Genomic DNA, 57,671 nt, shown 5'->3' with positions numbered 1-57,671 from the left:
TTAGCTAACAACGCTCGTAACAACAAATTAAGTGCTGATGATATTCAGGGAGGAACATATACAGTAACAAATGTAGGTACATTTGGAAATGTTATGGGAACACCAATTATCAATCAACCGCAAGTTGGAATTATGGCTGTAGGTGCAATTAGAAAAGTACCAGCTGTTATCGAAACTCCAGATGGAGACTTCATTGGAATTCGCTATAAAATGTACTTGTCACACGCTTACGACCACAGAGTTGTAGATGGAGCTTTAGGTGGTTCTTTTGTAAGAAAAGTAGCTGATTACTTAGAGAATTTTGATGTGAACACACAATTGTAAGCTATCACTTAATATATTAATGGCCCGTTTGACTTTGAGTTGAACGGGTTTTTTATTGTTCAGAACATTTAATTATTCTTTATTTATGCACAATCAAAGGAAGTTCTCAAATCTACTTGGATTTTAAATTTAAAGAAATGATATTTGTCGAACAGAAACTTTGAGGTGGGAAATAAAACCCACTTTTTTATTTTATAACTATGAGCTTGAATTTAAAAAATGACCTTTGCGTTTTTGATATCGAATCTACCGGATTGGATGTTTCGCAAGATAGAATAGTAGAAATTTCATTAATGAAGATTGCACCTAATGGTGATGAAACAACTTTAACAATTCGAATAAATCCAGAAATGGAAATTTCTAAGGAAAGCTCTGAAATACATGGAATAACACAAGAAGACATTAAAGATGCACCAACTTTCAAAGAAGCATCAGGAAAGATTGCAAACTTTATCGGAAAGTCTGACTTAGTTGGATTCAATTCTAACAAGTTTGATATTCCCATGTTGGCAGAAGAATTCCTACGTGTAAATCATGACTTTGATATGAGGGCACGAAATTTCATTGATGTTCAAAATATTTTTCACAAATTGGAACAACGAACTCTTGTAGCAGCTTATAAATTTTACTGTTCAAAAGATTTGGAAAATGCACACAGTGCAGAAGCTGATGTTATTGCAACTTATGAAGTTTTGAAGGCGCAAGTCGAAAAATATGAAGAATTGGATAACGACATGGAATTCTTAGCTGAATTTTCAACTCATAATAAATTTAAGATCATAGATTTCGCTGGAAGAATAGCAGAAAACGAAGCTGGCAAAGCTGTCTATAACTTTGGAAAGCACAAAGGTAAAACGCTCGAAGAAGTGGACAACAAGGAACCAGGATATTACGGTTGGATGATGAACAGCAATTTTCCTCGCTACACAAAAGCTGTCCTAAAAAAGGAATTGGATAAAATAAAAGCCAATCGTCTTGAAAACAAGAAAATCAAGAAAGAAAAGGAAGAAAAACGCATGGAGAACAAAATCGAAGCCTTAAAAAGCAAATTTGGAAAATAGTTAAGCATGAAAATTATTTGCATCGGAAGAAATTATTCGGAACACGCTAAGGAAATGAACTCTCCCCTACCTGAAGTTCCAATGTTCTTTATGAAGCCAGAAACGGCACTTTTACCAAAAAAGAATCCTTTTTATTACCCGAATTTCACTAAAGATTTGCATTTCGAATGTGAATTAGTTGTGAAAATCAACAAATTAGGTAAGAATATTTCTGAGAAATTTGCTCATGAATATTATGATCATGTTGGAATTGGAATTGATTTTACGGCAAGAGATTTACAGAAAATCTGTAAAGACAAAGGTCACCCTTGGGAAATAGCCAAAGGTTTTGAACATAGTGCACCATTAGGAAAGCAGTGGATTCCATTAGAAGGGAAGAAAATTCAAGACATTGATTTCCGACTAGAAAAAAATGGTGAGCTCGTTCAAAAAGGAAACAGTAAAAACATGATTTTTACGGTTGACCAGATTATTGCTTACGTTTCACAATTTATGACATTAAAAATTGGAGATTTGATTTTCACAGGAACTCCAGAAGGTGTTGGTCCGGTTGCCATAGGAGATTTGTTGGAAGGATATATTGGTGATGAAAAGTTAATGAATTTGAAAATTAAGTAGCTTAAGAAATCTTACTTTGGAAAATAAAATTACAATATCGAAAACAGCACGTTACTTTACTCATGGAAATGCTGAAACAGCAGAAAACATCTGGATCGTTTTACATGGTTATTCACAATTAGCTGAATTCTTTATCCGTAAATTTAAAAAATTAGACCCTGAAAAGAATTTTGTGGTTGCTCCAGAAGGTCTCCACCATTTCTATAGAAAAGGAACGAGTGGTAGAGTTGGTGCATCATGGATGACAAAAGAGGCCCGATTGGATGATATTGATGATAATCACAAGTATTTAGATGAGCTTGCAGCACAACTTCTTAAAAATAAGAATTATAAACAAAGATACCTTTTAGGATTCTCTCAAGGTGGTGCTACAGCATCAAGATGGCACAATAATGGTAATTTTAATGCTGACCATTTTATTTTGTGGGCAAGTGCATTTCCTAGCGACATTTCTACGGAACATAATCATGCAAAAATGCTAAAATCGAATAACTACTTTGCCATAGGTTCTTCAGATGAATTCTTTGAAGGCAAGATGGTTAAAGTAAACCAATTTTTCGATAAACAGGAATTCGCCACAAAAATTAAGACTTTTGACGGTGGACATGATATAGACATTCCTACACTTTTAGAAATTTACGCAGAGTGCAGTTCGCTTATCAATTCTTGAATTGATTGAATCGGTTTTGACCTGCTAAACTTCGATTTATATCATTAAAACCTTCATAATACAGAAACTTCTTCTGCATACTTTCGAATGGACGGTAAACATAAAAGACTTGATCATTGAAGATTTGAACATTTTCAACATAGCGGTAAAACAATGTGAACTTATTTTCTATTTGACCATTACTTAAATCGATTTTGTGAATATCGGAATATCCTGATTCGTCATACATTGTATAAATATTTTTAGTAACCGGATCTTGAATCATTCTTCTCTCCCACCCTGTTTTCCTTGCATCTTTATGAAAATCTATGCTTACACTATCTAATTTACTACCTGAATTAGCATCATATTTAAACATCATCGATTGATAAAAATCGAACACATAAACCAAATCGTCTACAAGAAACATTTCACTGTATGGAGCTTCATAATATATAGAATTTGTAAAAACATTCGCTCCTACCCAAATTTCACGGTCTATGCCAGTCTCCCTTTCTTTATCCCAAGCCCAAAGTTGTGTTCTCACATCTGCCCATTTGTATTCTGCACGATAGAATTCCATCATTTCTGTGTCTTCGATGTGATGAATCAAACTATGAGTTGTGTCTTGCATCTGTACTTTAAAAAAATCAAAAGCAGGATAATGTGACTTATGAGTTGTAAAAAACAGCTGGTCGTTCTCTAAGGTATCCAATATCGGTCGTACATAGTTATCCAATTGCTCACGGGAAACAATGGTCAAGTTTAAAAACTCATCCTTACTCAAAATGAAATCCGAGAATTCACAACGTAAATAGATTCTAGTTCTATAATCAGTATCTAAGCGAATTGCATTTTCTGGCACTTTCCTTCTTGAAACAATACTGTCATCCACAAAGAAAATCAACTCACTTTCATGATTTAAGCGCTTGGGATAAGTCAAAAGTATCATTGAACTGTCATTTATTACAACAAAGTCACTCACACTAATCTTTTCTGAAGAAAATGCAATTTCAGGTCGATAAGTTGCTGTAACTTCAAAATCGGTAGTAATTTGACCGTCATAGCTCATTTCTAATTCGATGAACATAACCTTCCCTTTCTTTATATTTTTATGAAAATCATTAAGATTAACAAGTGTATCCAAAGTATAATATCCTGGCTTTTTAGCTTTTAATCTAATAATATTATTTTTAGGAATTGCAACAGAAATCACATCATCATTTTGGGTCCATTGACCAGTGAATAACCGCATCGAATTATTGTAAATGTTTAATTCAATAGAGTCCATTGAGGAATTAGTCATGGCATCGTTAAAACCCAACTGCAGTTTTAACTCTTGGGCTGTGGTCCCAAAAGTGAAGAAAACGAATATGTAAGTTAAAATTCTCATAGCAATTTAAAGTTGAGATGCAGATCCCTTCCTTTTCCATAAATAAAAGTAAAGAAAGTTTTGCGATTGGCAATTAGAGAGTTCTAAACCTAAATCATTTTAATAAATTTCAATTAATTAAATACTTTTAAAAATCCAACCTTAAATTTACAAGACTCAAACATATCTTTGTTCTAAACGTTTATAACCGTTATTAACGACTATGGGATTCAAATATATATTAGATTCATCAATGGTATAGTAATTATAATAAGCAAACTAAAGAAGTGCAACACAAAATAGATCTCCAAGTCAAATCGTAATTCTTAAAAAAAAAGAACTCCTGCAGTTTCGCTTCAAAATATCAATTCTACACCACAAAAAAACGACCCAATAAATTGAGTCGTTCCTAAAATTATATAAGAAATATTAATTAGATTTTTTCTATCCAACCAAATCTATCTTCAGTTCTACCGTATTTCATATTATCCAAATCTTCCACCACTTTCTTCGAGAAAGTGCGCTTTTCTTCATCTGGTAAGTTGTACTTTTTACCTTTGTAGCCAATCATTTTAATCGGAGCAATTGTTGCTGCAGTTCCAGCACCAAATGCTTCAGTCATAGAACCATCTTCGATCGATTCAATAATTTCCTTGATCGATACTTTTCGTTCTTCAACGGTCATACCATAATCTTTAGCCAGCTCAATTACACTTCTTTTCGTTATTCCAGCTAAAATAGTATCTGACTCTTTTGGAGTAACCAATTTTCCATCAATTACAAAAAGAATATTCATTGTACCTGCTTCTTCAACATATTCATGAGTTTCAGCATCTGTCCATATCAATTGGTGATATCCTTCGTCTTGAGCTAATTTAGCAGGATATAACGAAGCCGCATAGTTTCCTGCTGCTTTCGCTGCTCCAACACCTCCATTCGCAGCACGTGTGAAATCTTGTTCAATTTTTAAATTAATTGCCTCGGTGTAGTATGAACCCACTGGACAAGTAAAAATCATAAATCTATAGGTATCCGATGGTTTAATACCTGTATACCCATCTGTTGCGAACATAAATGGACGAATATACATTGAATTAGTATCCTTTTTAGGAACCCATTCATCATCATATTTCAATAATTCTTTTAAACAATACATGAAAAGATCAACAGGAACTTCCGGCATACACATACGGTGTGCAGATTTTTGGAAACGTTTAGCATTCATTTCTGGACGAAAAGTTACAGCTTCTCCTGCTACAGTTCTAAACCCTTTCATTCCTTCAAATACAGATTGACCGTAATGAACTGCAGATGTTGCAGGGTGCAATGACATATTTTCAAAAGGAACGATTTCTGGTTCTTGCCATTTACCGTCTTTATAATCCATTACCAACATGTGATCTGAAAATAACTTCCCAAATGGAATGTTATCCCAATCTACTTGGTTTAATTTACTATTGGTAGTTCTTGTCTTTTTAATCGTATATTCTGATGTTTCCATATTCTTTTTTGATATGTTGCGAATATACTGATTTTTCGATAGACAAACCAACCTCTCAAGATTTTTGGCGTTTTTTTAACTACATTTGCTTTTAAAAGAAACAAGCCATTGACAGCAGTCGAAATATTAAAAAAATATTGGGGTTTTGATACCTTTCGAAAGCAACAGGAAGATATTGTTCAAAGCGCGATTAATGGTCACGATACATTTGCTCTTTTGCCTACTGGTGGAGGTAAATCAATTTGTTTTCAAGTCCCTGGTATTGCAAGAGAAGGGATTTGTTTAGTGATTTCTCCTCTGATCGCTTTAATGCAAGACCAAGTAAAAAATCTAAAATCTAGGGGATTAAAAGCTGCTGCTATTACCTCTGGAATGTCAAGAAGAGAAATTGATATCATTCTAGATAATGCAAAATTTGGTGCCTTGGATTTTTTATATGTCTCACCTGAAAGATTAAAAACTGAAATTTTTATTGCCAGATTTAAGCAGATGAAAATTTCGCTTATTGCTATTGATGAAGCACATTGTATTTCCCAATGGGGTCATGATTTTCGTCCGCCTTATACTGAAATTCATAAGCTACGTGAAATCCATTCAGATGTTCCATTTATTGCTGTAACCGCTACTGCAACTGACGAAGTTCGAGAAGACATTATCACGCAACTCGAGATGAGAAATCCTAATTACTTTGAAGGCGATTTTGCTAGAGAAAATATTTCTTATGAAGTTTATGCAGTTGAGAATAAGCGAAATGCTATTCTTAAGGCATGTAAGCGTTTTATGGGTTCTACAGGAATTATTTATTGTCAAACCCGTCGTGAAACCAAAGAAATAGCAAGACTTCTCATCGCACATAACTTCTCGGCCGGAGTGTATCATGGTGGAATGGTTGGAGCTGATCGAAATAAGAAATTAGAGGCTTGGTTAAATAATGAAATAAGAATCGTAGTTGCGACTAACGCTTTTGGAATGGGGATTGACAAGCCAGATGTGCGCTTCGTTTTGCATTATGAAATTCCAAATAATTTAGAAGCATATTTTCAAGAAGCAGGACGTTCTGGTAGGGATGGAAAAGCATCAAGAAACATGGCCTTTTATACTCAAATCGATTTGCTGAGAATGCGCCAAAGACTAGACAATCAGTTCCCTCCTATTGATTATATTAAAACTGTTTACCGCGCTCTATGTAATCATTTTGGAATTGCTATTGGTTCTGGAGCAAACGAAAGTTATGGGCTTGCCATAAAAGACTTAGTTAAGAAATATGATTTTGATCCACTTAAAACCTACAATGCTTTAAAAATTCTGGAATTAAATGGTTCTATATTATTCAATGAAGCAGTTTTTCATCCAACTAAACTAAAATTTATCGTTGGCAACAAAACCTTGTATAATTTTCAATTAAAGAATGATGATTATGACCCCTTAATTTCATATTTATCAAGAAGTAACCCCGGAATATTTGATAATTATTATCAATTGGATGAAACTAGGATTGGACAAAAATTAAGAAAATCGAAAGCAATCATCCACAACCAACTTCAATATATCGAGAAACAAGGATTGGCTGACATTTCATGGCAATCCGAACTCCCACAAGTTACTTTATTGCATGAGCGCTTGCCAGACGACTACATGCAAATTGATAAAAAAGTTTATCAAACAAGAAAAGATGTGGCGCATAAAAAATTGGAAAGCATGTTGAATTTTGTGCAAAAACCAATTTGTCGTTCAATACTGCTTTTGAATTATTTTAGTCAAAAAGGAAAACCTTGTGGAAAATGTGATGTCTGTTTAGCAGAAGATAAATCAAATTACAGCGGGGAAGAACTCCAAAGAATCATCAACGATTTATTAGATCATAAAGATTTTTCATTAGATGATTTTCTCATTGAAATTAAAGGTGTGGAAAAACACTATTTAATTGGTGTTTTGAATTGGATGATGGATGAAGATTTGATTGATTTTAACGCAGGCATGTTTTCTAAGGAATAGCCAACTTGTTATTCGATTAAAAACACAAGACAAATCCACCTTCAACAATTAATCACTTTATTTTAAAGTATTGTCTACCTTTCAGATGTATAGAAAAATACATTAATTCAAGCACCGCAGCACATCCAAATGAAAGTATTAAAAATTTCGCAGTATTAATTAAAGCTCTCCAATTCTATAGGAACTTTGATTAAAAAACATTTTCTCGAAATAATGCTTAAACTTAATTCCTTCGAAATAAAATGACAGGATTTGTTTGTAATTTAATCCTTGATTGGCCATTCCCATTGCTCCTTCTTGACAAAATCCAACTCCATGACCATAACCTCTTCCTTTTAATACAACGTCTTGTCCTTCTGGGTAACACGAAAAAAGTGTTGATCTTAATTTGAATTGATAACGAATATCACGCAAAGGAATTCCCAAATGAGGACTTATATAGAATGCTTTTCTATCCTCTTGTTCGAAATTATAAATGATGGCTCTATACAAACTATCTTCAATTGGGTAGAAATATGTATTTACCAAGAATTTTCGCCATTCTATCTTAGAAACTCTTTTTTCCCATGTTGCTTGACGTGTGTAAATACAAAACGTATCTTTAAATGGCTGCAAGTATGGAATATCTTCTTTCCAAACATAGTCTGAACTACTGGTTTGACCACCACAATTCGCATGAAAAAAGCCTTCAACCAAACTATTCGAAACTGTGTCAATTATATATTCACCATCAACCGCATTGACCGCAGTTCGAATCGCATCAGTATATATCAATTTATTATGATATGCTTGACAATGGACTTGGTCACAAAGGTTAAATCCTTCTTTTTGATGTCTATTTATATATTTTAAAGCATAAGTTCTTGAAATTACAGCTTGGGCTTTGTAATATTCGACGTGCTTTCCTCCGCCTCCTTCCGACTCCACAACTCCTCCAAGGTAATGATTATAAGAAACATCATTCACGATAGTTAAACCCTTTGAGCCAGAAAAAACAATAAATCCATCATTGTATTTTCTTTCTTTTAAAATAGGAGTTCTTGGTCTTAATCGCATCACATTCTCATTAGAAGTAGGTTTCAAACTTATTTTCTTGAATGTCCCAACAGTGTTAACACCTTTTTTCAGCTCCACTCGATTTCCTACTTTAGTCACTGAAATAAATTCGTTTGGCAATAAAGCCCCAAAAGAAGTCGAGTCTCCATAAATCAAATAACTTCCAACATTATAGGAAAAATCGATTCGTTGAATAGTATGCCCTCGGTAAACACCAATTTGTAATTCATTTCCGAAAACTGAAAATGACATTGAAATCAGAAATAAAAGGAGCGTACATTGCTTCATGAAACAAAATTAAGACAAGTATTTAAGAAAGAATTGAATGAGAAGATTAATTATCAATTCTGAATTGTTAATTGGTAAAATTCCTCTCCCTTTGTTCCTACCGATTTTTTCGAGACAAGTTATCCAAAAAGGAAAGTAGAAAAAATCTACCTGTGAGAATGTACCTTAATCTAAAAAAATCCTAGTACGTAATTTTCAATTCTTAATTACCTCAAGTACTTGAGCAGCTGCAGTTTCACTGGCTCCACCATCTCCTAAAACTTGAATCAATTCGGCGTAATCTTTCTTTATTTGATCATGCTTAGCTTGCCCAGGTAAAACAAGCTTTAACTCCTTCTCAATCAACTTAGAATTACACTCATTTTGAATCAATTCTTTAACAGCTTCTTTTTGCAGAATCAAATTGACCAAACTAATGTAATCCACCTTGATTAGCCTTTTCGCTATTTGATACGAAATGGATGAACCTTTATAACATACTACTTCTGGAACTTCAAATAATGCCGTCTCTAAAGTTGCGGTTCCCGAAGTAACTAATGCCGCTGTTGCAATTGACAACAAATCATATGTTTCTCCATGAATCAAGTGAACATTCTTTGAGTTTTTCAAAAAAGGTTCATAAAACGAAGCGGGTAAAGCTGGAGCTCCAGCTATAACAAATTGATAATTATTAAATGCCGATAAACTTTCGAGCATAATTGGCAATTTAGTATTGATTTCTTGTTTTCTACTCCCTGGTAATAATGCTATAACAGGACGTTTATCTAACCCATGTTTAGCATATAAATCTACTTTATCTGATTTAGCTCTAAATTGCTCAACTGCATCAAGTAAAGGATTACCAACGAAAGTAACATCCATCCCAAATTTCCCATAGAAATCTTTTTCAAAAGGTAGAATTACCAACATTTTGTCGACCACCTTTTTGATCGTATGAACTCTATTTTGCTTCCAAGCCCAAATTTGAGGTGAAATATAATAAATAACAGGAATACCTTGTTCTTTTGCCCATTTGGCAATTCTCAGATTGAATCCGGGGTAATCTACTAATACCAAGGCGTCAGGTTTATATTCGAGAATATCTTTTTTACAGAAATTGATATTTGATAAAATAGTTCTTAGATTCATTACAACCTCTATGAATCCCATAAAAGCCAGTTCAGAAATATGTTTCACTGGTTTCCCTACAACGGCTGACATATTATCTCCGCCCCAATAACGAAAGTCAATGGTTTCATCTTTTTGAAGGATTGCTTTCATCAAATTGGAAGCATGCAAATCCCCTGAGGCCTCACCTGTTATAATGTATAATTTTCTCACAATAAAATCAATAATGTAACGACCACTGCCAAAACAATTGTCACTCCAACTAAACCAGTTGTGAATCGATCCCAACGCCATTGGAAGTTGCTAAAATAAAACAATAGCAAATTAGGAATCAATGAAAAAACCAGCATGTCATTTCTATTGTTTTCACTCGAAGACAAAAGCGTATATAGTTGACTAAATGATCTATCACTATGTTCCCACTGCCAAAAGATAATGAACCCGATAATAGTCAAACCAATTCCAAAAATGGCTCCCATCAATCTTGTATCTAACTTTTTTCCTAAATTATCTATAACTCCCATTGTGTCAGAAAAATTTTAAAATTTCCATTCGTTAATATGGCTTATGGCATGATATGCTGTCATATCAAACTGAGTTGGCACAACACTTACATAACCATTGTCTAAAGCCCAAATATCAGTATCTTCATTCCAATCTTCACGATTAAACTCACCTTTCAACCAGTAATAAGGTTTTCCAAATTGATCAAAACGTTCATCAAAACTATCCTTCCAATATGCTTTTGCTTGACGACAAACCCTAATTCCTTTAATTTCTTCAGTTTTCAATTGAGGAATATTCACGTTTAAGCAAATACTTTTAGGAAATTCTCCATTCAATGCACGAGACACCAACTCTTTTACTGCCCATTGCGAAGAAGAAAAATCAGCATCCGCATCAAAATCTAAAAGTGAAAAACCAATAGATGGAATATCTTCCATCGCTCCTTCAACAGCGGCTGACATAGTACCTGAATACAAAACATTCGAAGCGCTATTTTCACCATGGTTAATTCCAGAAACCAATAAATCCGGTTTACCCTTGATCACTTCTGCAATTGCCAATTTCACGCAATCTACAGGAGTCCCTGTACATGTGTACGCTTCATAATCTGGATATAGTGGAGAACGTTCCATTCTCAGAACATCATTCACAGTAATTGCATGTCCCATTCCCGACTGAGGCTTATCTGGCGCAACAATCACGATATCACCAAATGGTTTAACAGCTTCTATTAAACTACGAATACCTTTGGCTTGAATTCCATCATCATTTGTAATTAAAATAAGCGGACGCTTTTTAGACATATTTCTATAATTTCAATTGATTGCGAAAATAATCATATCTTTTGTGTTTCCATTGATACAAGTATGGAAAATGGGATTTTGTTTAGTATGAAGTTAAATTGAATCATTTTTATTTTTGACCTCCTATTCCGACTACAACTTTTAGTTCATTTGCTCTTTTGACAAACAATTCCATTGTTTCAAAAGGAATAGAATGCCTCTTCTAAACTTAAAATCATCCTAAAAAACTATATAAGCATAAATGTAAGTAAACAATTCGTGAACAATAAAAAACGGTATCGCCACCTTTTTATACTGGAAACACTCTAAATTTAACTCAAAAATGGAAGTTCTAAAATAACGCTTCTCCGGATTCAGAACGTTCATAATTCATTCTTGGCAATTTGTAAATCGTAATTTTTAATACATAATTGATAATTGAGGGATTGTTAGTATATTTGGAACCGAATTAAAATAAATTATGGCAACTACATCAGATATTAAAAATGGTCTTTGCATCATGCACAATGGTAAAATAGCTACTATCATTGAATTTCAACACGTTAAACCAGGTAAAGGTCCCGCTTTTGTGAGAACAAAAATGAAAGAAATTGAATCTGGGAAAACCTTAGACTACACTTTCTCTGCTGGTCATAAAATTGACATCGTTAGAGTTGAAAGAAGACAATACCAATATTTATATCAGGAAGAAAATATCGGGTATCATTTCATGAATACAGAAAACTACGAGCAAGTTGTGATCAGAGATGTTTTGATCGAAGACCCTTTATTCTTGAGAGAAGGAATGGTTTGTGAAATTCTTTTCCATGCTGAAGAAGAGAATCCTCTTGTTTTAGAATTACCAATGTACATTGAGGCTGAAATAACATACACTGAGCCTGGAATCAAAGGAGATACTGCAACAAATACATTCAAACCAGCAACAATTGATACAGGCGCTGAAATTAGAGTTCCTTTATTCATTGAAATAGGTGAGAAAATTAAAGTAAGTACGCTGAAAAAAGAATACGTAGAAAGAATTAAATAAGATTTATCTTTCTAAAAATATTTTAAAGCCCTAACGATTATGTTTGGGCTTTTTTTGTCTAAACTAATTAGTAAGGTACTATCCACAAATTGAAATTCATTATATGGAAAAACTAGTTTTAATTCACGGAGCATTAGGAAATTATTCTGAATTTGATGAAATCATTCCACAATTAGAGAATGATTTTGACATTGAAGCTTTTGAAATTCCTCATCATGGCAATTACCCTAATTCTAAAGTAGAATTTGAAATAAATGCCTTAGTCAAGGACTTTTTAAAATTCTTAAACAAATTTGGACCAGCTTACATATATGGTTTTAGTCTAGGAGGGTATTTGGCAATTGCTGCAGCTCAAGAGGACCCATCCAATATTTTAGGAATTGTAACCCAAGGAACAAAATTTAATTGGTCGGAAGAAACTGCCATAAAAGAAACCGCTACATTGAATGTTGATTTCCTGTCATCCAAAGCCGAAGGATTTTACAATCATCTGATTAAGCTTCACGGAGATTATTTACCTGAATTATTGGAGAAAACTGCTGATTTCATGAATAACCTGGGTGAAAACCCAGCAATTACTCCGAAAAGCGTAGAAAAAATAACTGTTCCCGTTCGATTGACCAGAGGAGGAAAAGATAAAATGGTGAGTAAGGAAGAAACTTTGAAAATTAATGATGGTTTACAATTTGGAAATTATTTTGAAATTCCTTCCATGATTCATCCGCTAGGATTTATCAATTCAAAACACATTGCTCGATTAATTTCAATTCAAATTGAAAGTATGAAATACCATTGGGCTTCCACTCCATTCGGAAAAATGGCTTATCAAATTTTTGGAGAAATAAAATCCGAAAATGAAACCGTAGTTCTATTCTTACACGAAGCAATTGGTTCGATTGCACAATGGAAAGAATTCCCTAAAAATTTATGCGCAGAATTAAATCTCCCGGGAATCACTATTGAATTTCCAGGTTATGGGTTTAGTGAAGCAGAAGATAAAAACAGAAATGCCAAGTATTTACATGAATTTGCTTTGGAATATCTACCTGCGTTTATCGAATCAATTCAATTAAGAAATCCTTTGTTGATTGTTGGACATTCTGATGGCGGAACAAATGCATTATTGTACAGCACAAAACATCCTTCAAATGTTAAAGGTATTGCAACTATGGCGGCACACTACATTAATGAAAAGGAAACCAGAGCAGGAATACAGCCAGCAATTGAAGCATGGGATTCTGGAAAATTTAAAGGTTTAGAATATTTCCATGGAGAAAAAACTGAGCGATTATTCTTTTCATGGGCAAATACTTGGTTGAAACCAGACTTTATCGATTGGGATATTTCTGAAGATATTAGAGGAAATTCTATTTCAGCTTTGATTATTCAGGGAAATGAAGATCAATATGGAACGGATCAACAAGTGAATGGAATTGTGGATTTGTTGGAAAATTCAGAAGCCTATTTTATAGATGATTGCGGTCATGCTCCTCATTTAGAGAAAGAAGAAATTGTAATTTCAAAAATCAATAATTGGTTTTGTAACTCTTAGAGATGCAATGCATTGCGCCTCCACGGGTTACAAATTAACATTGTGCCTCCACCCATAACCAAACATCATGTGTATGTTTGGGCGATTTGCAAATCGACCGTCCACATGCCATTGATAATTATTCACAAAAAAAGCCCAATCATTGATGATTGGGCTTTTATATTTTCATGCATTCCGATTAAAAATCAAGTATCAATTTTTGCATATTTTGCATTTTTCTCGATAAACGCTCTTCTTGGCGGAACATCATCTCCCATTAAAGTTGAGAAAATACTATCTGCTTCAGCAGCATTATCAATAGTAACTTGACGAAGCGTTCTGAATTCAGGGTTCATTGTAGTATCCCAAAGTTGGCTTGCATTCATCTCCCCAAGACCTTTGTAACGTTGGATTCCAACAGAAGATCTAGGTGCGTTACCTCTTAATTTCTCAATAATCATATCACGTTGATCATCATTCCAAGCGTACTCAGATTTCGCACCTCTTTTTAATAAGTAAAGTGGTGGGGTTGCGATATAAACGTAACCTTGATCGATTAATTCTTTCATGTAACGGAAGAAGAAAGTTAAGATTAAAGTTTCAATGTGCGCCCCATCGACGTCGGCATCACACATGATGACTATCTTGTGGTATCTTAATTTCTCAGTATTCAATGCTTTTGCATCGTCTTCTGTCCCTACCCTGACACCAAGTGCAGTGTAAATATTTTTAATTTCTTCGTTTTCGAAGATTTTGTGTTGCATTGCTTTTTCAACGTTCAAAATCTTACCACGCAAAGGCATGATTGCTTGGAAGAATCTATCACGACCTTGTTTTGCAGTTCCACCTGCCGAATCTCCCTCGACAAGGAATACTTCACAAAGTGCAGGATCTTTTTCAGAACAATCTGCAAGCTTTCCTGGCAAACCACTTCCTGACATAACGCTTTTACGTTGAACCATCTCTCTGGCTTTACGTGCAGCATTACGCGCACGAGCAGCAATGATTATTTTCTCAACGATTTTCTTAGCATCTGAAGGGTGTTCCTCCAAGTAATTGGTCAGCATTTCTGAAACCGCTTGTGAAACTGGAGCTTGAACTTCCCGGTTTCCTAATTTCGTTTTCGTTTGCCCCTCAAATTGTGGTTCAGCAACTTTTACAGAAATTACGGCTGTTAAACCCTCACGGAAATCATCACCAAGAATTTCAATTTTTTCTTTCGATAATAGTCCAGATTCGTCAGCATATTTTTTCAACGTATGCGTTAATCCACGACGAAAACCTGACAAGTGAGTTCCTCCTTCATGCGTGTTTATGTTATTCACATATGCAATTAGGTTTTCCGTATAAGACATGTTGTACATCATTGCCACTTCGACAGGAATTCCATCTTTTTCACCTTCCATGTAAATCACCTCCTCAATAAGTGGCTCTCTACTTTTATCTAAGAATCTAACGAACTCTTTTAATCCACCTTCAGAATGAAAAACCTCTGAAGGAGAATTTCCTTCATCATCCTTAGCCTTTTCACGTAAATCAGAAATTGTAATAGTCAAACCTCTATTTAAGAAAGCCAACTCTCTCATTCTCGCTCTTAACGTATCATAATTATAGTGAACATCCTCAAAAATATTAGGATCTGGACTAAAAGTTACAATTGTTCCGTGAAGATCTGATGTACCGATTTCCTTCACAGGATATTGAGGAATACCTATTTTATATTCTTGTTGGAAAATCTTTCCATCTCTATGAACTACAGCTGATAAATCAGATGACAATGCGTTCACACATGAAACCCCAACACCGTGAAGTCCACCAGAAACTTTGTAAGTATCTTTATCGAATTTCCCACCAGCATGCAAAACTGTCATTACAACCTCAAGTGCTGATTTCTTTTCTTTTGTATGCATCGCAGTTGGAATACCACGACCATTATCTTCTACAGTAATTGAATCTCCTTCATTTATAGAAACACGAATGGTATCACAATAACCACCCATAGCTTCATCAATCGAGTTATCTACAACCTCATACACCAAGTGATGTAATCCTTTAACCCCAACGTCTCCAATGTACATGGCAGGACGCTTTCTTACAGCTTCTAATCCTTCTAATACTTGAATATTATCCGCTGAATAATCTTTTTTATTATTTTCTGCTTCACTCATTTGTTACAAATATTTTTAAAATGTAATCTTTTGTCTCGACAACATTTGAGACAATAACAAAGATACGAAATTACGGGTGAAATATTGCCGCAAATTAAAGGTTTATCAACGGGGTTATCAACAATTTCAAGGATATTGTTGGTAGATTCTGAAATCAATGGGAAGAATCGGTCGAAAGCACATTAAACTAGACTTTTTGGCTTGATTTTAAATCTAAAAATGTAGATCAATTTCGCCAGACAGTTTATTTTGTTCAAAGGGAAATTTGTACGAAAAAATTATCAAATAATTCTGAACACAGAATTGAGTCGAAATAAAAAATATAAACATGGAATTGAGATTCCAGTATAGGATGTATCAGCTTGAAAAGTGAATAAGAGTATATACTTGCTCAGAAAGATACTTCCCTGTATAACTATTCTAATATCTTAGGCTTCCTTCTTGTAATGATCATCCCAATCTTTTACTTGTGGATCTCCTAATTTATCAACTGATTTTGCAATTAGCATTGAAACAGCTGCATCACCAGTAACATTAACAGTAGTTCTCAACATGTCCAATGGCCTGTCAATTGCAAATATCAACGCTAAACCTGCTTCTGGAATACCCGCTTGAGCCAAAACAATTACCAACATCACCATTCCTGCTCCAGGAACAGCTGCAGAACCTATACTGGCCAAAGTTGCTGTAGCAATTATTCCTAGTTGAGCATATAAATCCAAGTCCATTCCAAAGGCTTGAGCAATAAAAATAGCTGCAACTGCTTGATACAAACTAGTTCCATCCATATTAATTGTTGCTCCGATTGGCAGTACAAAACTCGTTACTTCTTCTTTAACCCCTAAGTGCTCCTCTACCCTTTCCATAGTTACTGGAAGTGTCGCCGCCGAAGAGCTGGTACTAAACGCTAATAATTGTGCTGGTGAAATTCCATTTAAGAAGAATTTTGGTGTTCTTTTTGTAAAAATCCAAACCAACAAAACGTACACTGCAATCATAAAAAGTAATCCAATAACAACACTGATTGCATACCATAACAATGCTACAAATAAATCTTGACTTGGTGATTCCACAACGAGTCCAGCCATTAATGCAAAAACACCAATTGGCGCTACCAACATAATAAGGTCGATGAGCTTTAGTATCACCTCATTAAATCCATCAAAAAATGCTTTAACAGGACCCGATTTATCTATTGGAATTAGAATCAAACCAACTCCAAAAAATATGGCAAAAACAATGACTTGCAACATATTTCCATTGTCGGTGGCCGCATTAAAAATATTGTCGGGTATTAAATCTTCCAACGCCCTTAAAGGTCCATTTTCCTTTTGTTCAGCAGCACTTTCAATTCTCTTACCCGCTTCTCCACTGTAATTTTCTATTAAATTTTCTCTTGTTTCTTGAGTGATCGTCTTTCCAGGTTGCACAATATTTACAATCATCAATCCAATAGAAACAGCGATTAATGTTGTGGCCAAATACGTTAAAATGGTACGTACACCCATTTTTGACAACTTAGAAATGTCTTTAAGATCAGAAACTCCTTTAATTAACGAACCTAGTATCAAAGGAACAGCAATCAACTTCAAAGCATTGATGAACATGTTTCCAAAAGGTTTAATCCAATTTCTAACGAATAGTTCAGCATTTGAAATAGCAAAATCTTCACCTTTTACTTTTATCGTTGTCATCGAACTTCCCCATGAAGTAGTCAATAACAATAAACTGAATAGAACACCTAATCCCATCCCGATAAGGATTTTCCAGTGTAGTGCGAGTTTCTTTTTCTTATCCTTCGTTTCCTTCGACATATTCTAAATTTGCGTCATTTTATTGCGTAAATAATGGTCTAATGTGATAATTGCTGCCATAGCTTCTACGATAGGAACAGCTCTAGGAACAACACATGGATCATGGCGACCTTTTCCTTCAACTGTTACCTTTTCCATTTTAGAATTCACGGAATCTTGATCTTTCATAATTGTAGCAACAGGTTTAAAAGCTACACGGAAATAAATAAGATTTCCATTTGAAATCCCACCTTGTATTCCTCCACTATTATTCGTTAAAGTTGTTCCGTCCAATTGAAAAATATCGTTATGCTGACTTCCTTTCAATTCAACACCAGAAAAACCAGAGCCATATTCAAATCCTTTTACAGCATTGATTGAAAGCATAGCTTTTCCAAGATCGGCATGAAGTCTATCAAAAACTGGAGCACCTAATCCAATTGGAGCACCTGTAATTTTAGCAAACACAACTCCTCCAATGGTATCTCCTTCTTTTCGAATCTCTTTGATATGGTCAATCATCTTTTCAGCCATTTCAGCATCAGGACAACGCACAATATTTTCTACTTCAGGTAAGACGATTTGAGTTAAATCTCCTTCTAATTTTAATTTCCCAACTTGAGAAACAAAAGCGTTCACTTGAATACCCACATGATTCAAAAATTGTATGGCTATTGCACCAGCCACAACTCTACTTGCTGTTTCCCTGGCACTTGAACGACCTCCACCTCTGTAATCTCTGTGACCAAACTTTTTATCGTAGGTCATATCTGCATGAGAAGGACGGTAAACATCTTTTATGTGACTGTAGTCTTTAGATTTCTGATTTTCGTTTTCAATTACAAATCCTATTGGCGATCCTGTAGTTTTTCCTTCAAAAATCCCTGAAAGAAAACGTACTGTATCCGACTCCTTTCGTTGAGTAACGATAGCTGATTGTCCTGGTTTTCTTCTGTCCAGTTCAATTTGCACCGCTTCTAAATCCAACTCAAAATTTGAAGGAACACCATCAATAATACCACCAATAGCTTCTCCATGAGATTCGCCAAAAGTGGTTAATTTGAATGTATGTCCAATAGAATTACCGGCCATTAATTATTTCTTAAGTAAAGTAGCTTCCGTTGCACTTAAAATTCTGCGTACTTCATCTAAATCGATGGCTTCAGCATAAACTCTAAGCACTGGTTCTGTACCTGAAGGGCGAATCATCACCCAACTATCGTTTGGAAGGTATAATTTGAATCCGTCAATTGTTTCAACTTTTTCAACTGTATAGTCTCCAAAAGAAGTATAAACGTTGTTTTCACAATTCGCAATAATTTCTTGTTTTAAGTCTTCGTTAATATGTAAATCGCTTCTTTCGAATTTGAATGAACCAACGATTTCATATACCTCATCGATAAGAGAGGCTAAAGATTTTCCAGATTTCGCCATGAATTCCCAGATGATCATTCCCATCCAAATTCCATCGCGCTCCGGAATGTGACCTTTTGTTGCAATTCCTCCAGATTCTTCACCACCTAAAAGAACATCTTCATCAATCATTATTCCAGCAATGTGCTTAAATCCAATCTTCACTGTTTGGTGTTCTAATCCATAATGATCACACATTCTAGCGATTTTAGGAGAACAACTAAAAGCAGTAACTACTTTTCCAGACATTCCTTTGTATTTCACCATATAGTGAATCAACAAAAGTATAATATGATGAGAATCAACAAATTCACCATCTTTTCCGTATAATCCAATTCTATCTGCATCACCATCTGTTGCCAAGGCTGCATCGATATTTCCATCAGACTTAATAAATGCTTCTAATTCTTGTAGATTCTTTGCGATCGGTTCTGGTGCTTGTCCCATAAACCCAGGATTATGCTCACAATGTAACATTGTCATATCTGGAAATAATGGTTTTAAAACATTTTGACCTGAACCATACATTGCGTCAAAAGCCAATCTTAATCCCGATTGTTTGATAGCTTCAATATCAAAATTTTCTTTTACCGCATTGATATAAGTCCCTTCAAGATCAACTTTAATTAATCTTCCATCTGAAATTGCTTTTTCTAGATCTGAAGATAAGATTGCTGTATTAATTGTATCTGGAATTAAATCTTCAACTTCTTGAATCTTGTCTGGTAAAAGTGGTCCACCAAAATTTGATTTCAATTTATATCCTCCGTACGTTGGTGGATTATGAGAAGCCGTTAAAACTACTCCAATGTTTGCTTCGTATTGCTTAGTCCCCATTGAAACCATAGGTGTAGAAACGAATCCTTCAGCATAGTAAACCTTAATTCCATAATGTAGGTAAACTTTTATTGCAGTTTCCATGAACATTTTCCCATTGAAACGGCAATCGTGACCAATAACAATGCTTGGGTCATCAGCTTGTTTTTTCACCCATTGTGCTGTTGCAACTGCTACACGCGCAACGTTATTCACCGTATATGTATCTGCGATAACCGCTCTCCAGCCATCAGTACCAAATTTTATTTTATCTACCACCTTTTATAATTTTATAAGATTAACTATGATTAGGAATGCTAAAATAATAATGTTTAGTTAAAGGATGATATTATTAAACTATTAATCCTAATAATTTGATTGAAAATTTGTTGAGGTTTATGGTTTGATAAGAATAGAACGCTTCAATTCATTTATTTGCTTTGATTACAGATCATGGATGCCATCTATGGGTAATTGTAATTATATCGTCCACCCAAGACTTTGCTACATTTCCCAAATAATTAAACTAGTAGTCTCCTCCTTGGTTAAATCATACCGTCGCTTCAGGACTTAAATCCAAAATCAAGTCTGAATTAGCAAAAAAAGAAGGTCCTAGACTAATAGAACAAGGTTTCCATCAAATCCGGAAACGACAACATATTAAAAAATTCAATGCATCACGTACCAATATGAAGTAGCCATTATATTACACTGTATATATTTCAAATTACCATCTTCAGTTTTTAGATATCGGAAAATTATGCAAAATAAAAAAAAGGAAAGCTCTCACTTTCCTTTCCTATTAAATCATCTTTCTTTTTATTTGATAGCATTTGCTCTTTCGCGTGCTTTGTTCATCACATTATCTGCTCTGGTATTGGCTTCGTTTTCAATTTTCTGAGCTGCGTCTTCAGCTTTTTCTTTTAGTTTTTTCGCGGCAATTTCAGCGGCTTTTTTCTTTAATGGGTTTGCACCTGCTTCGTCCATTAATTTTTTAGCTCCTCTATCTGCTTCAGCTCGGGCATCGTCGGCTAATTTCTTTCCTTCAGCCTTAATATTGTCTGCTTGCTTTTGTGCAGCATCTAATAATTCTTGCTTTTTCTTTTCAGCAGCTGCTTTAGCTTCATTTACTTTATCGTCAACAATTCCTTTGATGCTATCTTTTGCTTTATCCACGGTATTGTCTATCAAATCTTTCACACCTCCTTTGATGTCTCCACCTAATTCCATCAATTTTTCCTTCATGTTTGTGTTCACCTTAGGATCTTTAATAGTGTTGGTAATTAAAGCAGTAATTGGAATATTTGCTGGCAATTCTTTCATCTTGAAACCTGGAATTTTCTTCGCTTGTTCAATGGCTTGTTCTGCAATTTTCAATAAACTACCTGGTATTTCTTCTTTTGGAATGTTCATCTTCATTTCATAATCAATTTCTTGTAAGAAAGAAGTTGTTCCTCCGATCGTTGTATTGATTTTACCCATTTTCACATCAAAAGGCTTAATTTTTACTTTTCCATCTGTAAATTCGAAAGTCGCTCGAATATTTTCCAAAGTTTGTTTTTTCAATTTTGGAATATTGATAGTTTCAGCTAATTTATCCAATGGACCAAATCCTGAAATACTTACTTGATTTGAAAATAATGAACCATTTCCAGTAAGTGAACTATAAACTAAGTCTAAAGATGGAGTTAAATCGGTTGTCATTGTGAAATTAGAAGTTATTTTACCTGAAGCATATTTAGCTATTGGTGCCAATTTTTCAATACTTATGAAATTCTTGGCAATTTCTTGAATATCTAATTCCTTGATACTGTAGCTGAAATCTACCTTAGGAACAGCATGATTTTGGATATTGTATTTCCCGTTCAAACCAACGTCTCCACCTAAAGTTTTCATATTCACGTTTTCTAAGATAGCCTCCTCGTTTCTTAGAATTACACGTCCATTCACAGACTTGATATCCATTCCATCATAATTCACTTTGTTAATTGTAGTATTTAATACAAAATCAATATTCTTAGGAACTAACATTGGTTCAACGTCTCCTGTTGGAGTTTCGGTTGTTTCAGCTGGTTGTTCTGTTGAAGTCGTTTCTCCAGTCTCATTTGAAGGTGGCATAATCTCGTCAACATCCAATAAATTTGAGTGGTAATTGAAAACTCCCTTCAAATCTCCTTCATTGAATAAGTAACCCATATAGTTTTTCACTTCCCCATCCAAAGAGAAATCACTTTTCCCCATTGTAGCTTTCAAATTAGCTAACTTCAATTGTTGTGGTGAAAATTCAAACATTAAATCTTGAATGTCGACTGGTGCTGCTAGATCTTCTGAGGCATATTTGAACTCTTTTAAATTAAGTGTTCCTTCAGCATTAAACTTATCGTATTCTCCTTTTTCCAAAGTTGACATTTTACCATCAATTGAAATATTTGAAGTTAATTTTCCTGTGTATTGTTCGCCTTCTGCTAAAGGATAAACTTGACCAATAGTTGATAAATCTACATTTAGATTCACTTTGGACTTCATATAAGGATCTGTCATTGGATTTTTCATATAGAAATTTGCATCAATCGTATTCCCTACGAAGGTTGCTTTTAATTGATCAATATCTACAGTCATTTTATCCAATTCCTTACCTCCAGCGAATTTTGAACCACCAACAATGTAGATATTATCAATCGAAGCTGGCATATCTGGATAATTTATCGATGCTCCATTTACTTTCGCTGCAACATCCCAAGCTGGATAATTTGCATCGTCATATCGTCCATTTACATAAGCGTTCAAACTCAAACTTCCTTTAGCAACCATGCTTTCGTAACCTGTGTGGTAAAATGCTGGAATCAATGAAAGTAAATCTTTGAAGCTTGTATTATCGGCTTTCAATTTCAAATCCATCATGTCATATCCTTTAAACATTTCATAAAAACCGTCAAATGATAGTTTCAAGGCATTTAATGAAAGCTCATTTTCTTTCAACGTAAATTTATCGCTTCCCTCCTTGAATTCCATCAAAATATTCATGACTAAATCTGTTTTCACTTCAGATAAATAAGTCATACCATCCATTTTGTAAGTCAACTCATCGATTTCAGTTTCAGTTTCGAAGTCTATCACATCTGCTGTCATGTCTCCAGAACCAGAGTGATTAATGTTTTTGATTTCCGCGAACATATTTCCTAATCGGTCATCATATTTGATATTTCCGTCTACAATTTCATAATATTCTAATGAAAATTGGAATGGCGAAGAAGTCGTATCGATATCCTCCGCTGCCATTTCTTCGGAAGTTTTCATAATATCATAGTTTGTCAATCCTGATTCTAGCACTTTCACATGAATATTTGGTTCAACTAAACTTACTGAACGAACAGCAATGTCTTCCATATTGATCACACTCCAGAAATCAAGTTTGGCTTCAAAGCTTTTCATGTCGATTAGCTTTACTCCTTCAAATTCATTTCTTCCAGTAACTGAAACATCGTCAAACGCCAGTTTCATTTTCGGGAACGAAGTGAAGATTGTTAAATCAAAATCTCCAACTGCGATATCCGCTTTCAACATTTTATTGGCTTCTTTCAAGGCCAATTCCTTAATCTGATCTTTAAAGAAAATTGGAATTAGGACGATTGCGATGATTAGTAAAAGGAAGGTTATTCCGGTGATTTTAAGTATTCTTTTAAAAATAGATTTCTTCTTTTTCTCTTTCTTTGTTGACATAAAATGGTTTTATGAATATTTATTTATAAATTTCTCCTTTAATTAGCCAAAAATACACGAAATTACCCATTATTAATTGCCAAGATTTATTAAAATATTATGAAATACTTTTTAACCCTCTTACTTTCAGTAATAAGCCTTTTTGGAACTACACAGATCATCACCAACGATTCATCTACTGATGACAAAGAAGTTGAAATTCAAGAAATTCCTATCGCACCAAAATCAGGCACAGAACTTTATTTTGGAGTTAGTCCTTCATATACTTATCGAACATTAGAAATCAACGATGGGTTATTCGCAAAACCACTTGGGTATAGAACCGAGGAAGTTGGTGAGTGGACAACGGGATTCAATGCCGGAGTGAGGTCAAAAGTTGCAAAACATTTAAAATTAGAAATAGGAATTGGCTATTCAAGCAATAGAGAATCGTATGATTTTAAAGAAACAGATTCAGTTTTTAGTTATGTAAATACGTATCGCCACATCTCCTTCCCAATTCGAGTTGCCTATACTTATGGTGATGAAATTTCTTTTTATGGAGGAATTGGGGTAATACCAAAAGCGTTTTTGGGAATGAAGAACGAATTAACGACCTTGGACATCAATAATAACGAAAATACTGTTGAAACCATTGAAAGAGACAAATTCAATTCCTTTTTGTTAGATGCAGTTGCTACCATTGGAACTCAAATCAAGTTTTCTGAGAACTATGGAATTTTCGCAATGGTTGAAGGAAGAAGACAATTATCGAATAATTTTAATTCTCAATCACCATATATAAGGAAAGCTTTTGCTTTAGGGTTTAATATTGGGCTGGAGATTTATTTTTAGGGGGTATGAAGATTTTGTTAACTATTATCACGGCTTCAGTTTTGCTTTTCTCAAATTCTACCGACGTTTCAAAACCAGGTTCTCTAAATCCCTCAACTATTACAACAGAATGCGTTCGAGAACAGTGGTTAACCATATACAAGAAAAATGACAGCTATTTATTTCACCCCTCACAAGATACGATAGATATCTACGAAGAAATAAAACAATTATTACTAGACGGGCAAATTAGATTGTGGCATAAAAGACGTGATAATTCAGAGTGGTTAACCTCTCCACTACCCTCTTCAATTCAATATTCTAAAGACTCTCCTTATCACAATATATATTTCGATTATTTGTCTGAAGGTGACTCACCGATACAAACAGTTTTGGGAAAAGATTCGCTTGATGAAAATAATACATTTGTATATCCCATGACAAAATATGAGCCTGTAACATTTGACAAAATTTCTGAAATTAGAATTAAAGAGATTTTAGTGCATGACACAACACGAAATATAGATTACCTCAAACCATCGTTGATTGCTTTTGACGTTTATACTATTCGTCATAATATTTTGTTTTGGGTAAAAGTTGATGACTTAATTGAAAACATAAAAATTAATCGAAATTGGATTGATTATGTTGCAAATAAAAAATACGAAGGTTTCGTTTACAAGCGAAATTCTTGCGACGATCCAGATTATGAATGGAAGAAAGTATTTCATTAAACATGAAATTTAAATATCAACCTTCATTTGGACATAATTATTCTAGAAAAAAGATTATCAGCTAAGATAGATATATTCATTTTTCCAAAAATCAAGGTATAGAGAAAACACCAAAAAAAATTGAATTATGACTAAAATTTTCTTTCATGCTCTTATAGCACTAATCTTCTTCAGCTGTGAAACTCAATATGAATATTGGAACATTTCTAAATTCAACATGGACGAAACAGCTTTAAAAAATGAAGAAGAAGTAAAAATCATTTATACCAGCCGTGGACCAGATTACAACCAAGACTTAAAATATTATGTTCATTTAATCGCCATTTCTCAAGAATCGGGTGACACAGTAAATATTCTTTCAACAGGCGTTCATGGTTTAACAAAAAAGGATGAGCATAAAGTTTTTAATTATTTCAATGAAAACAGCTTAGTTTCTAAGTTAAATCAAATGAATTCAGATGAATTGAATAATATAGAAAGCTTCGACAAGATTAAAAATATAGAACCTAAAATAGAGTACCAATTAATCAATAAAGTCGCAAGAGATCCTAAGTTTGATGACATCGCAGATAATAATTATCCAACAGTAATTGGATTAATTGGGACAGTTTCCATGATTGAGGAATAGTCAGCAGTAAACAGATTTGAAATGAAACAACTCATTTGGAAATTAATACTTCCTTTAACGATTATCTCCTTCTCATTATTTTCTAAATGGTGGCACATTAGAATTGACAATGAATTTGATGAAATAATTACAGGTTTTCCTGTTCCTTATATCCTACCTGGATGGCACACTTCGTTATCCTTACAGATCTTCGTTTCAGGATTTTTAATTAATATTTTAAGTTATTTTACTTTTTGGTTCACCGCTGTTTTTATTGTTCATCATTTCCTGAAGAAAATAAGACCTAGTAGAATCCTAACGACAATTCTACTCTCTTTTTCTCTTCTTTTTTTGAGTAGTATAATTCTAGTAGCAAGTAATCCTGATAATATTTATAAATTCCAAAACGATAATGATATTGAAGTAATTGATTCCGGTTACAAAATGATCTGGCAAAATCATATTATTTCTGATCACCATGAGGATGAACAATAATACTCTCTCATTTAACTACACTTTCCTCCAACCATCAAAAGTATCAATTTGCTCTTTTGTCATTTCCTTAGATTGTGTTAAGAAATACCTTTGATAATAAACTGTGTCAGAAACAGCTAAATGCAATTTCAATAATACTCCTTTTCTATTGATAACGATTTCCTTGTTGTCATTTCTAAAGTATTTTGCCCAACGGTCTGCATTATTGTTGACTGCAACATCATTAATTGACATCACCTTATCTCCTACCATTGCTCCTGCTAAATCTAATGCTCCACTTGGGTACAATGCTGCGATTATGGTTTCATTGTTTACTTCCACGATTTTAGCACCTAAATATGCACCAAAATCACTTAGCACCGGTTCTGAATGGTATTTTAAACCAATCAATTCAAAACATTCTTTTAATAAAGCAGTATAGGCCTTTGTTCCATTCACATAATCGTCAAAATACCATTGCATAGAAACTCCTGCTATTTTTTCAATTTCATTTTGGTAATCTTTCTCCGTAACTCCAATTCCTTTTTCACCAAAATTGAGGTACATATTTCTCATTAAATCATCTAGATTTTTCTGATTGTTTGTGTTTTTCAATAAATGAACATCAAGAATAAATGCCAATAAACAACCTTCAGTGTAAATTGAAACTTTTCTTCCTGGAGCACCTGCAACATAACCATCCAACCAAGTATCAAATGATGAATCGGCAACAGAATAATTGAAACGCCCGAAATTATCCATGTGTTTCTGGATTTGCTTGTTCATTTCAAGGAGGTATTGTTCCAAATTGAAAACTCCTCCTTTATATAACATCAAGTCTCCCATGTAAGTTGTGACACCTTCTGCGATATATCCTAATTTCGAATAATTTTCTTTCTTAAAATTATAAGGAACCATCTCACTTGGACGGATAGACTTCACATTCCAAGTATGATACAATTCATGCGAACTCACACCCAATAATTCTTTGTACAATTCTTCAAAAACAGCATAACTTGGACCTAAAGTAATCACTGTAGATTTTGAATGCTCTACTCCGTGATAAGTCTGATAAGGCAATATTTGAATCAAATAATGATATTCATCTGTTGGGAATTTCGAAAACGCTTTGATTTGTGCCTCGGTATAGGCTTTAAAATCTTTTTCTAATCTCGACCAATCAGGTTTTACTTCACCATTAAACCAAACATAAAAAGTAGTTCCTTCAACTTCGAAAGACGTTTTTTGTAATCCGGCAGAACAAATAAAAGGACAATCAACTAGTTCATCATAATTTGCTGCAGCAAAAGCTTTTTCTTCCACTTTTAAAGAATGTGCAACTTCCCAATCTGCTGGAATGTTCAATTGAACTTGAATTGGATCGTTGTATGTTTCGTCGGTAAACAAACAACAATTTACAGGGTTTACATATAATTGTGTCGCATCCAAAAATGTGGAACCAGCATTCAAATCTGTTGCATAATAGCTGTATTTTATCGTTATGCTATCACAGTTTTCAGTTTGAACAATCCAAGTATTCTTATTCGTCTTTTGATATTTTACAGCATCACCTTTTTCATTAAATATCTGAAAATGATTTACATTTTTCGCAAAATCACCCAATTCATATCTACCTGGTCGCCAAGCGGGAAAATAAACCATTGTTTGCTTTCCAGCAACCTTTATTTCAGCGGTAATTTGAATGTATTGTTGTTGAGGTGATTTTATATCGAAAGTGAATTTCATGGGTATCTGTTTTTTTGATAAAGTTAAAAATAATTTGAGCTTCGGTCGCGCTCAGCTCTCTAATTATTTTTCATAAACCAGCATTTTATCTAGATTTGTTTTTATCAAAACTCTAGTGTAAATTAGCATATGAATGAAGATCAAACTGAGTTTATAAAATCATGAATAGCTACAGCATTAAAATATTAGAAAAAGATTCAAAAGCAATCGCATTGATTAACTATCTTAAAACCTTAGATTTTGTAGAAGTGGTAGAAGAGAAAGATTGGTGGGATGAACTTGGAATTGAAAGTAAAGCTACTATTGAAAGAGGTTTAAATGACCTTAAAAACAACAACGTCCATAAAGATCAAGATGTGAGAAATTCTATCAGAGAGAAGATTTTAAATGCTAAGTTGGAATGATTGTTTGGTCTAGTGAATCAAAATTAGCTTATGAAAATATCATTGATGATATATTGGAAAAATGGAATATCGAAGTTGCGCTTAATTTTGAGAAACTCACTAATAATTAACTTGATAGATTAATTATCAACAACCATCTTTGTCCAGCAAGCAAATATAGAAATCTTCGTAAATGCGTAATTCATAAGAATGTCTCTTTGATATATAAAATCAACCAATCCAATATTGAAATAGTCACCTTAATTTTTAATAAAGACGATCATAAGTTTTATTAGGAATTCCCCCACCATATCCATCATTTCAAAAATTCCATTCCATTTTCCTATTATTAAGGTTAAATCATTAAATTCGCATCACGAAAAAATTGAAAAATCTAAGAATATGAGTTACGATATTATTGTTGTTGGAAGTGGACCTGGTGGATATGTTACGGCAATCCGCGCTTCGCAGTTAGGTTTAAAGACTGCTATTGTAGAAAAAGAATCACTTGGAGGTGTTTGTTTGAACTGGGGTTGTATCCCAACAAAAGCTTTATTAAAAAGTGCAAACGTATTTGATTATTTAAATCATTCTGAAGATTACGGAATTACAGTATCAGATGCTAAAGCTGACTTTGGTAAAATTATCAAAAGAAGTCGTGGTGTTGCTGAAGGAATGAGTAAAGGTGTTCAGTTTTTGTTGAAGAAAAACAAAATTGACGTAATCAACGGAACTGGTAAAGTTTTGGCTGGTAAGAAAGTTGAAGTAACAGACGCTGAAGGTAAAAAAGAAACGTATGCAGCTGGAAAAGGTGTAATTATCGCAACTGGAGCACGTTCTCGTCAATTGCCAAATCTTCCACAAGACGGTAAAAACATTATCGGATACAGAGAAGCAATGTCATTAGAAACTCAACCTAAGAAAATGGTAGTTGTTGGTTCTGGTGCAATTGGAATTGAATTCGCATATTTCTATAATTCTCTAGGAACAGATGTTACAGTTGTTGAATTCCAAGACAATATTGTTCCTGTTGAGGACAAAGATGTTTCTAAAGAATTAGCAAAAACTTTAAAGAAACAAGGTATTAAAGTAATGACAAGTTCTTCAGTTGAGAAAGTTGACGTAAAAGACGGATCTTGTAAAGTAAATATCAAAACTAAAAAAGGAGAAGAAAACATCGAGTGTGATGTTGTTTTATCTGCTGTTGGAATTGAAGCAAATATCGAAAACATTGGATTAGAAGATGTTGGTATTGCAACTGACAAAGGTAAAATCATGGTAAATGATTATTACCAAACAAATATCCCTGGTTATTTCGCAATCGGTGATTGTGTACCTGGTCAAGCATTGGCTCACGTAGCAAGTGCTGAAGGAATTTTGTGTGTTGAAAAGATCGCTGGTCACAATCCAGAGCCTTTAGACTACAATAACATCCCAGGTTGTACTTATGCTTCACCAGAAATTGCATCTGTTGGTTATACAGAAGAGCAAGCAAAAGAAGCTGGTTACGAATTAAAAATCGGTAAATTCCCATTCTCTGCATCAGGAAAAGCAAGTGCTGCTGGAGCAAAAGAAGGATTCGTGAAGCTAATTTTTGACGCTAAATACGGAGAATTACTCGGTGGTCACATGATTGGTATGAATGTAACGGAAATGGTTGCAGAATTAGTAGCTGTTAGAAAATTAGAAACAACGGGAGAAGAATTGATCAAAACAGTTCATCCTCACCCAACAATGTCAGAAGCGCTTATGGAAGCTGCTGCTGCGGCGTATGGTGAAGTTATCCATTTGTAGTCTGAATATAAAGCCTGTTATCGGCGTTGCTAATATTTTTAAAAGCAGTCATTGACAAAAGTCAACTCCTTGGATTTTTATAATAATAGCGCCTTGCTAGCAAGCTTTCTATTTCAAACTCTAGAATTAACTAAGAAAAACATATTTCAAAGCGAGAAACTTAATTGTTTCTCGCTTTTTTGGTTTTATTATTTTTTGTTTTGATGATCTTCAAATTGGTAAATAAATAATTTTTAATCCCCGAAAAGGCTTTGACAAGTCTTATAATTGTCGTAGCTCCCGATAGACTGAGACCATGAAGGAGTTAGTTTTTTCTTTTATTTCAAAATTACTCTCTTGTTTTTAGTTGCACTTTTTTGCCGTATATTTGCTTTAAATTGTATCAGTAACATTTTAATACTAAGCAAGCATTTACTAAATAAATAACATCATGACTCAACTCCTTTTAAATATCACGGATAAAAAGAAAGCAACTAAGCTGATTGAGTTCCTAAAAACGCTTAATTACATCAACATTCAAGAGTTTACTGAAGAAAACATTATGATACCCGAAGCAGAGAAAGAGCTTATGCGTAATCGCCTTGAAAATGCAAAAGAAGAGGATTTTAAAGACTGGGATGAACTAAAGAAAAAATTCAAAATCAAATAATGAAGTCTTTTTCTGTTCGTTTATTCAATGCTGCAGAAGCTGATTTAGATGAAGCTTTCGAATATTACTCAGATATTAACCCAAAACTTGGACAACGATTTATTAAACTTGTAAATGTAGCGCTCAACGATCTAAAGAAAAATCCTCATTACCAAATTCGATACGACAACTTTAGAATGAAAGTCGTTAACAAATTTCCTTACGTTATTCATTATATTCTCGATGAAAAAAGACAAATCGTCTTTGTTTACGGTATTCGTAACTCTTATCAAAATCCAGAGAAATATCCTAAGGAATAAACCGCAGCCATGAAAACTACTAAACCTTTCGAAGTAATCTATATAACTGGTATTGTTACGCCAACAGCTGAGGATGGAGATGTTTTAACCTTCCTTGCTTTAGATGATTATTCCAAATTTCTGTTTCCTCCTCAAATGAAAAAAACAGAGAGTACCGACACCGAGTTTATTGATACACTAGTAAAGTTCTTTAATGGAATAAATGAAACGTATGATAGAAAAATTCATGCACAAAGTACGATCTATTACACCGATCTACCCAAGCCTTTCCATCCCTTCATGTCTAGTGTGATTATGAAAGATGATAAACTTATGTTTAAACCTATACTTGTAGAGCAAGTATTTCAGCCTATTATTAAAGATTTAGGATTTAAAAAATAAATTAGATCCAATCAATGCCCCGCGAACGAGATGGAATCTCGCACGAGCGGGGACCAACTTTGGAACTCTTTTGTTGCGAAATGATGTAGAGTGTGCAGAGGTGGCTTTGCCTATTCGCGCTGCAACTTGGGAGTACAATTCTATCTATAACTTATGTAAATATGAACAGATTTATAGCTGTCGACATAAGTTCCGTGGCATAAAGCAGGAATCCATTTGGTGTTAAGTTCTATTTCTGTCCAAAGTGAGGATTGATATTCCATAAGATTGAGTACGTCACTTTTTCCATCTATACTCAGCATCTTTGCCTTTCCTTCCTTTGTTATTAACATATTTATTGTCAAATCTTTAATCAATTCTTGTTTAGTATCAGTAGTAATAACCGAGCGAACAAATATTTGAAAACTATTGCCAATTAACTCTGCATCTTTTTCTACTAGGCGGTAAACATTTGTACTGTCTTTTACACACCCCTCATCACTGTCTTGGCTATAGGTTAGATTAAAAAATAGTGAACAGGATAGTGCGAAAATTATATTAATCATGTCATTCATAATAGTATTTTAGTCTATTCACGTTCGTTGTTATCGTCATTTGAATTTCAATTTCTTCAATAACTTTCGTATACATTTGTGGTGTCAAGAGTGGGTAGGATGACTTTGGTTTTGATTGTCCATCAATAGTCTGAAAAGAATACAACATAATATTTCGTATCATATTTTTATTAGTATTTTCCGTACTTTGAAAACTGCTCATACTTTCCATTACTAACTCTGAATCTTGGGTATAATTTGAAACCTGCCATAAATCGGGGAATCTTAGTGTATGTATTAATTCATGTGACAATTCATCCCCCATATTTTGATAGTCTTTTACTAAACCGTTTGAAGAAACCGCTCCAACAACAATATCATCATCAAAAGTCATACCTCCTATTTCATATCGTCCAGAACATTGGGCAGGTGTCATTTCCAGATCTACTCCTGGAACAATCGCACTACTTCCTTCTGGAACAGGTTGATCAAATGTTAACGTACCTTTTACACCTTTTCCTGTAGCTAAATAAGATGACATATAAATGAGTTTAGAAAATTGCTCTTGAGCATTTTGTTTGTAAGAACCAAGGTCAAAGTCTTCGGGCATTTCACCTACAATATTGAGTTGTGCATTTACCTTTACCTCAGAAACTGAACCAGATTCATCCTTTATGGTTTCCCATTCCAAACCTTCAAGTTCCACTCCATCAAGCACCCTATTCTCACTAAAAGCGTAAGGGCTATTATATGGATATTTACTTGCTAAAGGATCCACCGCAAAGAACCTTCCAACCCTCGGATCGTGCATTCTATACTTATAATTCACACTATTTCCTTCGCCTTTAATCTCATCATCCATTTCCTGACCTTGGAAGCCATAACGACACCCACTAATAAACACTAACTCTTGAGTTGAACCAACCATCACCGATTTTTAGTTTTACAAGATACGTTCCTGGGGCTAAATGTGCAATATTTAGGGTAATTAAATTAGAATCAATTTGTTGGGATGGAACTTTAATTTGTTTTCCTGTTATAGAAAAGACAGCAACTTCAATTATTTCTTCGCTTGCTGAAACTGTAATTTTTTCATTCGCTGGATTTGGATATATTTTGTTTTCTTGCACTCCAATAACTTCGGAAGCTAATCCTACGATTCCTCCAACTTCTGGATTGATTACCAATTCACAGCCATTCGCATCTGTAATTGTTAATTCATACGTTCCTACACATAAATTTTCAGCTACAGCTGTATTATTTGAAGGAAAATCGGTCCACGAATAACTGTATGGAGCTTCTCCTCCACCAACTAAAACTTGAATATTCCCAATGCAAGTACCTGAATTATCTGGATTAATAAAAGTATTAAATGTCATTCCCTCTGGTTCAACTATGTTGATACAATAATCATCAACTTCTCCCAAAGCATCGGTTACGGTAACACAATAAAGTCCAACAGCTAAATTTGTTGCCGTTTGTGTTGTTTGGTCATTCGCATTGGCGTCCCATTGAAAAGTATACGGAGCTTGTCCCATATTTGGAGTAATCGTCGCTTCTCCATCATTGCCTCCATTACAGGAAACATTTATTTGAGAAGGAACTAAAGCCAAACCATTACTTGTTGGATAAGTAACATCGACTTTTAATTCTACCGGTAAATGGTCGGACATATAATATAAAGCACGAACTACATTTGTTGGGTATAAACTATTCGATCCTGAAATCATACTTGAATTGAAATGGTTTCCATCATTCCCAACAGCTCTATAACTTCCAGATTGATACTGAACGTTATCACCATTATTCATTACGTTTTGAGAAACTAAAATTTGATCAAACCTATCGTCCATTCCTCCTGAAGAACCACAGTCAAAATTCCCGCTTGTTCTTGTAGATTGTGTATGAATCAATGAATAAGATGAGCTATTATTCCAATTTCCAGGTGTGTTAATCGGATCTTGCATCGCTGATGGTCCAGAAATCATATTTTGATAACCATCATCACTCGAACTATATACATTCATGTCTCCACAGAAAAACACATTTCTATCCGTTGGTCGACTTTCCATATAGGTCATTAAAGCTTGGGTTTGTAAATCCCTGTCGGCTTCATTGGCATTAGAATTCCCCGCTTTCAAATGCATCATATAAACTTCAATGAAAGTTGTATCATAAAACACACCCAAATTTGGATCTTTTAAATACAAAACATAATGATCAATATCACGCGGTGAGCTCGTAACTGTATGTTGACTTTTTAATTCTAATTTATCGGAATTATAAAACATGGCATTATGTAAATAACCATTACCATAAAAATTTGCTGCGATATAATTTGAATTTCCGTTGGCATTTAAAGCATCATTCAAAACTGCATTTACCCCTGCTTGAGTTTGTACTTCGCAGGCAACGAAAATATCAGGTTGAAGGTAATCAGTGATTTTCTTTAATGTATCCGCTCTATTCTGCACAACAGTATTCGAACCACAATCATCTCTTCCTTCTGGGAAATTCAATAAATTGTATGAAACGATAGACAATGTTTCATCTTGAGCCGAAACTAAAGTTGAAAACGCGATAAATAGAATAAATAAATACTTCATGTTACAAAAGTAGATAAATTCAAGGCTTTTAATTGATAATTAACAATTGAAAATTGATAATTACGCAGAGCCACTCATTCTATCACAAAACTTAGCGAACTATGGAAGAGGTCTAAACAATTCAATTTGACCCGAATCCAAAAAGTGTGATTTTCATAATTTAACCCCACATTTTTCATTACTATCTTAATTGATATTATTGGTGTAAACTCGAGTATGTGGCTTTTTTAATTATAAGTTGACCAAAAAAACATCTAAAATATGAACATTTTGTGCATCTGGCCTAAGAAAAAGAGATTCCTCAATCCCTAAAAATCATAGATTTCAAGCAATTTTCGGAATGACAACCGGTTAATTTTAACATCAAAAAAGGGAGAAAAAGATGAAGCTACGCTTCATCTTTTTCTCCCTTTTTTGATACTTCATCCTCATGAATCGTCATCCCGATGGAGCATAGCGACGAGGGATCTCTTTTTTGATTTCTCTATTCAACCGTCCCACAAAAGCATTCATAGTGACAAGGATCCGATAGTAATCAGATTTCTACATTGAATTTATGAATTACATAACCCCAATAACTTCGAAGCAGAGTTTTAACACCAAACAAATTCATAATTTAACCACCCAAATCGCATTAATCATTTAAAATTAATCATTAGCATCATGTTCCACCCAAATCATATCCTCTGTTTCATATCCAATCTCTTGTGCTTTTTGAAGGTACTTTTCTTTAATTTCATCTGGAATAGTCGGAGTTCTTGACAAAATCCATAAATATTTTAAGCTTTCTCCGGCGACTAAAGCATATTTATATTCGTCGTCCAAAGCAATAACATTGTAGCCAGAATAAAACGGACCGAAGAAGGAAACTTTGAGCATGGCTGTTTGAGGCTCATTTACAAACTTGGCTTTCCCTTCTGCCGAAGTCCATTTCTTTTCAACGTAATTATATCCTTTATTTAAGACTTTAATTTTTCCATTGTCCATTATCGAATACTCAGCTGTCGTATTGTTTAAGTTTTTTTCAAAACGAAAATCAAACCGCGCTATTTCATACCATTTTCCAAGGTATTTTTCTGCATCAAACTGTTTTACGGCTTCTGCTTTCTTCGGAATAGATGCACATCCGAATAATCCTATAACCAATAATGCTAATCCAATTGTTTTCATTCAATAAATATAGTTCAAAATTAATTTAAGTCATTCAAATTATCTCACTTTTGAGTTTGAATTCCATAGTGATTTCCTACAATTTTGAAATTAATAAAATAAGTTTCAAACTATGGAAAAAATGGTATTAATATTGCTATACTTGTTTAAAATTAATAACACTGAAAATTATGAAAAAATTGAAGCTTACACTCATTGGTTTGATATCAATGTTCGCAATTAACACTACTAACGCACAAGTTTTTAGCGAGGGAGATAAAATTATTGATGTATATTATGGATTTCCAAACTTGTACAAAATAGCTTTTAAGACTTCTTATGCCAACTCAGGACAAGAATTAAATTTGAACGTTGGTGGAGTCGGACCATTGGGAATTAGAGGAGAATATATGGTTGCAGATAAAGTAGGAGTTGGAGTGGATATTGGATTTTCTAACACTAAAATCACTTATCAAGAAAATGACAATTTTGGAGAAGGTTCTGAATCTCAAATTTATGAATACAACTATAACACCAAAAAATTAGGTGTTATGGTCACATTCAATTATCATTTTGTAGAAAATTCAGACAATTTTGATGCCTATTTCACGCTTGGTGCTGGTTATGGAAATAGAACATTTGGTTCTTCTAGTACAGATCCAGACTTTGGTACTGTAACTTTCAATTCACCTTTCCCGGTGGCTGCGAGGGTTGGTGTTGGAATGAGGTACTTCTTTAATGAGAATATTGGAGTTAATCTAGGAATTGGTCTTGGACAAGGTGGTTTATTGAATGGTGGATTATCATTTAAGCTTTAACTAATTTAATCAACTTTTTGAGTATTGTACTCTAGTAATACTCAAGAGTTAAAATGCATCTCAAAAATTAAAAATACTCATCAAATAGTTTGATGAGTATTTTTTTTCTTAATCAACTCCTTCCTTTAATTGAAGTAAGATTTCTTATTAGATCCACTACCATACGACCTAATTTAAAGAACCTTCTAACCATGTAAATTTTAAGAGAAAAATTAATGAAAAAATTTATAGGCACTTTTGTAATTCCCTACTTTTGCAAAACCTTATATAAAATTCCAATAACGTGAAATTAAAAAGTAGAAGACAACTAGTTAATTATCTGAATATTTTAGATCAACCTATCAAGTTTAATCCGTTTCTTTTCAGTCGCACATTCTTTTTGTGGGCTTTGTTGGGATTAATGGGAGGATTAATTGCAGGTATCTATTGGATTACACTAGAATTTGTCATGCATTTTCTTGGACAATTTGAAGGATGGTTAGTTGTTCCTACAATGGCGATTTCAGGTTTATTGGCTGGACTAATAATTCATTTTATCGGAGATCCAGGAGAGATTTCGCTTATTGTAAATAACATACGTTTCAATAAAGGAAAACTTGAACCGAAACGCAATCCTTCAATGATTTTATCTTCACTTTTATGTGTTGGATCCGGTGGAAGTTTGGGACCAGAAGCTCCACTTGTTCAAGTAACAGGTTCTACCGGAACTTGGCTAGGGAAGATTTTTAGATTAAAGGGTGAAGAATTACGATCCATGAGTATCGCAGGAATGGCCGCTGGATTCACAGCGCTATTCGGAGCTCCTCTTGGTGGAAGTTTATTTGCTTTGGAAATTCTACACCACAAACATGTCGTTCAATATTATAAAGCCATTACACCTGCACTTGTTTCTAGTTTATTTAGTTATATCGTCTTCGCATTTATCATTAGCTTAGGATTAGGAGCTGTTTGGGAAGTGCCTATTTACCAATACGAAGGAATGTTCGACTTTATTTTAGCTGTACTTTATGGAATTGTTGCTGCAGCTGTTGGATGGTTTTTTATCTATTTCACTAAAGGGTTTAAAAGAATATTCGAATTGAAAAAAATGCCGATTTACATTAAAATGATGATTGGGGGTACAATTTTAGGACTGATTTCGTATGCTTTCCCAATAACTCGCTATTTCAGTCATCATGAAGTAAATGAATTGCTCTCCACTTCAAACACACTTTGGATGCTACTTGCTATTTTATTCTTTAAGATAACTGCTATTTCAATCACAGTAACTTCTGGTTGGAGAGGTGGGTTTATAATTCCCTTATTCTTTGTTGGTGCAACAATTGGGTTAATTATCGTTGAAATATTCCCAGACATTAATGCTTCTTTAGCGATTATTTGTTCAATGGCAGCAATTAATTCCACAGTAACTAGAACACCAATGAGTACAACAATTCTTATAGCCACTTTAACAGGGTTCACTTATTTAATCCCAATACTTTTTGCAAGTTTGACAGGGTATTTTTTAGCACCAAAATTACCATTTATTGCAGCGCAATTGAGAGAAGAAAAATAATAGTGATAAATGTTTATTGCATTGTCAAAATTGTTTTAATCCTTAATTAATTCACAACTCCCTAAATATGTGAAGGTTGAACTTTGATTTAGAGTAAATTGTCATAATTTAATATGTTGATAGTAAGAAGCTTTGTTAATTTGTCATTAATGTTTTTCAATTACTAATTAAACTCAACAGCTGGAAAAAAATTGTAAAACTTACTATTATCGGATTCTTATTGATATCCGCTTGCAATACCTTAAACGCTCAGAGCCTTAATAAAGGGGATTTAATATTGGATACTTATTATAGTCCTTATTTGACAGCACGTAATTTTCAAACATCTAATTTTAATACAAAAGGATTAGGAACTGTTGGTTTGAGAGGTGAGTAAATGTTCGGAAATAGAATAGGAATTGGGATGGACTTCAGTTATTTGAATGCGTACGCCACGCCACTGTGGAAGAAGGTTATTACATAAAAAATACAGTTTGAGTCAATTCACTCATTTAACTACCTTCAATTATCATTTTTTACCAAACCCCAAAAAGTTTGATCTGTATGGATCCGTTGAAATTGGAATAACCGCGAGCAAAAGAACCATAACTTAAAATGATCCTAACTTTTTACCAAGACTTCAAAATAATTCACAACCTCCTCTTTCTATAAGCCCTGGTGCAGGAATGAGATATTACTTAAATGAAAAAGTAGGTCTTCATTTTTCTGTTAAATACAGGGATGGTGGGCTAATGAACGGAGGAATTTCAATTAAGTTTTAATCCAAAATATTTTAATATTATAGATATAGGAAAAATTGCGCTTAAGTGTATTTTTTTTGACCTAATGCTATAAATCCTGTCATCCTTTGCAAATGTTATTCTAACAATAAGCTTTCAAAGCATAATTCGAAATCCAAAATTCGTAAAACGTAATTCGTAATTATTTCAAAATTTCCGAAATCTGAACATCATAAAAAATATCCTCACCCGGTTTTACCATCTCAATTAATCCTTCTTGGCCAAAAGCTTCCTTTGACGGAATGAGAATCATTAATCGATCACCTTCTCTTCCGAATTGCAATGCTTTATTCAATCCAGAAATATATTTCCCATCGCCAATTGTAATTGTGAAAGGTTCTCCAGTCATATAGCTATTGTTATAGCGTGGCTTAGATTCAGAACTTACCCAATAATTGATTTTTACCTTGTCATTTATTTCGACAGAATCGCCTGGTGTTTTCAATTCATCGTATTTCCAAATTTGTACACCATCAACCTCAGATGTTGGTTCAAATCTCTCCTTCACTCTCATCGAAATAATATTATTGGCATTTGGTGGAACTACTCCCTTGATTCCTTTTTTCCCTCTAGCGAATTTAGCCGGTAAGAAAATATCAACGTCATCCCCAACTCGTAATTCTTGCATCGCAATATCCCAACCAGAAGTTTGCTGATTCCAACCAACCAAAAATGGAATTGTCTGCTTTTTCACCAAATGATTTCCATCGTAAATTGTTCCATCCTCTAATTTTGCTCGGTAATCAATTTTTACAACTTCACCTTTCGTTAGCTTGTCCCCTTTTCCTTTTTTGAAATAGGTGATTATAATTCCATTATCCAAGATTAAAGAATCACTCGGTTTATCAACAACTACCTCTACTGGTTTCTTTATTGAATCCGTTTGGTTTTCAACTTCTTGAATCAAACTTTTAGTATTTCCAACTTCTTTTTCACTTGAAGATTCTACTCCTTTAATATCACAAGAAACTGTTGTTAATCCAACAAGAATAACCGTCCAAAAAATCTTCATCTTAATGTATTTTAACCAATTCTAAATCAATCACTAAAACTTGTAGTGGTGGAATTTTATTATAATCTCCCAATAAACCATGTCCAATATGACTGGGTATAATCAGTTTTGCTTTATCTCCTTCAGAAAGGTATTTTATTCCTTCCATAACTCCGGTTTCAATATCTGCCTTATCAACTTTAAAAGTACTTACTTCTTTACCTGTTGTTTCATAAAGTAAAGAATCATTCAGCATTTTTACTTGGAATTTAACATCTACTCTATCACCAGTTTCGGCAGTTGGACCTTCAACATCTTCATATATCCAATAGCGTAATCCTGAACCAGATTCATTCATGTCCCAATTTTCACGTTGGTTGAGATATAATCGAATATTAATTTCATCTTCTTTGATAAATCGCTCATTCATTGTGGTAGAATGTTCTGTTGACCAATGTGGAATTACTGGTTTCTCCTTAGGCTTTTCTGTACAAGAATAAACCAAGGCAATACAAGCTGCGATAAGAATAAATTGTTTCATGTTAACTAGTTAAATTCTGGCAATACACTTTTAATTTTTGCGATTGCTTCGTCCATATCACCATCCCATCTTCCTCCAGATGCGTTGGCATGCCCTCCTCCGTTAAAGTATGTTCCTGCCATAACATTGATAGGGTTGTCTTGTCCTTTTGAACGAAAAGAAATTTTAATTATTCCATCACCTTCCGTTAAAAATATGGATTTTTTAATTCCATTTATCGATAAACCAACATTCACTAAACCTTCAGTATCGCCTTTAATATAGTTAAAACGCTCTAGCTCTTCTTTGGTTAAAGAGATTATCGTTGTTTTACAATCTTCAACAACTTCCATTTTCTCGTTGATAGCATAACTTTTCAATCGCAGTTTATCGAAAGTATTTTGATCAAAAACTGCTTCATGAATCTTATAAGGCTCTACTCCACCTTTCATTAATTTAGCTATAACTTCATGCGTATGAGCCGTTACACTAGGAAAACGGAAAGACCCACTGTCTGTCATAATTCCACAGTAAAGTGGTTCTCCAATAGTGGCATCCAACAATTCGATGTTCCCCATTGCATCAATGAAGTCTATAATTAATTGAGCAGTTGAACAAGATGCTGGTTCAGAAAACACCATATCAAACTCATCTGTTGGATCTAAATGATGGTCAATCATGATTTTCGTGGCCTTACTATTCACCATCATTTCTTTCATAACACCAACCCTGCTCATCGCATTGAAATCTAGACAGAAAATGATATCCGCCGACTCAACTTTTTCATTTACTTCATCGAAACGTGTTTCAGCATCAATGATATCGTCAAATCCAGTCATCCACTTTAAGAAATTTGGAGCGGGGTCAGGGTGACAAACATGAACTTTTAATCCTAACTTATTTAATAAGTGATAAAGTCCCAAAGAACTTCCAACCGAATCCCCATCAGGTGATTTGTGTGCTACGATTACGATGCTTTTTGCAGCGTTCAATATTTCTTTTACTTGAGCAATATTTTGCTCGTTGAATGTTGTCATTTGTATTAATTAAAAACCAAGGAAACAGGCCTCGGTTGAATTATATCTTCCATCAATTAGAAGATTTCAGATAGTGATTTTTTTCAAAGGGCAAATTGTTCCTGATTGAAATAATTTACCCCTATGGAATTATCATAAATGATTAATCTAGTCGAAAATTAATCAATCAAAGCCAATTGACTTTTCATTTTTGATTTCAATTCCTTGCTAATCGTTGTCAATGGCAAACGAACTTCTTCCGTTCCGATATCCAATAACTCCAAGCAGTATTTAATTCCTGATGGATTACCTTCTGCGAAGAATGAATCAGTGATATCTAATACCTTGAAATGCTCATTTTTTGCAGTGGTCAAATCGCCCTCAAAAGTGGCATTAATCATTGTAGAAAATTGTTTTGGTAAAGCATTCGCCACAACAGAAATCACACCATGACCACCCATTGCCGTTATAGGCATTGCAAGTGCATCTTCTCCAGACAGAACAGCAAAACCTTCAGGTGCATTTTTCAAAATTTGCATCACTTGATCCATATTTCCTGAAGCTTCCTTAACACCAACAATATTTTCAACTTTTGCTAAAGCTAAAGTCGTTTCTGCCGTCATATTACTTGCAGTTCTTCCAGGAACATTATACAAAATAATCGGCTTTTTCGTCACAGCTGCAATTGCTTCAAAATGAGCAATAATTCCACGTTGACTTGGTTTATTGTAATGTGGCGAAGCACTTAAAAAACCATCAACACCCTCATTATCAAAGTTTTTAAACTCCTCAACTAAAGAAGCAGTACAATTATCAGCCATTCCTAAAACGATAGGTAACTTCCCTTTATTTTGGTCAATTATTATTTCCAAAACTAGGTCTTTTTCATCTGCTGTTAATGTCGCTGTTTCTCCAGTAGTTCCTTGAACAACTAAAAAATCTGTTCCATTATCAATTTGAAAATCTACTAATTTTCTTAGTGCTTTCTCGTCTACACTTCCCTCTGTTGTAAATGGTGTAACCAAGGCCACTCCCGTTCCTTTAAATTGCATTATAATCGAATTTTGGTTAAATAATTATTTATTTGTGTGAACAACTTTCCTCCAGTTAGTCCTGAATCAGTAAATGATAAGTCAAAGTTAGGTAAAGTTTCTTTTTCTATACCTATACTCATCAAATTTGAATGTTTTATAACTTGTTTTAATAAAGCAGATTCATTTTCAAGTGCCACAATTAAAACGCCTTCTTTTTGATTCATTAAAAGTCCTCTTAACATTGGTGTCTTTAATTTCCCTAGAAGGTTAAAATCTCTTTTGGATAGATAATATGAATTCTGAATTTGCGGTAAATCTTCTATTTTCTTAGAATTATCTGTAATCATTAGATAGAAAAAAGACTCAATATTTTCAAGGTTGTTCTCTACATTGCCCTTCAATTTGTGAAAGTCGTCTTTATTTTTCCAATTAGAAATTATGATAATTTTCTTCTTCATTTTTATTTTAAATTCTTTTAAATCTTCTAATTGCATTTACGCTAGAATGGTCGATTACTCCCTTTGGTCATGAAATCGCTGCGCTAAATTTACCAATCGTGTCTACGGTTATTTCCGTGCCATAAACAGCTTCAGTCACCCAATGTTTACCCCGTTGCCTGAGCCTGTCAAAGCAAAAGTCAAACTCATCATTCCCCCTTAATCAATTTTATGAAATCCGCTTCCGATAATATTTCAACTCCTAGCTTTTCTGCTTTCTCAAGTTTTGCTGGTCCCATATTGTCTCCCGCTACGATAAACGTAGTTTTAGATGAAATACTTCCCACGTTCTTTCCTCCGTTTGCTTCAATGGCTTCTTTTAATTCTTTTCTAGAAAGTGTTTGAAAAACTCCTGAAACAACGATAGATTTTCCTTGTAAAACAGCACTATCCAATTCTTTTTCTACTATTTCGAATTGCAAGCCAGCTGTTTTCAATCCGGCCACAATTTGATTATTCTCTTCTTGTAAGAAATGTTGTTGAATCGAAATTGCAATCTTTTCTCCTACTTCGTCAATTGCGATTAATTCATCAAAAGTTGCTGCTTTTATGGCATCAATATTTTTTAATGCTTTGGCTATTTTCTTTGCGACAGTTTCACCAACATGGCGAATTCCTAAAGCAAATAAAACTCTTTCGAATGGAATCTTCTTTGATTCTTCAAGTCCTTTTAATAAATTATTAGCTGATTTATCTCCCATTCTTTCTAATCCTGCGATTTGATCAAATGTTAATGTATACAAACCAGCACTGTTATGAATCAATCCTTCCGAAAATAATTGTTCCACTGTTTCAGCTCCTATTCCTTCAATATCCATTGCTTTTCTAGAAATGAAATGAATAATTCGACCTGTGATTTGAGGTGGACATCCTAAATCGTTTGGACAATAATGATGTGCTTCACCTTCTAATCTCTGCAATTTAGAATCACATTCCGGACAAACAGAAATAAATTCAACTTTCTTTGCTGATTCAGCTCTTTGGGTTAAATCTACGGCAACTATTTTAGGTATAATTTCTCCTCCTTTTTCGACATAAACAACATCATTCTCATGAAGGTCCAACTTATTAATTTGATCTTCGTTGTATAAAGAAGCACGGCGAACAATTGTTCCTCCTAATGCCACTGGTGAAAGGTTAGCCACTGGAGTTACTGCACCAGTTCTTCCCACTTGATACGTCACCGCTTCCAAATCGGCACTGGCCTGTTCTGTTTTAAATTTATAAGCAATTGCCCAACGCGGAGATTTTGCTGTATTTCCTAATTCCTCTTGTTGACTATAATCATCAACCTTAATCACAACGCCATCAATTTCGAAGGGTAAATCAGCACGTTTTTCATCCCAATAATGGATAAACTCCATAATTCCTTCAATAGAATCTGTCTTTTTTAAATATTTCTTTTGCGGAGTTGGAATTTTGAATCCCCATTCTCCGGCATTTAAAACACTGTTATAATGTCCTTCAGCTGGAAGGTCTGTTCCATAAACTCCATACAAAAAGCAATCTAAACCTCGTTCTGCAACAACTTTAGAGTCTTGCATTTTTAAAGTTCCAGAAGCTGAATTTCTTGGATTAGCAAAAAGTTCCTCCCCATTTTCTTCCCTTGTTTTATTCAAGGAACTGAAAGATTCCAAAGGAAAAAATATCTCTCCACGAATTTCAAATAAATCTGGATAATTTCCTTTAAGATGCAAAGGAATAGTGCGAATTGTTTTGACATTCGCAGAAACATCTTCCCCTTGAGTACCATCCCCACGTGTAATTGCTTGAACTAAAGCTCCATTTTCATATCGAATCCCAATAGCAACTCCATCATATTTCAATTCACAAACATAGTTTACTTGTCCATGAACCAATTTTTTCACACGGTTTTCCCATTCAATAATCTCTTCTTCAGAATATGAATTTGATAATGAAAGCATAGGATATTCATGCTTAACGGTATTAAATTTCTTTGTAATATCTCCTCCAACTCTTTTTGTTGGACTATTTGGGTAAGCTAATTCAGGAAACTTTTCTTCTAGATCTTGCAATTCTTTCAATCGCTGATCGTATTCAAAATCTGAAACTTCAGAAACGTTTTCTATATAATATTGATGATTGTAAAGATTTAATTCCTTTGATAAATCTTCAATCCTTGTAGTCGCCTCTTTAATGTTCATTATTACTCGGTTTTATAAAACTGCGGATCGGTTAACCTTATTTCTTAAAATTGTGCATGAATCATTCTGTCCTTGCCTTGTAAATCTTTACGAATCTCAACCTTAGTAAATCCATAAAAATGGAGTACTTCTTCAACCTCTTTGGCCATTTCTTCATGTACCTCAAAAAATAAACTTCCTTTTGGCACTAAATGATCTCTTGCATAAAGTGAAATCGCCTTATAGAAAAGTAAAGGCTTATTATTAGGAACGAATAACGCTGTTCCTGGTTCATGATCTAAAACATGATCCTTCATTCCTGCTTTTTCTTCCAATGGAATATAAGGAGGATTCGAAACAATTAAATCCCATTTATAACGTGAATAAGTATTTAGACTTAAAGCATTTGCAAAGTCAAAAGTGACATCTATATTTAATTTTTGGGCATTTTCACTCGCTAAATCTATCGCGTTTTGAATGACATCTACACCAAAAACATTACTTCTAGGAATGTTATCCTTTACTGCTAAAGCGATACATCCAGAACCTGTTCCAACATCCAAAACCTTTGGACTTCTATTTTTCCATAATTCAACTATCCAATCTACTAATTCTTCAGTTTCAGGACGTGGAATCAAAGCACGTCGGTCAATATTTAACTTTAAATCATAAAAATAGACAGCCCCCATTACATATTGAACAGGTTTTCCACTATTGATTTCTTTTATCGCCTGTTCCAATTGTTTGATAATCTCTTCTGGAACTTTCTGATTTTTATTCAATAACAAATCTGTACCGTCTTGATCCATATAATGCATCATGAACATTTTTGCAATCTGTCTTTTTTCTCGGGAATTAAATTGATCGTTTAGATTTTCGCTAAATCGAATCAACATTTCATTTACAGTATACATAACATTCAATATTTTGTGTAAAAGTAGTAATAAATTAAGGGCTAGTTCTACTAAAATATTCTAAATTAAGTCTAGATTTGTAATTCAAAACAATTTGTCACAATTAGCTATGGATATTAAAAAAATGGAGCAATACGCTTCACAAACAAGAAGAGATATTGTAAGAATGGTAGCCGCTGTAAGTTCTGGACACCCAGGAGGTTCCTTAGGTTGCGCTGACTTCTTTACAGTAATGTACCACAAAATTTTAAAGCAAGATCCAAAAAACTTTACCATGGACGGTGAAGGTGAAGATTTATTTTTCCTTTCAAATGGACATATTTCACCAGTCTGGTACAGTGCTTTAGCGCGTGCAAATTACTTCCCTGTTGAAGAGTTAGCAACATTTAGAAAGTTAAACTCTCGTCTACAAGGACACCCAAGTGTAGATCATGATTTACCTGGAATACGCGCAGCTTCAGGATCTTTAGGTCAAGGACTTTCAATGGGAATTGGAGCAGCACAAGCCAAAAAACTAAACAATGACGATCGTTATGTTTATGTATTGATGGGTGATGGAGAATTGCAAGAAGGTCAAATTTGGGAAGCTGCCATGTATGCTGCTGCAAAAGGTGTTGACAATTTAATTGCTACGGTTGACTATAATGGTCGCCAAATTGATGGAGATGTTGAAGATGTCTTATCATTAGGAAACCTAAAGAATAAATGGCAAGCTTTTGGTTGGGAAACATTAGAAGTTGATGGTCACAATATGGAAGAATTAATTTCTACTTATGAAGAAGCTCAATCTTTATGTGGACAAGGGAAACCAGTTATGGTTTTAATGAAAACTGAGATGGGTCAAGGAGTTGATTATATGACTGGAACTCATAAATGGCATGGATCGGCGCCAAATACTGAGCAATTAGAAAGCGCTTTGAATCAATTAGAAATGACATTAGGAGATTACTAAATTGAAGATTCGCTAAGCGAAAAGAAGTTAAGAATGAAAAAGTTAATTATTGCGTTATTTGTTAGTCTTGCTGGATTTAGTTATTCACAAGAAGAACTGACGCGTATACTTTTTATCCTTGATGCTTCAAATTCCATGAATAAAAAATGGGGTAATGAATCTCGATTTATCACTGCTAAACGGATCATCTCGAATTCCGTAGATAGTTTAAGAGGCATTCCTAACTTGGAAATTGCTTTACGTGTTTATGGACACCAGTCTCCAATTACAGCCAATTATCAAGATTGTGCGGATACAAAATTAGAAGTTGCTTTCGCCAAGAACAATCATGATGCTGTGCTGGGTAGATTAAGAACTATTCGCGCAAAAGGTACAACTCCAATTGCTCGTTCCTTGGAACAATCAGCTGATGATTTCCCTGATCGTAAGGCTAGAAATGTAATTATTCTGGTTACAGATGGTGTTGAAGCTTGTGATGATGAACCGTGTGTAATTGCAGATAAACTCCGTGCAAAAGGAATTACAATTAGTCCCTTCGTAATTGGATTAGGTTTAGACATGTCTTACTTATCACATTTCGATTGTTATGGGAATTATAAATCTGCAGAAGATCCTGCGGCTTTCGAGGCGGTACTTAAAAATGTAGTTGATAAAGCCCTAGTGAATACAACTGTACAAATAAATTTGAATACTATTCACGGAAAACCGCTGGAAACAGATGTAACAATGAATTTATATGAAGCAGGCACTAGAAATTTAAAGTACACTTATGTGCATACTTTGAATGAATTAAAATTGCCTGATACTATAATTTTGGACCCCAGTATTCAATATGATTTATTTGTAAAGACTTTACCTCAACAAATAAAAAAAGGAATTAAAATTCATAAAAACACACATAATACAATTGTACTTCCCGCACCACAAGGTAAGTTAAAAGTCGTTTTTGATCAACCTACGCGCTATAACTTTGTTGATGTACGTGTGATGGAAAAAGGAAAAGTTAACACTTTGAATGTTCAGAAATTTGACCAAATACAAGACTATATTGTTGGTGATTATGAATTAGAAATTCTAACACTTCCACGGAGATATAGATCAATTAAGATAGATCAAAGTTCATTAAACACAGTCTCTATTGATGCTCCCGGAATTGTTAACTTTAAAGCTTATAAAATTGTCACAGCTCAAATTTTTGAAATCAAAGACCAAAACATTTTTGAATGGGTTTGTGATTTAGATGAGAAAACAAATAGCAATACATTTATCCTTCAACCAGGTAAATATATGGTGGTTTATAGACAAGCAGATATGAAATCGACCAGCTACACTAAACAAAAAGATTTTAACGTATATTCGAACAAAACAGTAACGATAAATTTATAATGGAAAAGAAAATCAATATTTTAGGCCAAAAAGATACACGCTCCGGATTCGGAGAAGGTTTACACGAACTTGGTAAATCTCATCCTAATGTTGTGGCACTTTGTGCTGATTTAACAGGATCTTTAAAAATGAATGCTTTCGAAGATGATTTTTCTGATCGTTTTTTCCAAGTTGGTATATCTGAAGCTAATATGATTAGCATGGCTGCTGGATTGACAATTGGTGGGAAAATTCCTTTCACAGGAACATTTGCAAACTTCTCAACAGGAAGAGTTTATGACCAAATTCGTCAATCTGTTGCTTACTCCAAGAAAAATGTAAAGATTTGTGCTTCTCACGCTGGTTTAACACTTGGTGAAGATGGTGCAACACATCAAATATTGGAAGATATTGGTATGATGAAAATGATGCCTAACATGACAGTCATCGTTCCTGCAGATTTTAATCAAACAAAACAAGCTACAAAAGCTATCGCTGATTTAGATGGAGCAGTTTACCTTCGTTTTGGTCGTCCTAAAGTTCCAATTTTCGTAGCTGATGACGCTGAATTCGTTATTGGAAAAGCAGATACAATTTTCGAAGGAAAAGATGTTTCAATTATCGCATGTGGACACATGGTTTATAAAGCAATTGAAGCGGCACAAGAATTGGCAAAAGATGGAATCGATGCGGAAGTAATCAATATGCACACGATCAAACCTTTGGATGTACAAGCAATTTTGGCAACAGCTAAGAAAACGGGTTGTGTTGTTACCGCTGAGGAACACATGATCAACGGTGGATTGGGTGATTCTGTTGCGCAAGTTTTAACAAAAAACACTCCTACTCCGCAAGAATTTGTTGGAGTTGATGATACTTTCGGTGAAAGTGGAACGCCTGATGAATTAATGACAAAATACAATATCGACACAGCAGATGTGATTGCTGCAGCTAAGAAAGCGATCTCACGCAAAAAATAATACTTATAATTAAACAGTTCTTTGGAATTTATTTCCAGAGGACTGTTTTTTTTGCCCTAACTTCCTTAGAAGTTTAACTCTGTTTGAAAGCCAATAAATACATTTCTGATGAAAAACACCTTAAGCTCAACTGAAAAATTCAAGCAATTCCAAGGACAAACAAGTCCATTTCCTTTTCTAATCGAAGTTGATTATGCGAAAGGAAACTACATTTATGATAAGCAAGGAAAATCTTATTTAGATATGATCGCTGGAGTTGCGGTAAACAATATTGGACACAACCATCCTGAAGTTGTAAAAGCTTTAAAAGGGCAAATTGATCGACATCTGCATGTCATGGTCTATGGTGAGTTTATTCAAGATGCTCCTTTAGAAATGGCAGAACAATTGACTGCAATTCTACCTGACTCTTTAAATTCAGTCTATGCTGTAAATTCTGGTACGGAAGCCAACGAGGCCGCGATAAAATTAGCAAAACGTGTTACTGAGAGAAGAGAAATAATTTCATGCTACGGAGCTTATCATGGAAGTACAAATGGGAGTTTAAGTTTATCGAGTAAAGAAATAAAGAAAAAACCATTTGAACCTTTACTTCCTGAGGTGAATTTTATTCGTCACAACGTGATTGAAGACTTAGAACTAATTACAGATAAAACAGCAGGTGTATTTATAGAAACAATTCAAGGAGATGCTGGAGTTCGTCAAGCTTCAACCGAATATTTGACAGCATTACGCAAAAGATGTGATAAAACGGGAACTCAACTTATTTTTGATGAAATTCAATGTGGTTTAGGTCGAGCAGGAAAGAATTTTGCTTTCGAACATGCTGGAATTGTTCCAGACATTTTAACCCTTGGGAAAGCACTTGGAGGTGGAATGCCTATTGGAGCTTTGGTGAGTAGTAAAGATAAATTAGATCTTTTTAGTCACGACCCTATTCTTGGCCATATCACAACTTTCGGTGGACACCCTGTCGTTTGTGCAGCTGCAGCAGCCGGTTTAAAAGTCTTATCTGAAATTGATTACGATGAAGTGAATAGAATAGGCCAATTCATAGAGGATGAACTCTTGAAACAAAAGTTAGTTAAAGAAGTCAGAAGAATAGGTTTCATGTTTGCTATCGACATGGAAAATGCTGAAATAGTCAACGAAATAGTAATGAAATGCATGGAAAGAGGTTTAATTTCATTTTGGTTCTTGTCTCATCCAGAAAGTTTTAGGTTAAGCCCACCATTGACTTTGAGTTTTGAAGAAGCAGAGAAAGCTATTGAGATTATACTTGAGGTCATGTCTATGTTGAACTATGAAGCCAACAGGTAACACTCGAGCTAATGAATTGGTGAATCAATGAATATTCCTCAGATTCAAGCTGATTAATACTGAAGTCGGCTATAAATCCCTGCAGATTTAATGGATTCCGCAGATATTACTTATCACAATAAAAAATTGCAACTCCATTTGAAGCCTGCTATTCCTCTCCCAATTTTCTCTGCTTACCAAAGTTAAGAGTCAATTCAACGACTAAACTTTTAAGCCAACAACTTAGTGTCATGAACCAAAATAGAGTTTCTCTCCAAGTGAATCAAACCATCTTGTTTAAATTCATTAAGAATTGTTGTCACCTTCTGTCTTGAAATTCCAGTAATACTCGCAATTTCCTGATGGGTCAAATTATGCTTTATGAGCATTTCGTACCCTACTGGTTTTCCAATATCTTCCGCTAGTTCTTTTATGAAATCAATAATTCTATTTTTCGATTTTTTAAGCATCACTGATGTCAATCGGTTATCAAGTCTACGGTAATTAGTTAGTATGTTTTTGACAACCTTCGCATTAATCGCTAGATTAGATGTACAAATGTTCTTAAAATCTTCTAAAGGAATGGAGTAAACTACTGTATCCTTGTCCATCACAATTGCCGTATCCTTATGGTGCGTAAACATATTTGGATCTATAGCAGCATTCTCTCCATAATAATCACCTGGATTCAAAATTCGTTTTATGCTCTCTTTTTCAGAATCTGAGGATTTAACTATCTTAATTCTACCTGTATGCACAAAGAACACATCTTTTACTGGATCATCAACTTCGAAGATATTTGCATTTTTAGAATATTTATTTTCTTTAAAAATACTTTGTAGTTCCATTTTTTGATCCAGTGTAAGTTCGTCGAACAACTCAATACCATCAATAAACCACAATTTTGTATTTTTCATAACTTTTTCACTTTTTTTTTAGAACGAGTGTATTTTTTACACTCCCTTTAACAAAACAATAAAGAATTAAAAAGGTTTAGGTTCTAGTAAATTAGTTTACAATAGAAAAGAGAAAATTGTTAACTCATTTGTCTTAAATATTAAATTAAAACTACGGCTATCCCTTTGAATCAGCTAGAATACTCGTAAAAGTTTGAGTTAGCAAATGTACAACATGACTTTTATAATTCTAAAAAACCAGAATTTATTTAACTTTTTTTCGAATCTAAAGGCTTAAGTCATCGTGCGATTTGACTTTGTACAGATTGAAGGGAAGTAATGCTTTTTAGATAAAACTGTATTGATTTTATCTGAATTTAACATGACAATTAATTAGTTGTACAAACATTATATACGAAATAAAAGGCTTGCAAATCCCTATGGACTCCGATTCAGATAATCATGAGAACCTAATAAGACTTTTGTGTTCATCCAAAACCTTGAATGTATCATTGAAACACTCAGACTTCTTTAAAACCATGTCCTCGATGAAATAGTGATAGACTTCTGTAAAACGAAAAAAGCCTTCCCTAAAGGGAAAGCTTTTATTCTTAGTGAGCCCGAAAGGTTTTGAAGAATTCATATTTGACAGTACTTGTAGAAGATTGGTAACACAGGGTATCACGGTTATTGAAGTTTTTTAGTTTTTAATCTTAGCTTTTGCATTGTACAATTAACCTGAATTTGATATTATTCCCTTATAATTCTTTTAATCTTCTAATAAAGTTATTGATTTGTTCTTTTGCATTTTTATCCCAAAATTTATCAGTATGCATATCTATTTCTACATCTTCAGGTTTACCTGTTTCTGATTTTTTTATTCTAAATATTTGCTTGTATTTTTGACCTTCTGGTCTTTCCTTTATTAATTCTCTGAACTCTGGCAATAAACATCTTTTTATTAATTCCTTTTCAGATGATTTAGCGTTTCCTAAAATATTAGTAAAGCTATTTTCTAGTAACTCAATATATTCCTCAACATTATTATTGTAGGAATTATCTAAAATCAATAACCAAATGTCAATAGTGTTATTTAAAACTTTTTCTTTATTATTGTTTGAAGATAAAAGCAGAGGAAATTCTTTTTCTATTTTATTTGTGATGATTTTTGTTATTTCGTCTTCAGGTCTTAATTGAAGCATTGATAAGCAAGTTCTGAAAATTTCAATCATACTAAGATATGCATCTAAGTTTGATACGATTTCTACATTACTAACTTTATTCAAATAAGCTAACCACTGTTTATCATCCCTCAAGTCTCTTGGTTTATCTAAAAGTAAAATTTTATTAACTATAGAATGGCTTTTCAAAATCTCTTTATTTTTTTTATTAATATTAAGTATTTCAATTTCTATTTTCTTCATATTCTCTTTTAACTCATTATTCTGATACAACGGAAATACAACTCCTAAAACAATTCCAAACAACCCGAAAATAGTAGTGTAAACTGACCAAGAGCTTGAATAGAAATTTTCAACAATATCACTATCTATTATTTTATCAGCTGAGGCTATCATCGTTCCAGCCTTGAAACCAAAACCTGAAGCCAAGAAAATTAAGAAAGCAAAAACAACTAAAAAAAAATGCCAGGTTTTAAATTTCATACCTCTATCTTTTATATTCTTTCTTTTTCAGTAATTCTAAATTATTTTCTCCGAAAACCATTTTAAGTACCTGGTCTTTTTTTTCAGCACTTAACTCAATGGTCAACTGTGCTTTTATGTCTGAGTTTATATCCTTGGGAAGTTCATTTGGGTAGTAAAAAATTTCAAGTAAGGTTTTACCTACATTTTTCGCGAATAATTCTAGTGTTTCTAAGTCAGTTTTTGACCTTCCAGATTCAAATCTCGCATAAGCAGATTGTGAAATCTCCATCAAGTCCGCCATCATTTCTTGGCTGTAATTCTTTGATTCTCTAATGTTTTTAACGGTTTCCAGTACTTGATTTCTTTCGGTTTTCATATTAATAAAATTAAAGGTTTGATATTCAGTTCATTAATCAAATACAGACTATTTCAACCCAAATAAAGACTAAATAGTTTTGGTTAAGTCGTTTTTTGACTTAAATTTGTCTAAAGTTGTTCAAGACTGTCAAAATAATGCAAGAATAAAGCCATTAAGGGCTGTATACGGCATTGAGCGTAGGAAAATTAGTAACCAATAAAAAATAGATATATGAAAGGATTAAGTTTAAAAGAAGCGAAAAAGGATTTTCCAGTGATCGGGAAATTCATCCAAGAAGTTTTTGGAGAGAACGAAATGCAAGTTTATGACTGGTTAAGTCAAGTAAAGTTTGATCCTGGCCCAGTAGACTCGAGAAAAAAAAGAGTATTAATAGTAGCTGGTTCTCCAGCAAGTGGAAAGAGTACTTTTTTAGAAATAGTGAAAACATTGTTTTCTTTTGATGGTGTAGAGATATCGAAATACGAGCTTGAAAGAGAATATAACAGTCATTGGATTGCAAAATCTATGGTGTGTATAGATGAATTTTATTTTGATAAAATTAAACATCAAGAAATCATAAAAGCAATGGCGAATAGCGTTTTTTCCCGTGTGAAAAAGAAAGGGAGCATTGATACCGCAATACGCCCTAAATTAAATTTCCTACTCGTATCAAACGATTTAGAAGGCGCTAAAAAATTAGTTGTAAATAACAGAAAGAGCTTTATCATTCAAACAACTGGTAATGATATCACACCTTCACCTAAAGAATTTTTAGCAGATAAAAACAAGGAGCTTTCTCTTATGGCTGAAGATGAACTTATAAAATTAACAGACTACTTATATACCAATTTTAAAAAGTAATAACCAACCAGGGGAACTAGATTTAGTTCCCCACAAAAAATAAAAATCATGAAAAAAAAGACAATCGAAAGATTTAAAGAGGTGCTTACACCTACAGAAGCGGCTGAATATTTAGGCGTTTCAAGAAGAACTGTAGATCGTGCCGCTGAAGATGGAAAACTAAACAAATACCGCATTAATGGTGGCCAAAGGGTTTTCTATAAAAAAGAAGAGTTAGAAAAATTATTCACTATTGAAGATTAGGGAGATGGAAGAAATAAAAGAATACCTCGAAAAGAAAAAAGACCAAGCAGCAAATGAAGTAATAGCCTATAGTGCGTCAGGGCTATTTAGTGCTTTTATGACAAAAGAAAAAAGAGTCAATTTAAAAGTAAAGCTAGAAGCTTCAGAACGGAAATACAAAAAAGTTAAAAAAATGCTTCAATGCTTAGAAGAAAAATCCGTTGCGACTTCTACCGAAAATATAGCAGGTGCTTATGTCCACCTTTCACATCTTTTAATGAACGAAATAGAACGCGAAACTAGCTCCATTGATGTGCAAAAAAACGAAATGTTTGCACGCTTGAGAGTATCAGAATTAGAGTTTGCACATAGCCAGTTGAAAAGTTCACTCTGGACGTATGAATCACAGAAATATTTATAGATCATGAAAATTCTAAAGAAACCCGACAACATTGTTTTTGACACAGCCACGCCACATGTAAGAATTTGCCAGGCAAAATCATATGAAATAGTTTGTCCATTACATCACGTGAATAATGTTACTGATTATATATTTCTGAAGGAACATTTTCCATCATTAACAAAAGGAACAGATCACCCAATTATGGAAAACTTTCATCAATCATATTATTTCAAAATTAAAGATCATGTACAAATACAACATACTCCATAAACTCAAACAACTTTCTGTTGAGGATTATCAAATCTCATGGAGATTTTTCCCCGAAGCATTAAATGTTTCCGAAGCAACCTGGAAAAGGTGGATATACCTAAAAAAAGATGATCCTTCAGAAATACGTATTTCTCAACTTCAACTTATTGCTTCTTTTTTTGACTGTCCTATAGAAGAATTAATCGAAGACCAGGAGGAAAAGAAATCAATCAAAACACATTTTAAGAATTTTAAACTAATGCTATGAATATTATAGACGAAATAAAACAAGAAATTACTGAAGAACGGCTTCGCGAAGGTTGGGTTTTTGAATTGAATAATTCAAATAAGTTTTCTACTGGAGACACAGAGTTTGAAAGAACCCTAAAATTACATTATTCCCAATCAAAGAACAAATTCTGTTCTGATTTCAAAGAAGTGTTTAACGGCGATACAATAAGCGAAGGATTTATGATTTCCGATTTTGATGAAGCTCGTGAATTAGTGAAAATAATTATTGGTGATTTTAAAGATCTCGAACTCCACGAAATGAAACGCAACTACTAATCAAAAATAAAAGCCATGGTTCTATCATTTAACAAACTAGCATTCAAGTATAAAATACTGGAGGAATCAAAGATTCATACCATTAGAAAGGATTCAGAAAAACAATGGCATGAAGGAATGGATATTCATTTTTGGTTAGGTGTTCCTGGAAAGAAGGAGTCCAACCCTACCCCGCATCAATTCGCTACAGGCAAAGCTAAGATGGTGTTAGAAGTTTATATTCATTCAAAAAGGAACATTGTTTTAATTGGTGGATCTAGCTATGGACTGCAAAAAGCAGCCTTAGAAAAATTCGCGATTAATGATGGTTTTCGTTCCTGGGAAGAAATGAAAGCCTACTTTCCTGAAGAAGGCTACTATAGAATTATCTATTTCAAGGAAGTGAAAGACATTTTGAACAATCAACTCACCATTTTTTAAAAATAAGAATATGCAAGAAATTGAGAAAATAGCGCTCCATTCAGAGCAACTAATATTCGAAATAAATTACAAAGTGCAAGACTTAAACCTTGCGCTTTTGCAATTATCAATAGAAATCGAGGATATAGGAAAGAAAGACTTTTTAAGAAATGAAATCATTGAAGCAATCAACCAGTTGCTAAAGTTTCAAAACTATATCGATAAAAAAAGAATATCCCTTATAAAAGTGTATAACCTTTTTGAAATGAAAAAAGTGGATTTAAAACAAACTCGAATATTACAAAAACCTACAAAAGCTTTATACAATGTCTAACAATAATGAGAATAAAAGTAATCAACCACCTACACAATGGGAACTTGTTGAAAATTATATGAAAGAAAGGTTTGATATAAAACGAAATATTGTTGCCAACACTATTGAGTTTATTGATAAAGAAGATGATAATAAAAAGATAAATGAGTTGAACGAATATAGTATTTACAGAGATTTAAAGAAGAGAAATATTAAATTCTCTATTAATGATTTAAAAGCAATGCTGGCAAGTGATTTTGTTGAAGAATACAACCCTTTTGTTAACTATTTTACATCATTAAAGGAATATGATCCGATGAACGAACCTGATTATATTGAAAAGTTAACTAGTTATTTACCTGTAGAAAAAGGAAATGAATTGGCGTTTAAAACACAATTGAAAAAAATGTTTGTAAGATCAGTTGCATGTTCTCTAGGTGTTCAATTAAACAAGCATTGTTTTGTTTTCGTACAATCGGGTCAACACAATGGTAAAACGACTTTATTGAGGTGGTTTTGTCCTCCTGATTTAGAAAGTTATATTGCTGAAGATATTCTATTTGACAAAGACAGTTTAATTGCCTTATGTACAAACTTCATTATTAACCTGGATGAATTATCTAAATTATCAAATCATGATATTAATGCGATTAAATCTGTAATGTCAAAGGATGCGGTAAAAGCTCGTTTACCCTACTCTGCACGTGCTACGAGATTGATTAGAAGAGCTAATTTTGTTGCTTCTACAAACGAAACGGAGTTCTTAAGTGATCATACTGGTAACGTTCGTTGGATTGCTTTTAAATTGGATGGAAAAATAGATTTCAATTACAACAAAGACATTGACATCAATCGAATTTGGGCCCAGGCATATTATTTATTTAAAGGCGGTTTTCAGCATCAATTAACCAGGGAGGAAATAATGGAGAACGAAGAAAGAAATGTTGAGTTTATGCAACGCTCAATCGAGCAGGAA

General features: G+C 33.8%; 57 protein-coding genes (2 of these 57 running past the window's edge). 31 read left to right on the top strand and 26 right to left on the bottom strand.

The window, feature by feature from the left end; translation table 11 throughout:
* The 4 genes from C6368_RS04175 to C6368_RS04160 form a co-directional block, all read left to right on the top strand.
* On the top strand, window positions 1-324 hold the end of the coding sequence (locus C6368_RS04175; RefSeq protein WP_107037924.1) for a dihydrolipoamide acetyltransferase family protein. Its footprint begins 990 nt before the window's first position; the window shows 324 of its 1,314 coding nt (coding positions 991-1,314); its start codon lies off the left edge, out of view; the stop codon is at window positions 322-324.
* 200 nt (window positions 325-524) lie between these two features.
* Window positions 525-1,385, top strand: a complete 861-nt coding sequence (locus tag C6368_RS04170; RefSeq protein ID WP_107037923.1) for a 3'-5' exonuclease — start codon at window positions 525-527, stop codon at window positions 1,383-1,385.
* A gap of 6 nt (window positions 1,386-1,391) precedes the next feature.
* Window positions 1,392-2,003, top strand: a complete 612-nt coding sequence (locus C6368_RS04165; protein WP_107037922.1) for a fumarylacetoacetate hydrolase family protein — start codon at window positions 1,392-1,394, stop codon at window positions 2,001-2,003.
* Window positions 2,004-2,019: 16 nt separating this feature from the next.
* Window positions 2,020-2,673: an alpha/beta hydrolase gene (locus C6368_RS04160; protein ID WP_107037921.1), complete on the top strand. Its 654-nt coding sequence runs from the start codon at window positions 2,020-2,022 to the stop codon at window positions 2,671-2,673.
* Here the strand turns inward: C6368_RS04160 and C6368_RS04155 are convergent.
* Both C6368_RS04155 and C6368_RS04150 read right to left on the bottom strand, forming a co-directional pair.
* On the bottom strand, window positions 2,663-4,045 hold the full coding sequence (locus C6368_RS04155) for a hypothetical protein (protein WP_107037920.1): 1,383 nt from the start codon (window positions 4,043-4,045) through the stop codon (window positions 2,663-2,665). The genes C6368_RS04160 and C6368_RS04155 overlap by 11 nt on opposite strands.
* Before the next feature lie 412 nt (window positions 4,046-4,457).
* Complete coding sequence (locus C6368_RS04150) at window positions 4,458-5,525, bottom strand: branched-chain amino acid aminotransferase (RefSeq protein WP_107037919.1); 1,068 nt, start codon at window positions 5,523-5,525, stop codon at window positions 4,458-4,460.
* A 108-nt stretch (window positions 5,526-5,633) separates the two neighbouring features.
* Between C6368_RS04150 and C6368_RS04145 the strand changes: the two genes are divergently transcribed.
* Window positions 5,634-7,520 (top strand): RecQ family ATP-dependent DNA helicase, encoded by a 1,887-nt coding sequence (locus C6368_RS04145; protein WP_107037918.1) that lies wholly within the window; start codon window positions 5,634-5,636, stop codon window positions 7,518-7,520.
* Window positions 7,521-7,679: 159 nt separating this feature from the next.
* Here the strand turns inward: C6368_RS04145 and C6368_RS04140 are convergent, their stop codons facing one another.
* From C6368_RS04140 to surE, 4 genes are all read right to left on the bottom strand, one after another.
* Window positions 7,680-8,864, bottom strand: a complete 1,185-nt coding sequence (locus tag C6368_RS04140; protein ID WP_107037917.1) for a SpoIID/LytB domain-containing protein — start codon at window positions 8,862-8,864, stop codon at window positions 7,680-7,682.
* A gap of 195 nt (window positions 8,865-9,059) precedes the next feature.
* Window positions 9,060-10,187 (bottom strand): lipid-A-disaccharide synthase, encoded by a 1,128-nt coding sequence (lpxB, locus tag C6368_RS04135; RefSeq protein ID WP_262494853.1) that lies wholly within the window; start codon window positions 10,185-10,187, stop codon window positions 9,060-9,062.
* Window positions 10,181-10,495, bottom strand: a complete 315-nt coding sequence (locus C6368_RS17240) for a hypothetical protein (RefSeq protein WP_159038428.1) — start codon at window positions 10,493-10,495, stop codon at window positions 10,181-10,183. The genes lpxB and C6368_RS17240 overlap by 7 nt, the downstream gene beginning before the upstream one ends.
* 15 nt (window positions 10,496-10,510) lie before the next feature.
* Complete coding sequence (surE, locus tag C6368_RS04130) at window positions 10,511-11,281, bottom strand: 5'/3'-nucleotidase SurE (protein WP_107037915.1); 771 nt, start codon at window positions 11,279-11,281, stop codon at window positions 10,511-10,513.
* 460 nt (window positions 11,282-11,741) lie between these two features.
* Between surE and efp the strand changes: the two genes are divergently transcribed.
* Together efp and C6368_RS04120 are read left to right on the top strand one after the other, a co-directional pair.
* Window positions 11,742-12,308, top strand: coding sequence for an elongation factor P (gene efp / locus C6368_RS04125; protein ID WP_107037914.1), 567 nt, complete (start codon window positions 11,742-11,744; stop codon window positions 12,306-12,308).
* A 103-nt stretch (window positions 12,309-12,411) separates the two neighbouring features.
* Window positions 12,412-13,860 carry an alpha/beta fold hydrolase gene (locus C6368_RS04120; RefSeq protein ID WP_107037913.1) on the top strand — a complete coding sequence of 483 codons (1,449 nt, stop codon included), beginning with the start codon at window positions 12,412-12,414 and terminating at the stop codon, window positions 13,858-13,860.
* Between the two features lie 185 nt (window positions 13,861-14,045).
* Here the strand turns inward: C6368_RS04120 and gyrB are convergent, their stop codons facing one another.
* The 5 genes from gyrB to C6368_RS04095 all read right to left on the bottom strand — a co-directional run bounded on the left by gyrB (window position 14,046) and on the right by C6368_RS04095 (window position 23,749).
* Window positions 14,046-16,007: a DNA topoisomerase (ATP-hydrolyzing) subunit B gene (gene gyrB / locus C6368_RS04115; protein WP_107037912.1), complete on the bottom strand. Its 1,962-nt coding sequence runs from the start codon at window positions 16,005-16,007 to the stop codon at window positions 14,046-14,048.
* Between the two features lie 428 nt (window positions 16,008-16,435).
* Window positions 16,436-17,821: a dicarboxylate/amino acid:cation symporter gene (locus tag C6368_RS04110; RefSeq protein WP_107037911.1), complete on the bottom strand. Its 1,386-nt coding sequence runs from the start codon at window positions 17,819-17,821 to the stop codon at window positions 16,436-16,438.
* A 3-nt stretch (window positions 17,822-17,824) separates the two neighbouring features.
* A complete protein-coding gene (aroC, locus tag C6368_RS04105; protein ID WP_107037910.1) occupies window positions 17,825-18,892 on the bottom strand; it encodes a chorismate synthase in 1,068 nt (355 codons plus the stop codon).
* Window positions 18,893-18,895: 3 nt separating this feature from the next.
* Window positions 18,896-20,308 carry a phosphohexomutase domain-containing protein gene (locus C6368_RS04100; RefSeq protein ID WP_107037909.1) on the bottom strand — a complete coding sequence of 471 codons (1,413 nt, stop codon included), beginning with the start codon at window positions 20,306-20,308 and terminating at the stop codon, window positions 18,896-18,898.
* A 540-nt stretch (window positions 20,309-20,848) separates the two neighbouring features.
* Complete coding sequence (locus tag C6368_RS04095) at window positions 20,849-23,749, bottom strand: AsmA-like C-terminal region-containing protein (RefSeq protein ID WP_107037908.1); 2,901 nt, start codon at window positions 23,747-23,749, stop codon at window positions 20,849-20,851.
* A gap of 99 nt (window positions 23,750-23,848) precedes the next feature.
* On the opposite strand from C6368_RS04095, the gene C6368_RS04090 reads away from it, so the two are divergent.
* The 4 genes from C6368_RS04090 to C6368_RS04075 all read left to right on the top strand — a co-directional run bounded on the left by C6368_RS04090 (window position 23,849) and on the right by C6368_RS04075 (window position 26,398).
* Window positions 23,849-24,583: an outer membrane beta-barrel protein gene (locus C6368_RS04090; RefSeq protein ID WP_107037907.1), complete on the top strand. Its 735-nt coding sequence runs from the start codon at window positions 23,849-23,851 to the stop codon at window positions 24,581-24,583.
* Window positions 24,584-24,588: 5 nt separating this feature from the next.
* Entirely contained in the window at window positions 24,589-25,296 is a 708-nt protein-coding gene (locus tag C6368_RS04085) for a hypothetical protein (RefSeq protein WP_107037906.1), read from the top strand.
* Between the two features lie 127 nt (window positions 25,297-25,423).
* Entirely contained in the window at window positions 25,424-25,924 is a 501-nt protein-coding gene (locus C6368_RS04080; protein ID WP_107037905.1) for a hypothetical protein, read from the top strand.
* 21 nt (window positions 25,925-25,945) lie between these two features.
* Window positions 25,946-26,398: a hypothetical protein gene (locus C6368_RS04075; protein WP_107037904.1), complete on the top strand. Its 453-nt coding sequence runs from the start codon at window positions 25,946-25,948 to the stop codon at window positions 26,396-26,398.
* A gap of 15 nt (window positions 26,399-26,413) precedes the next feature.
* Here the strand turns inward: C6368_RS04075 and C6368_RS04070 are convergent, their stop codons facing one another.
* The gene (locus C6368_RS04070; protein WP_107037903.1) at window positions 26,414-28,123 is read right to left on the bottom strand and encodes a M61 family metallopeptidase; all 1,710 of its coding nucleotides are present in this window, start codon (window positions 28,121-28,123) and stop codon (window positions 26,414-26,416) included.
* A gap of 161 nt (window positions 28,124-28,284) precedes the next feature.
* Here C6368_RS04070 and C6368_RS04065 point away from each other — a divergent pair, with 161 nt between their 5' ends.
* The 5 genes from C6368_RS04065 to C6368_RS04045 all read left to right on the top strand — a co-directional run bounded on the left by C6368_RS04065 (window position 28,285) and on the right by C6368_RS04045 (window position 31,629).
* Complete coding sequence (locus tag C6368_RS04065; protein WP_107037902.1) at window positions 28,285-28,527, top strand: hypothetical protein; 243 nt, start codon at window positions 28,285-28,287, stop codon at window positions 28,525-28,527.
* 381 nt (window positions 28,528-28,908) lie between these two features.
* Window positions 28,909-30,300 (top strand): dihydrolipoyl dehydrogenase, encoded by a 1,392-nt coding sequence (lpdA, locus tag C6368_RS04060; RefSeq protein WP_107037901.1) that lies wholly within the window; start codon window positions 28,909-28,911, stop codon window positions 30,298-30,300.
* A gap of 430 nt (window positions 30,301-30,730) precedes the next feature.
* Window positions 30,731-30,949, top strand: coding sequence for a hypothetical protein (locus C6368_RS04055; RefSeq protein ID WP_107037900.1), 219 nt, complete (start codon window positions 30,731-30,733; stop codon window positions 30,947-30,949).
* Entirely contained in the window at window positions 30,949-31,248 is a 300-nt protein-coding gene (locus C6368_RS04050; protein WP_107037899.1) for a type II toxin-antitoxin system RelE/ParE family toxin, read from the top strand. The genes C6368_RS04055 and C6368_RS04050 overlap by 1 nt, the downstream gene beginning before the upstream one ends.
* Before the next feature lie 9 nt (window positions 31,249-31,257).
* A complete protein-coding gene (locus tag C6368_RS04045; RefSeq protein WP_107037898.1) occupies window positions 31,258-31,629 on the top strand; it encodes a hypothetical protein in 372 nt (123 codons plus the stop codon).
* 140 nt (window positions 31,630-31,769) lie between these two features.
* Here C6368_RS04045 and C6368_RS04040 read toward each other — a convergent pair whose 3' ends face one another.
* The 4 genes from C6368_RS04040 to C6368_RS04025 form a co-directional block, all read right to left on the bottom strand.
* A complete protein-coding gene (locus C6368_RS04040; protein ID WP_107037897.1) occupies window positions 31,770-32,183 on the bottom strand; it encodes a hypothetical protein in 414 nt (137 codons plus the stop codon).
* Entirely contained in the window at window positions 32,176-33,090 is a 915-nt protein-coding gene (locus C6368_RS04035) for a hypothetical protein (RefSeq protein ID WP_107037896.1), read from the bottom strand. Before C6368_RS04035 ends, C6368_RS04040 begins: the two co-directional genes overlap by 8 nt.
* Window positions 33,056-34,768, bottom strand: coding sequence for a T9SS type A sorting domain-containing protein (locus C6368_RS04030; protein WP_107037895.1), 1,713 nt, complete (start codon window positions 34,766-34,768; stop codon window positions 33,056-33,058). Before C6368_RS04030 ends, C6368_RS04035 begins: the two co-directional genes overlap by 35 nt.
* A gap of 648 nt (window positions 34,769-35,416) precedes the next feature.
* On the bottom strand, window positions 35,417-35,938 hold the full coding sequence (locus tag C6368_RS04025) for a lipocalin family protein (protein ID WP_107037894.1): 522 nt from the start codon (window positions 35,936-35,938) through the stop codon (window positions 35,417-35,419).
* 170 nt (window positions 35,939-36,108) lie between these two features.
* Between C6368_RS04025 and C6368_RS04020 the strand changes: the two genes are divergently transcribed.
* Both C6368_RS04020 and C6368_RS04015 read left to right on the top strand, forming a co-directional pair.
* A complete protein-coding gene (locus tag C6368_RS04020) occupies window positions 36,109-36,735 on the top strand; it encodes an outer membrane beta-barrel protein (protein WP_107037893.1) in 627 nt (208 codons plus the stop codon).
* 283 nt (window positions 36,736-37,018) lie between these two features.
* Window positions 37,019-38,290 carry a chloride channel protein gene (locus C6368_RS04015; protein WP_107037892.1) on the top strand — a complete coding sequence of 424 codons (1,272 nt, stop codon included), beginning with the start codon at window positions 37,019-37,021 and terminating at the stop codon, window positions 38,288-38,290.
* 921 nt (window positions 38,291-39,211) lie between these two features.
* Here C6368_RS04015 and C6368_RS04010 read toward each other — a convergent pair.
* The 7 genes from C6368_RS04010 to prmC form a co-directional block, all read right to left on the bottom strand.
* A complete protein-coding gene (locus tag C6368_RS04010) occupies window positions 39,212-40,081 on the bottom strand; it encodes an FKBP-type peptidyl-prolyl cis-trans isomerase (protein ID WP_107037891.1) in 870 nt (289 codons plus the stop codon).
* 1 nt (window position 40,082) lies between these two features.
* A complete protein-coding gene (locus C6368_RS04005; RefSeq protein ID WP_107037890.1) occupies window positions 40,083-40,601 on the bottom strand; it encodes an FKBP-type peptidyl-prolyl cis-trans isomerase in 519 nt (172 codons plus the stop codon).
* Window positions 40,602-40,606: 5 nt separating this feature from the next.
* On the bottom strand, window positions 40,607-41,617 hold the full coding sequence (locus C6368_RS04000; RefSeq protein ID WP_107037889.1) for a DHH family phosphoesterase: 1,011 nt from the start codon (window positions 41,615-41,617) through the stop codon (window positions 40,607-40,609).
* Window positions 41,618-41,775: 158 nt separating this feature from the next.
* Window positions 41,776-42,648 (bottom strand): 4-hydroxy-tetrahydrodipicolinate synthase, encoded by an 873-nt coding sequence (dapA, locus tag C6368_RS03995; protein WP_107037888.1) that lies wholly within the window; start codon window positions 42,646-42,648, stop codon window positions 41,776-41,778.
* Window positions 42,648-43,088: a hypothetical protein gene (locus C6368_RS03990; protein WP_159038426.1), complete on the bottom strand. Its 441-nt coding sequence runs from the start codon at window positions 43,086-43,088 to the stop codon at window positions 42,648-42,650. Before C6368_RS03990 ends, dapA begins: the two co-directional genes overlap by 1 nt.
* Before the next feature lie 188 nt (window positions 43,089-43,276).
* Window positions 43,277-45,292 carry an NAD-dependent DNA ligase LigA gene (gene ligA, locus C6368_RS03985; protein WP_107037886.1) on the bottom strand — a complete coding sequence of 672 codons (2,016 nt, stop codon included), beginning with the start codon at window positions 45,290-45,292 and terminating at the stop codon, window positions 43,277-43,279.
* Between the two features lie 44 nt (window positions 45,293-45,336).
* On the bottom strand, window positions 45,337-46,185 hold the full coding sequence (gene prmC / locus C6368_RS03980; RefSeq protein WP_107037885.1) for a peptide chain release factor N(5)-glutamine methyltransferase: 849 nt from the start codon (window positions 46,183-46,185) through the stop codon (window positions 45,337-45,339).
* Between the two features lie 109 nt (window positions 46,186-46,294).
* Here prmC and C6368_RS03975 point away from each other — a divergent pair, with 109 nt between their 5' ends.
* From C6368_RS03975 to C6368_RS03960, 4 genes are all read left to right on the top strand, one after another.
* Window positions 46,295-47,137 (top strand): transketolase, encoded by an 843-nt coding sequence (locus C6368_RS03975; RefSeq protein WP_107037884.1) that lies wholly within the window; start codon window positions 46,295-46,297, stop codon window positions 47,135-47,137.
* Between the two features lie 33 nt (window positions 47,138-47,170).
* Window positions 47,171-48,523: a vWA domain-containing protein gene (locus C6368_RS03970; protein ID WP_107037883.1), complete on the top strand. Its 1,353-nt coding sequence runs from the start codon at window positions 47,171-47,173 to the stop codon at window positions 48,521-48,523.
* The gene (locus C6368_RS03965; RefSeq protein ID WP_107037882.1) at window positions 48,523-49,482 is read left to right on the top strand and encodes a transketolase family protein; all 960 of its coding nucleotides are present in this window, start codon (window positions 48,523-48,525) and stop codon (window positions 49,480-49,482) included. Before C6368_RS03970 ends, C6368_RS03965 begins: the two co-directional genes overlap by 1 nt.
* Before the next feature lie 108 nt (window positions 49,483-49,590).
* Window positions 49,591-50,802, top strand: a complete 1,212-nt coding sequence (locus C6368_RS03960) for an aspartate aminotransferase family protein (RefSeq protein WP_107037881.1) — start codon at window positions 49,591-49,593, stop codon at window positions 50,800-50,802.
* 209 nt (window positions 50,803-51,011) lie between these two features.
* Here the strand turns inward: C6368_RS03960 and C6368_RS03955 are convergent, their stop codons facing one another.
* From C6368_RS03955 to C6368_RS03945, 3 genes are all read right to left on the bottom strand, one after another.
* On the bottom strand, window positions 51,012-51,698 hold the full coding sequence (locus C6368_RS03955; protein ID WP_107037880.1) for a Crp/Fnr family transcriptional regulator: 687 nt from the start codon (window positions 51,696-51,698) through the stop codon (window positions 51,012-51,014).
* Window positions 51,699-52,435: 737 nt separating this feature from the next.
* On the bottom strand, window positions 52,436-53,341 hold the full coding sequence (locus tag C6368_RS03950) for a hypothetical protein (RefSeq protein ID WP_107037879.1): 906 nt from the start codon (window positions 53,339-53,341) through the stop codon (window positions 52,436-52,438).
* A 4-nt stretch (window positions 53,342-53,345) separates the two neighbouring features.
* Window positions 53,346-53,699: a helix-turn-helix domain-containing protein gene (locus tag C6368_RS03945; RefSeq protein WP_107037878.1), complete on the bottom strand. Its 354-nt coding sequence runs from the start codon at window positions 53,697-53,699 to the stop codon at window positions 53,346-53,348.
* Window positions 53,700-53,912: 213 nt separating this feature from the next.
* Between C6368_RS03945 and C6368_RS03940 the strand changes: the two genes are divergently transcribed.
* The 9 genes in view from C6368_RS03940 to C6368_RS03900 are tightly spaced (at most 48 nt apart) and all read left to right on the top strand, a layout consistent with a single transcriptional unit that may run on beyond the window.
* Window positions 53,913-54,542, top strand: coding sequence for a DUF5906 domain-containing protein (locus tag C6368_RS03940; RefSeq protein WP_107037877.1), 630 nt, complete (start codon window positions 53,913-53,915; stop codon window positions 54,540-54,542).
* 48 nt (window positions 54,543-54,590) lie between these two features.
* Window positions 54,591-54,785 (top strand): helix-turn-helix domain-containing protein, encoded by a 195-nt coding sequence (locus tag C6368_RS03935; RefSeq protein ID WP_107037876.1) that lies wholly within the window; start codon window positions 54,591-54,593, stop codon window positions 54,783-54,785.
* A gap of 4 nt (window positions 54,786-54,789) precedes the next feature.
* Complete coding sequence (locus tag C6368_RS03930; RefSeq protein WP_159038425.1) at window positions 54,790-55,185, top strand: hypothetical protein; 396 nt, start codon at window positions 54,790-54,792, stop codon at window positions 55,183-55,185.
* A gap of 3 nt (window positions 55,186-55,188) precedes the next feature.
* Window positions 55,189-55,437 (top strand): hypothetical protein, encoded by a 249-nt coding sequence (locus C6368_RS03925; protein ID WP_107037874.1) that lies wholly within the window; start codon window positions 55,189-55,191, stop codon window positions 55,435-55,437.
* Window positions 55,412-55,684 carry a helix-turn-helix domain-containing protein gene (locus tag C6368_RS03920; RefSeq protein ID WP_107037873.1) on the top strand — a complete coding sequence of 91 codons (273 nt, stop codon included), beginning with the start codon at window positions 55,412-55,414 and terminating at the stop codon, window positions 55,682-55,684. The genes C6368_RS03925 and C6368_RS03920 overlap by 26 nt, the downstream gene beginning before the upstream one ends.
* Window positions 55,681-55,983: a hypothetical protein gene (locus C6368_RS03915; RefSeq protein ID WP_107037872.1), complete on the top strand. Its 303-nt coding sequence runs from the start codon at window positions 55,681-55,683 to the stop codon at window positions 55,981-55,983. The genes C6368_RS03920 and C6368_RS03915 overlap by 4 nt, the downstream gene beginning before the upstream one ends.
* A 15-nt stretch (window positions 55,984-55,998) precedes the next feature.
* A complete protein-coding gene (locus C6368_RS03910) occupies window positions 55,999-56,403 on the top strand; it encodes a hypothetical protein (RefSeq protein WP_107037871.1) in 405 nt (134 codons plus the stop codon).
* A gap of 10 nt (window positions 56,404-56,413) precedes the next feature.
* Window positions 56,414-56,716 carry a hypothetical protein gene (locus tag C6368_RS03905; RefSeq protein WP_107037870.1) on the top strand — a complete coding sequence of 101 codons (303 nt, stop codon included), beginning with the start codon at window positions 56,414-56,416 and terminating at the stop codon, window positions 56,714-56,716.
* A protein-coding gene (locus C6368_RS03900) for a VapE domain-containing protein (protein ID WP_107037869.1) crosses the window boundary here: on the top strand, window positions 56,709-57,671 show its 5' portion. 225 nt of this gene lie beyond the right edge of the window; the window shows 963 of its 1,188 coding nt (coding positions 1-963); its start codon is at window positions 56,709-56,711; the stop codon falls past the right edge of the window. Before C6368_RS03905 ends, C6368_RS03900 begins: the two co-directional genes overlap by 8 nt.

The sequence above is a fragment of the Brumimicrobium mesophilum genome (assembly GCF_003025005.1).
In the GTDB taxonomy this organism is placed as follows: Bacteria; Bacteroidota; Bacteroidia; order Flavobacteriales_D; family Crocinitomicaceae; genus Brumimicrobium; species Brumimicrobium mesophilum.
The sequence above is the reverse complement of the archived record's forward strand: the minus strand, read 5'-3'. Positions and strand labels throughout refer to the sequence as shown.

What these genes read in the sequence shown, in the direction of transcription:
- C6368_RS04170 (WP_107037923.1), top strand. Translation starts at nt 525, where the DNA reads ATGAGCTTGAATTTAAAAAATGACCTTTGCGTTTTTGATATCGAATCT.
- C6368_RS04165 (WP_107037922.1), top strand. Translation starts at nt 1,392, where the DNA reads ATGAAAATTATTTGCATCGGAAGAAATTATTCGGAACACGCTAAGGAA.
- C6368_RS04155 (WP_107037920.1), bottom strand. Translation starts at nt 4,045, where the DNA reads ATGAGAATTTTAACTTACATATTCGTTTTCTTCACTTTTGGGACCACA.
- C6368_RS04150 (WP_107037919.1), bottom strand. Translation starts at nt 5,525, where the DNA reads ATGGAAACATCAGAATATACGATTAAAAAGACAAGAACTACCAATAGT.
- C6368_RS04140 (WP_107037917.1), bottom strand. Translation starts at nt 8,864, where the DNA reads ATGAAGCAATGTACGCTCCTTTTATTTCTGATTTCAATGTCATTTTCA.
- C6368_RS17240 (WP_159038428.1), bottom strand. Translation starts at nt 10,495, where the DNA reads ATGGGAGTTATAGATAATTTAGGAAAAAAGTTAGATACAAGATTGATG.
- surE (WP_107037915.1), bottom strand. Translation starts at nt 11,281, where the DNA reads ATGTCTAAAAAGCGTCCGCTTATTTTAATTACAAATGATGATGGAATT.
- efp (WP_107037914.1), top strand. Translation starts at nt 11,742, where the DNA reads ATGGCAACTACATCAGATATTAAAAATGGTCTTTGCATCATGCACAAT.
- C6368_RS04120 (WP_107037913.1), top strand. Translation starts at nt 12,412, where the DNA reads ATGGAAAAACTAGTTTTAATTCACGGAGCATTAGGAAATTATTCTGAA.
- gyrB (WP_107037912.1), bottom strand. Translation starts at nt 16,007, where the DNA reads ATGAGTGAAGCAGAAAATAATAAAAAAGATTATTCAGCGGATAATATT.
- C6368_RS04110 (WP_107037911.1), bottom strand. Translation starts at nt 17,821, where the DNA reads ATGTCGAAGGAAACGAAGGATAAGAAAAAGAAACTCGCACTACACTGG.
- aroC (WP_107037910.1), bottom strand. Translation starts at nt 18,892, where the DNA reads ATGGCCGGTAATTCTATTGGACATACATTCAAATTAACCACTTTTGGC.
- C6368_RS04095 (WP_107037908.1), bottom strand. Translation starts at nt 23,749, where the DNA reads ATGTCAACAAAGAAAGAGAAAAAGAAGAAATCTATTTTTAAAAGAATA.
- C6368_RS04090 (WP_107037907.1), top strand. Translation starts at nt 23,849, where the DNA reads ATGAAATACTTTTTAACCCTCTTACTTTCAGTAATAAGCCTTTTTGGA.
- C6368_RS04085 (WP_107037906.1), top strand. Translation starts at nt 24,589, where the DNA reads ATGAAGATTTTGTTAACTATTATCACGGCTTCAGTTTTGCTTTTCTCA.
- C6368_RS04080 (WP_107037905.1), top strand. Translation starts at nt 25,424, where the DNA reads ATGACTAAAATTTTCTTTCATGCTCTTATAGCACTAATCTTCTTCAGC.
- C6368_RS04075 (WP_107037904.1), top strand. Translation starts at nt 25,946, where the DNA reads ATGAAACAACTCATTTGGAAATTAATACTTCCTTTAACGATTATCTCC.
- C6368_RS04070 (WP_107037903.1), bottom strand. Translation starts at nt 28,123, where the DNA reads ATGAAATTCACTTTCGATATAAAATCACCTCAACAACAATACATTCAA.
- C6368_RS04065 (WP_107037902.1), top strand. Translation starts at nt 28,285, where the DNA reads ATGAATAGCTACAGCATTAAAATATTAGAAAAAGATTCAAAAGCAATC.
- lpdA (WP_107037901.1), top strand. Translation starts at nt 28,909, where the DNA reads ATGAGTTACGATATTATTGTTGTTGGAAGTGGACCTGGTGGATATGTT.
- C6368_RS04055 (WP_107037900.1), top strand. Translation starts at nt 30,731, where the DNA reads ATGACTCAACTCCTTTTAAATATCACGGATAAAAAGAAAGCAACTAAG.
- C6368_RS04050 (WP_107037899.1), top strand. Translation starts at nt 30,949, where the DNA reads ATGAAGTCTTTTTCTGTTCGTTTATTCAATGCTGCAGAAGCTGATTTA.
- C6368_RS04045 (WP_107037898.1), top strand. Translation starts at nt 31,258, where the DNA reads ATGAAAACTACTAAACCTTTCGAAGTAATCTATATAACTGGTATTGTT.
- C6368_RS04040 (WP_107037897.1), bottom strand. Translation starts at nt 32,183, where the DNA reads ATGAATGACATGATTAATATAATTTTCGCACTATCCTGTTCACTATTT.
- C6368_RS04035 (WP_107037896.1), bottom strand. Translation starts at nt 33,090, where the DNA reads ATGGTTGGTTCAACTCAAGAGTTAGTGTTTATTAGTGGGTGTCGTTAT.
- C6368_RS04030 (WP_107037895.1), bottom strand. Translation starts at nt 34,768, where the DNA reads ATGAAGTATTTATTTATTCTATTTATCGCGTTTTCAACTTTAGTTTCG.
- C6368_RS04025 (WP_107037894.1), bottom strand. Translation starts at nt 35,938, where the DNA reads ATGAAAACAATTGGATTAGCATTATTGGTTATAGGATTATTCGGATGT.
- C6368_RS04020 (WP_107037893.1), top strand. Translation starts at nt 36,109, where the DNA reads ATGAAAAAATTGAAGCTTACACTCATTGGTTTGATATCAATGTTCGCA.
- C6368_RS04010 (WP_107037891.1), bottom strand. Translation starts at nt 40,081, where the DNA reads ATGAAGATTTTTTGGACGGTTATTCTTGTTGGATTAACAACAGTTTCT.
- C6368_RS04005 (WP_107037890.1), bottom strand. Translation starts at nt 40,601, where the DNA reads ATGAAACAATTTATTCTTATCGCAGCTTGTATTGCCTTGGTTTATTCT.
- C6368_RS04000 (WP_107037889.1), bottom strand. Translation starts at nt 41,617, where the DNA reads ATGACAACATTCAACGAGCAAAATATTGCTCAAGTAAAAGAAATATTG.
- dapA (WP_107037888.1), bottom strand. Translation starts at nt 42,648, where the DNA reads ATGCAATTTAAAGGAACGGGAGTGGCCTTGGTTACACCATTTACAACA.
- C6368_RS03990 (WP_159038426.1), bottom strand. Translation starts at nt 43,088, where the DNA reads ATGAAGAAGAAAATTATCATAATTTCTAATTGGAAAAATAAAGACGAC.
- ligA (WP_107037886.1), bottom strand. Translation starts at nt 45,292, where the DNA reads ATGAACATTAAAGAGGCGACTACAAGGATTGAAGATTTATCAAAGGAA.
- prmC (WP_107037885.1), bottom strand. Translation starts at nt 46,185, where the DNA reads ATGTATACTGTAAATGAAATGTTGATTCGATTTAGCGAAAATCTAAAC.
- C6368_RS03975 (WP_107037884.1), top strand. Translation starts at nt 46,295, where the DNA reads ATGGATATTAAAAAAATGGAGCAATACGCTTCACAAACAAGAAGAGAT.
- C6368_RS03970 (WP_107037883.1), top strand. Translation starts at nt 47,171, where the DNA reads ATGAAAAAGTTAATTATTGCGTTATTTGTTAGTCTTGCTGGATTTAGT.
- C6368_RS03965 (WP_107037882.1), top strand. Translation starts at nt 48,523, where the DNA reads ATGGAAAAGAAAATCAATATTTTAGGCCAAAAAGATACACGCTCCGGA.
- C6368_RS03960 (WP_107037881.1), top strand. Translation starts at nt 49,591, where the DNA reads ATGAAAAACACCTTAAGCTCAACTGAAAAATTCAAGCAATTCCAAGGA.
- C6368_RS03955 (WP_107037880.1), bottom strand. Translation starts at nt 51,698, where the DNA reads ATGAAAAATACAAAATTGTGGTTTATTGATGGTATTGAGTTGTTCGAC.
- C6368_RS03950 (WP_107037879.1), bottom strand. Translation starts at nt 53,341, where the DNA reads ATGAAATTTAAAACCTGGCATTTTTTTTTAGTTGTTTTTGCTTTCTTA.
- C6368_RS03945 (WP_107037878.1), bottom strand. Translation starts at nt 53,699, where the DNA reads ATGAAAACCGAAAGAAATCAAGTACTGGAAACCGTTAAAAACATTAGA.
- C6368_RS03940 (WP_107037877.1), top strand. Translation starts at nt 53,913, where the DNA reads ATGAAAGGATTAAGTTTAAAAGAAGCGAAAAAGGATTTTCCAGTGATC.
- C6368_RS03935 (WP_107037876.1), top strand. Translation starts at nt 54,591, where the DNA reads ATGAAAAAAAAGACAATCGAAAGATTTAAAGAGGTGCTTACACCTACA.
- C6368_RS03930 (WP_159038425.1), top strand. Translation starts at nt 54,790, where the DNA reads ATGGAAGAAATAAAAGAATACCTCGAAAAGAAAAAAGACCAAGCAGCA.
- C6368_RS03925 (WP_107037874.1), top strand. Translation starts at nt 55,189, where the DNA reads ATGAAAATTCTAAAGAAACCCGACAACATTGTTTTTGACACAGCCACG.
- C6368_RS03920 (WP_107037873.1), top strand. Translation starts at nt 55,412, where the DNA reads ATGTACAAATACAACATACTCCATAAACTCAAACAACTTTCTGTTGAG.
- C6368_RS03915 (WP_107037872.1), top strand. Translation starts at nt 55,681, where the DNA reads ATGAATATTATAGACGAAATAAAACAAGAAATTACTGAAGAACGGCTT.
- C6368_RS03910 (WP_107037871.1), top strand. Translation starts at nt 55,999, where the DNA reads ATGGTTCTATCATTTAACAAACTAGCATTCAAGTATAAAATACTGGAG.
- C6368_RS03905 (WP_107037870.1), top strand. Translation starts at nt 56,414, where the DNA reads ATGCAAGAAATTGAGAAAATAGCGCTCCATTCAGAGCAACTAATATTC.